The sequence below is a fragment of the Enterobacter sp. P82 genome, from assembly GCF_037053385.1.
Taxonomy (GTDB): Bacteria; Pseudomonadota; Gammaproteobacteria; order Enterobacterales; family Enterobacteriaceae; genus Enterobacter.
The window spans coordinates 1,268,146-1,324,891 of record NZ_JBALHX010000001.1 but is presented as its reverse complement, the minus strand read 5'-3'; the positions used below and the strand labels follow the sequence as shown (position 1 = coordinate 1,324,891).

Genomic DNA, 56,746 nt, shown 5'->3' with positions numbered 1-56,746 from the left:
CAGACACAAAAATGGCGAGGTAGCTGTAATTAAGTATACGCCAACGGTATACGTTGATAATGTCGAAGCTGCCTATTCTCTTGCAAAGCATCAGGTTGGAATCACTGCTCCTCCTTGCTATCTCAGCAAAGAGGATATTAAGCGCGAAGACATGCAGTTGGTTCTCCAGGACTGGTCACTTGAGCCACTAAAAGTCTACGCGGTTTGGCCTTCAAATATATCTACCAGCAGTATCGCGTACACGTTGATTAATAATATTTACAACTCTTTTGAATCCCAGTTATTATGAATGATTTAGAAGTGTGATAATTTAATGGATTAAATCCAGTCAGTGTGTGAAAGCGTTGTTCATTGGGCGAGAAGCATGTAGGAAGCAGTGATGATCAGTGTTCCGCCCATACATAAATTAAAGGCGCGAATGCGTCCAATGCTATTAAGTAATGCTGAGATATTCTTTCCAAGAACAGCCCATGCAGCTAATGAAAGGTAACACACTAAAAAATAGATTGTTATGAAAACTATCAATGGGGAATTGTTTGACGGTTCAGAAAATAATACTACTCCAGATGCGCAGGCAATCCAGGCTTTAGGGTTGAGCCATTGAAGTAAAAATCCCTGGATGAAGCCGGGTGCCTCTGATTTTGTCAATGATAACTCAGGCTGGGATGAGGCTATCTTATAACCTACATATATTATAAACGCTGAGCCAGCCACGTTGAGGTATTTGAAAAAGAGTGGGTGTTTATCAATGGCAGCATAGAGCCCAAAACCCATTATTATCAGTAATAGAGTAAATCCTATTGTTGCACCTGAGACGAATGGGAGAGTTCTTCTAAATCCATGGTTCGCGCCTGATGATATAATGACCATATTGACTGGTCCTGGCGAAATGGACATGGTGAGGGAGAACAAAAACATTGCAAAAAATAAAGTCATTTTATCTCCGTATTCTTATCGACGACTCTGTAATAAAGCACATTTTTAATGCACGACTACATTCCTGTTATTCTCATAGTCTATAGATAAAAATGACCAGATAAAGTGGGTTTTCTATAAAGGTGTATTTGATTTTTCGCATGTTTAGCCATCAACATATCCACCAGGCGGGTAGCAAAACGCAGCAGCAAAACTATCAAGGGCTCCCATCTGAAGCCCTGATTTATTGCTAAGGAGCAAGCTTAAAAATCCTACGCTCCCGGTTTTGCAACGCACTGTGCTGGGTCAAACACGGTCTTCCAGTCCTGTTTCATATCAACCACGGTCCAGCCATGCGCTTTTGCCTGTGTTAATCCAGCAACCAGTTTTCCGCTGGCGGGTGGATGACTATCATAGGCGTATTCACGCGCGGCATCCGTATGGTGCACCAGCAGCCCAAAAGTTTTCACATTCGGATTGGCGGCCGTGTACTGCAACATGGCGAGATCACCATCGCTATTGCCAAATGCGCCAACGGGACGCTGGCCCATGAAAAGATGGATCGCTACGGGCTTATTAGCCGCATCGTCATTGAAGGCCCCTGACATCGTCTTGGTGATTTTTGTCCCATCACCGGATAATGCGAATTCGCCGAGTGAGAACGAGCCGATCACCTGTTCAGGTGGAATACCGTACATCTTTTGCGACAGTACTCGCATAAAATCGATACCACCACCGGAGACAATCCAGGTTTTAAAACCGTTTTCCCGCAGATAATCCAGCAGCTGGCGCATCGGCTGGTAACCCAACTGGTCGTACTGGCAGCCAAAACGTGCGTCTTTATGCGATGAAATCCAATTTTCGACACGCTGATTGAAATCTTCAGTCGTCATGCCGCTGTGCGTCAGCGACAACAGATGCATAAGCCCTTTTTCACCGGAAGCGGCGACGGTTTTGATGTCGTCCTTCAGCACCGCCTGCACTAGCGGGTCGCCTGACCATCCTGGATTTTGCGGGGCCAGACGTTTGATCTCATCCAGTGCGAACTGGATCTGAAACGTCAACGGCGCTTCTGGCCAAAGGGTGCCGTCATTATCAAACACGACGTAGCGTTTGTCGGCAGGAATGAACATTGGGCTGTCTGGAGTAGTGGTGTTATGTACCCACTCTTCGATGGCGCGTTTGGCGGCTGTATCGTTCCATGTCGAAAGCGGCTCTGCCGCGGCAGTGCCACAGAGGGCGCATAATGTCAGTGCGATTAACGTACGCTTCATCGTGAGCTCCTGTTATCCGGGGTTTGTCCCGGCAGCGAAAGCGGCTGCCAGAATCGGTGCCAGCGGTGAGATAAGTGATACGCGCTACGCTGCAAGGTGCGGCGGAAAATAAACATCAGCACGAGTAATCCGAGGCCCCCCGCCAGCATAAGCGCGTTTCGCCAGGTTAAGTCGTCGCGGCCGCCTTTTAATGCAGATTCCGCTCCAGCGGTACGCGAAGCGGCAACCGTATAAGTGCTGCCGGGAAGTTCCGCGATTTGCCATTGCTGATGGGTTGTATCCCACCAGCGCAATTTAATCGGCGGCAGCGTGATGGTGCCAGCAGCAACCGGTAAGTAGCGGAGAGTTTCCACACGTTCTGCGCCGTCAATATCACCACGTCCAGAAGTCAGCAGACGGTTTTCTGGCGTCAGGCGTTGAGTGTGCGTGCCGTTGATAGCGTAAAGCAGGGCGGGGATCTGAGCGGGCATCACATCGGTGGCTCGAGCGGTGACCACGCGTTCGATAACGTCACCGGCGCGCAGTGTTTTATCTTCACCGCTACGGTAAATATTGACCTTCTGGCTGAGCGAGAGGCTTGACGCGGGCAGGAAGCGGTCTGGCTGCTGCACATCTTTTGGCCAGCTGACCGCGGTTTCCAGCGCCGGTAGTTTGACCGTCACGGGCGCCTGCCCTGAGGCGGTTAATGTCATTTCGAAAGCGGGTAAACGCAGATTCCCCTGATCCCAGGCGGTAAGCTGACGTTCCATGCGCACCCCGCTCCAGCTGGTGCCGTCTTTATGTCGGGTCAGCAGTTGATTCGGTGAAGCGCCGGTCAATATATCGCCATTTTCTACAGGAAAGCTGGGCCACTGCGGTGGTGGGTTAAACCAGGAATCGGTCCAGAACGTCACAGCCACACGCACCGGCTGGCCTGGGACGACGTGTTCGGGGGCGATCAGTTCTCGGGTGACCGTCATTGCCGCCTGGCAGGGAAGCGCCGTCAGCAATAATAACCAGATAAGCTTCATTGGTTTTCTCCTGACTGGGTGCGGTAAAGGCTTTCCAGTAGCCCTGAAGGCGAAACGGCCAGATTTTCATACCACTGATTCACCTGCGGGTTCCCGCCGGCAATGGGCTGAATATCCTTTTGCTCTGCCCCCTCGTGGGGCTTCAGGTCATGCTTAATTTCATCGGGTTTGTAATCTTCTTCTTCACTCTGCGCAGATTTGTTCTCGCGCTCTTTTTGTCGCAGTTGCATGATGATAGCGGCAATTTTCGCACGGTTACCCTGTGCCATCTTCCAGTCCGGACGTAGACTTAACGCCCGGTCGTAGCTGTTCAGCGCCTGTTGCCACTGTTTTTGTTGGGCGTAACTATTGCCGGTCCAGAGCAGGGTTTCCGGGGTTTGTTGGGCCTGGCGGAACGCGGCGGTGGCGGCGGGATAATTGCCTGCCCGATACCATGCAATACCCCGCCGTAGCGGATCGCTATAATGCTGGGCCGCACGGGTGTAATCCCCGTCGGCAAACGCGTGCTGCCCTTGTACATCTGGGCTTATCCAGGAGTCCAGCCAGGCGGCGTGCCCTGAAGGCTGCCAGAACAGCAGTGGCGCAACTAAGATCCAGCAAAAAAGCTGACGTCGTAAGAAAAACAGCAAGGCAAGCATCGGGATCGCCAGCAGCCAGCCATCGTTACGCCAGTGTAAATCGCTGCGGGCATTGTTCTGCGCGGTGACGCTTTGCTGAATGTGGCTCTGTATCACGGGCAGGTCGTCGTCATCGGCGGTCACCAGAGTGACCGGGATCCCGCCGTCACGCACCTGTTCAAAACGCGAAACGTTCAATCGCGTATCGGTACCGCTGGCGGCATATTTCTCGGGCAGTGCGCCCCCCTGAGCGGTTCCCGGTACCCAGATTTGCAGCGGCGTGTTCTGTTCACTAAGCCACTTTGCATCTTCCTGGCTTAGATTATCGGCGACCAGAATAATGCTGCGGGGCGCGACGGGCATATTGTGCATTGCCAGCGAGACGGCATGCTGTAATCCCGAGCCTTCGCCAGACGGTAATAACGCAGGGGTTTGCGCATGCAGAAACAGCGAGTAAAACGCCGTGTCGATGGTCAGCGGGGTCGTCAGCCAGGCTCCGGCGTTATACACCACCAGGCCAAAACGTGTACCCGGCATGTGTTCCATGAGCGACATGATTTTGGTCTGCATCCGCTGATGTCGGCTGGGAGGCAGATCGCTGGCAAACATCGCGGTATCCTGCTGCAAAATCACCATCACATTACTTTCCGGCGTCAGGGCGGCGGGGAGCTGACGTTGCCAGCTAGGGCCTGCTAGCGCAATGACGCCAAGCATCGCCAGCCACGGCAGCGCCCGGCTGAGTTTGCGCTGTCGACCAACGATCAATGCTTTCGCCAGCGGCTTATCCATAATGCGCGACCATGCGCTACGCCCGGCAGAGGGTAACCACCACAGCGCGATGGCGGGGAGGAGTAGCAGCAAACGCCAGGGGTATAAGAAGTGGAAATCACTCATGCCATTCTCTCCCTGAACGCGCGATACAAATTGAAGGCCAACAGTAAAATCAGCGCGGCGGCAAGCGGCCAGGCAAAAAGCGGTATACGCCATGACCAGCCGATGCTTTTCACCTGCACTGGCGTAATAGCGTCAATCTCTTGCCAGACTGCATCCAGCGACGCGCCACTGTTCTGCGCCGTCCACGCCCGCCCGCCGGTGGTATGGGCGATATCCTGTAAAAGACCTAAATCCACTTTGTCATCGCCGCTGCTGTTCACGTCGCCAAACGCGATGGTGTGAACCTGCACGTGGTGGCTGGCCGCCAGTTGAGCGGCGAGTCGTGGGGTCAGTTGTGAGGCGGTATCATTACCGTCGGTCAGAAGAATGGCGAGTTTGCTGGCGTCATTATCGCCGCTGGAATCTAACAGTTTCACCGTCACGCCCAGTGCGTCACCGATCGCCGTTTGTTGTCCCGCCATGCCTGGCGCAAGCTGGTTGATACGGGTTTCCAGCGCCTGTTTGTCTTCGCTTACCGGCGCGAAGGGCCAGGCGCTGTTGGCAAAAATAACCAGCCCAATACGGTCAGATTTGCGGGCTGCCACAAATTTTTTAACCGATTCCTGCACCGCCTGTAGTCGGGTAATGCCGCCCGCAACGTCGTTTTTCTCCATGGAGCCTGAAACGTCCAGAATCAGCATGATGTTGCGCATCGGTTTTTCAATATGCTGGGGCGGAGTGAGCAACTCCGGGCGGGCGAGGGCACAGACCAGCAGCACCCAGACCAGCCAGAACAGCCCGGTTGATAGCTTTCCGCCGCGGGCTGGTTGGCTATTGAGCTGGAGTTCATTAATCAGCCCAGGTAAAAAAGGCACCCGGACATACTCTTTCAGCGAGCGCTCTTTAGCCATCACAAAACGGCCTGCCAGCGGCAGGATGAGCAGCAGCCAGACCCACGGCCAGGCGAAGGCGAGGCGTGAGACGTATTCAGACATGGGGTAATCCTTCAAGCCAGGTGCGAAGCTGCATACGCAGCCGCGCGGTATCGGCATCACTCAGCTGGTTTTCTGGCTGACAGTAGCGTTCACAAAGATGCTGGCGCAGCGCGTCATCCAGAGGGACATTCTGCAACCATTGGACAGGATCCAGCGCGCCGCTCACCTGTTCTCGCGGCTGATGAACCAGCAAAATGCGTTTTATCAGCAATAGCCAGCTGTCTACTGTGTGTGGTTGGGCGAGAGCCGTGAGAGCCTGGCGACGCCACAGGTTACGCCGCCATCTGGCGAGACGAATGATGAGAAAAATCAGCAGCACGACCAGTATGACGCCACCCAGAGCAAACCATCCCGGGGGCAGGGGAAACCATGACGGCGAATCGGGGAGAGCCGGCTCCGCCAGCTCGGGTACCGTAAATCCTTTCTCCAGCATCTAAACCCCTTTTTGTAGCTGTCGGAGCAGATCCCCGGCGACGACAATCTGCTTAACCTGGACGCCAAGCCGCGTGAGGCGCGACGCCTGTGCCGAAAGTCGAGCGGTGATGCTCTGTTTGATGCCGTCCTGTAGCGCGGGCGAGAGCGAAAATGCCGCCTCTTGTCCTTCATAGCGGGCGGCCAGTCGCCCGTGCGCTGGCAGGCGCAAATGCAGATCATCGAGCATCACGAATGCACTTACTTCCCCCCGACGGCGTAGAGCCGCCAGCAGCGCATCGCACTCGTTATCCAAATCGTGAAAGTCGCTGATTAATGCCACCCAGCAGCCAGTAGGAATCAGCGGTAGGCTGTGGCGCAGGATGTCAGCCAGCGAAAGCGAATGGGGGACTTCATGCGGATAGTTGTCCGCCACGGCGTGGTTGTACTGCACTACATCGTCGAGAAACGCGGGGAGCGTAGCGTTTGGCGCGCGGCATTTGCGCAGGGAAAAGTCCCGGTCGCCAAAGACGATGCCGCCTAAACGATCGCCATCGTGCCAGCTGCGCCAGGCCAGAAGCCCGGCCGTTTTGGCAGCAGCAACGGATTTTGTCTGTACTCGCGTCGAAAAGAACATATCCCGTCGCTGGTCAACCAGCAGAAAGACGGGGCGTTCTTTTTCTTCGTTGTACAGCCGTATCCACGGAGTGCGCATTCGTGCTGTGGCTTGCCAGTCTATCAGTCGCACATCATCGCCGGGCTGATAGCGGCGCAGGCTGTCAAAATTCAGCCCGCGACCTTGCTGGCGAGATGTGCGTTCGCCGCCGAGCGCGCCCGGCGGGATCTGTCCTGGCGGATTGGCGATGGCTCGCGCATCTGCGGCGAGCTTCAGCAGCGTATCGCGGTCAACGCGAATGGCGCTGCTCATTATGCCACCACGGCATCAAGCAACATCCGCACGGCATCGTCCGGCGTACAGTTGTCAGCGCTGGCCTGGTAGCTGAGCATCAGGCGGTGACGCAACACTGCCGGAGAGATCTTTTTAATGTCTTCTGGTAGCACGGCATCGCGGCCTTCCAGCCAGGCCTGCGCCCGGCCGCAGCGTTCCAGAGCCAGCGTACCGCGAGGACTGATGCCAAACGTCAGATAACCGGCCAGCGTATCGCTAACTGAATGCGGATGGCGGCTTAAATCCACCAGGTTGACAATATAGTTTTCGACCGTAGAGGAGACGTGTACTGCGGAAATAGCCTGCCAGCATTCGGCTATTTCCTGCTGACTCAGCATCAGCGAATCGGGTTGTTCAGGTGCAGTAGATACGGTGTTCGTCAGCTGTTGATATTTTTTCTGCTGCTCGGTGCGCACCAGTTGCATGACTTTCTGTTCGTTTTCTTTTGACGGGTAGTGCACCAGCACCTTCATCAAAAAACGGTCCAGTTGGGCTTCCGGCAGTGGCCAGGTCCCTTCCTGATCCACCGGGTTTTGCGTGGCAAGTACCATAAAGACACCGGGCAGAGGCCAGCTGTTGCCCGCCACGGTGACGTGACGTTCTTCCATCGCTTCCAGCAGGGCAGACTGCACGCGGGCCGAAGCGCGATTGATTTCATCGGCAAGAATGATATTGCCGAACACTGGACCGGGGCGAAAGCGAAACTGATCTTCTTCACGGGTGGCGTTTTGCTGATAAATTTCGCTGCCGGTGATGTCAGAAGGCAGAAGATCCGGTGTGAACTGAATACGACGATAATCCCCCTCAACGTGGCGCGCAAGTTCGCGCACGGCGCGGGTTTTCGCCAGACCCGGTAACCCTTCCAGCAGTACGTGTCCATCACAGAGCAGGGCTATGATCAGCATGCGCACTAATTCTTCCTGACCGAGCACCTGTTCATTCATCCGTTGTTCAAGCTGCAATAACTTTTCTCGATTTATCATCGGCGTAGCCCTGCAAAATCACGTTTGATTAAGGTTGTGATGCCCACCAGAATCGGCTCGGCATAGTTGAAAAAGGCTTTGATGCCCGGGCAAAGATAGTTCAGCCCCAACTCGCCGTCCGGTGCGCGCACAATGCGGTTTTTTGGGCATTCACCCCAGCACAGCTTCAGATAAGGGCAGGTTTTGCAGTAGTTGGGCAGCGTGTCGCGTTTGCCCATGCCGAAGGCTTTTTGCCTTTCGGAGAAGGCCAGATGCGAAAGCTGGGCGTGTTCAATGTTGCCAATCTGGTATTCCGGATAGACGTAGTGATCGCAGGAAAAAATGTCGCCATTTTTCTCAATCGCCAGCCCTTTACCGCAGAATTCAGAATGGGTACAAATCTGCGCGGGCATTCCCATGGTCTGGGCGACTGCCGTTTCAAACAGATTGACCTGCACGCGGCCCAGATCGTTATTGACCCACTCTTCAAACACGGCAATCAGAAATTTGCCCCAGTCTTCAGGATCAACTGACCAGTCGGTGACGATAGAGTCGAGATCGCCTGGGCGCGCACGGCGGCTACCGGTAACCGGAATGACATCGTCCTGCCAGAACTGCGGCGCGGTTTGCTTAAAATCGACCGGTTCAACACACGGGTTAAACTGCACGTAGGTCGCGCCCAGTTCACGGGTGACGAAGCGGTACACTTCTAACGGAAAGCGGGCATTGGTGCGGTTTACCGTGACCAGTGCGTTAAACGGGACGCCGTGACGCTTCAGGGCCTCAACGCCCGCCATCACTTTGTCGAATGTCGGTTTGCCGCTACGGGTAACGCGATAGCGGTCATGCAGTTCTCGTGGGCCATCAATGGAAAGCCCCACCAGAAATTGATGTTCTTTAAGAAATTCAGCCCATTTATCGTTCAGCAACACGCCATTCGTTTGTAAGTCGTTCTCGACGCGCTGACCAGGCTTCTGGTACTGCTTTTGAAATTTGACAACCTTGTGGAAAAATTCCAGTCCCATCAGCGTGGGTTCTCCGCCTTGCCAGGAAAAGACCACCTGGTCGCCGTCCTGGCCGTCGATATACTGGCGAATAAAATTCTCGAGCACCTCGTCGCTCATGCCGGTATGCCTGTCCTGATGCAGCAAATCTTCTTTATGCAGGTAAAAACAGTAGGAGCAGTCAAGGTTACAGGTCGAGCCGGTGGGCTTGGCCATCACATGAAAGCGACGCTTGTATTCTGGTCCTTTGCCGTCATATTTTTCCGCCGACGGAAGCGCTTTAACCGGTAGTGTGGTGCTGTACTTCATATGGCAGACCCCTAACAAGAAAACGTCACTACTCTCAAAAAAACGGACAGGCTGTCTAACAGCCTGTCCGGAGGCTTGGGTTATTTATTGATATTTGAGCCTTGTTCCAGCATCGCCGAAGCATCGGAAACGGTGAACGACCCCGGTTTTTGACGCGGCGGGAACTCTTTAAATGTCGCCAGCATCTCTTTCGCGTATTTCTGCGCGCCGCCCATCAGGAACAGACGATCGTAGAACCAGGAGTTGTAGCCCATACCGTCGCTGCCTTTTTCCAGCGGATCGACTTCGAGGTCAAAGATCAGTGGCGTACGCAGTTTAGTGAACGGATATTTCCACAGATCCAGACCAGTATGCTCCTGAATCATAAAGTGAACTTTCCAACGCTCGTAGCGCATAGCCAGCAGGTCGCCGTCATCGCTCCAGTAGAAGAATTCTTTACGCTGATTCGGGCCTTTGCCCTGGAGGTAGTCGAGCTGGTTGTAGCCGTCCAGGTGAACCTTGTAGGTCATGGATGGTGTTTTATAGCCTTTCAGCAGTTCTGATTTGATGTTGCTGTCGCCCGCTGCGGCAACAAGGGTAGGGAACCAGTCGTTACTGCCGAAAATACCATCAATGATGGTGCCTGGCTTGACATGGCCCGGCCAACGAATCATCGCCGGTACGCGGAAACCGCCTTCCCAGCCGGTGTTTTTCTCACCGCGGAACGGCGTTTCGCCAGCATCTGGCCAGGTGGCCGTCATTGGGCCGTTATCGGTGGTATACACGAGGATGGTATTGTCTTCGATGCCGAGATCTTTAATTTTCTTGAGCACTTCGCCAATCATCTTGTCGTGTTCCACCATGCCATCAGCGTAGGTCCCCAGGCCCGTTGCGCCAATGCTCCCATCCTTCAGGTGGGTTTTGTTGTGCATACGGGTGGTGTTGAACCAGGTGAAGAATGGCTTACCGGCTTTAACCTGACGCTCCATGAAGTCGTTGTTGGCCGCCAGCGTTTCTTCGTCCACAGTTTTCATTCGCTGGACGGTTAATGGGCCGGTATCTTCAATTTTGCCGTCGGCGGTGCTCTTAATAACGCCGCGCGGGCCAAACTCTTTGCGGAAGGCTGGATCTTTCGGGTAGTCCGGATTCTCAGGTTCTTCCTCTGCGTTCAGGTGGTAAAGGTTCCCCATGAACTCATCGAAACCGTGCGCAGTTGGCAGGAATTCATCGCGATCGCCAAGGTGGTTTTTACCAAACTGGCCGGTGGCATAGCCGAGTTGTTTCAGGATGTTCGCAATGGTCGGATCTTCTTTTTGCAGACCCTGCGGCGCCCCCGGCATACCCACTTTACTCATCCCGGTACGGAAGGGCATCTGACCGGTAATGAACGAGGAACGACCTGCCGTTGAGCTTTGCTCGGCGTAATAGGAAGTGAACTTAGCACCTTCAGCAGCAATGCTGTCGATATTTGGGGTTTTATATCCCATGGTGCCCTGATTATAAGTACTCAGGTTCCAGTAGCCGATATCATCACCAAAAATGACGACGATGTTAGGTTTTGATGAATCTTGTTTTGGCGCATTTTCCGCTGCGTTTGTTGTTGCGGGTGCAGCATGAACAGTGGACACAGCGCCAGCAGCCAACGTCAGCACACTGGCAATCATCGTCCTTTTAAAGGGGACACTTTTTTGCATGTGGGAAACTCCAGTTTTAGGATGGCAAATTGAGTATAGCCAGGAGAAAAATATTTCATTCTTTTTTGAAGAAAATTAATAGCTTCAGTTTGAATGTTGAATATGGGTAATCAAATTCCCGGCATTCTAAGACCATTAGTTGTATGGGAACCTTCGGGAATAAAGATTAATTCAGGTTGATAACTATATCTAAAGAAAAAAAGTTTAAAAATAAATAATGACTTAGCTTGAGCCTATTACCACACTTTGAAGGTGGTTATTGAAAGCAGGGTGGAAAAGAAAGGAAAGCCCGAGCCTTCCTTTAACCCAGGTTGATAAGGAAATTTTGTGTATTGATGCTGAAAGGATTAATTAGAGACATTATCTTATTTTCTACATAATACTTGTTGATATAGACACTTCTGTACCATTGGCAATAAAAACATTCTGATAGCAAAAATGCTAGCTTCAGAGGCATTCCGAGTCGTTAATTGCCTGGAAATAGTGCTGAACTTAAGGTATGGCTGGTTTAAACATGCCCCTTAATTCTGGTATCTCTTTCACTGTATCGGGCTCGCCGACACGGGTTTAAATTTAAGGGCGATGAGGATCAACAGCACGACCCCCGCACTCATGACCAGCCAGGCGCTGGTCAGTGAAACCGCATTGTCGCGAACGATCCCCGCAATTAATGGCATGAGCGCCGCAATCATATACCCTCCACCTTGCACTTTAGAGAGCAATTTCCCGGCCTGGGCAGGTGTTCGTGCGTGATCGAATGTGACGATGAGCGACAGCGGGAAGAGGGCGCCGATACCTGTGCCAAGCAGCAACGTTGATATTACAGGCGTAGTTCCCGGCGAAAATACCAGACACATTAACCCCGCCAGCAACAGCAACAGAACAGCGATTAGCGGAACGCGACGGTCGGGAAATTTACCAATCAGTGCAGAAACAACAAATCCTGCGACAACTTCGGTTAATGTTAGCCAGGCCAGCATATAACCGCTGCTGCGTGCGCTCCACCCCGCCTGAATATAGAGCGGTGGCAGCCACGCTAAAACCAGCGTGTAGGCCCCCGTCCCCACACCGAAAAAGAGCAGCAATAGCCCGGTACGGGAAGAGGAGAGTGTCACGGTTACCTGCGCTAGTGCTTCCCCGTGATGATGCTTAACCAATGTCAGCCACAGTACCAGTGCAAGCAGTGTTAACGCGCCTGCCATTGCCAGTGCGGGCTTCAGCTCCAGCCACGAAAATAACGGCTCAGCACTGGCGGCGGCTAATGCGGCCCCGGCCATAATGCCCGTGCTGAACAGGGACATCACCGTGCTGGCCGTCTGCGTATACTCCCTTTTTATCAGAGCAGGCATTAACGCCTGGATCATGCCTATACTGGCCCCGCCAAATAATGCTGTGGTCATCAGGCCCGACAGTGAAGCACTAAACCCGCGGAATAAACAGGCCAGGAGCAGGATGAAAAGTCCGATCATAATCCCCCGGACGGCACCCACTCTGGCTAAAAGCCACGGGCCGCTTAATGCTGCCAGCCCCATCATGGCGACTGGTAGCGTGGTTAGCAGACTGAATTCCGTGGCTGATAACCCCACTTCGCGCTGGAGTACTGAAAACAACGGTCCGACAGAAGCCAGAATAGGGCGCAGGTTCAACCCGACGATAAAAGCGATAACGGCAAAGAGTAAAGGCGATGTGCGTTTCAACATGAGATCCTTTCGGTAGTGAGCAGCCTGGGCAAAACACCACAGGTATTTATCTTAACGTTAAGATAAAATCCTTTTTTGTGTAAGATGTACCGCACAACAGGATAAATTCCCGCATCATCAGGGGTGAAAATGAAAGACCACGTAGACTTTGTTGTTGATCAGTGGGGCAGTGCCATGCCGGAACTGGATGTCTCATCGATGAAAATTTTTGGCCGAATGCTCAGGCTGATGAAGCATCTTGCAAAAAAGCGAGCTCAGGCCATGGAGGCGTTTGGTTTTCGCGAGGGCGAATTTGATGTGCTCGCCACGTTACGTCGCGCCGGTGAACCCTATTGCCTTTCGCCCACACAGTTGTATAAATCACTGTTGATCACCTCAGGGGCGATGACCAACCGGCTCAATCACCTGGAACAACAAGGGCTTATCAGGCGGATTGCTGACCCGGAAGACAAACGCAGTACCCTCGTCAGCCTGACACCTCACGGGCAGGAGTGTATTGAACGCGCGTTGATCGTTCATACAGAAACTCAGAATGCACTACTGAGACCGTTATCAGGCGAACAACACAGACAGCTTGAATCACTGCTGAGGGATTTACTGCTGACATTTCCTCAGGAGGAGTCGGGAGGTAAATGACTGAACACTGGCCTGTATACCGGGAATAAAAAATAAGGGGAAAGATGTCATTACCACCACTGGTAGCTGATAATCTGTTTCGAATGGTATAACGTGCTGCGGCAATAGGGTTGCCGTAAGCTAACCACACTCTTAAAGGTTTATATGAAACAAATTACGTTCAGTGACCTGCAGCAACAAAGCGAGCAAGCCGCACATTCCCCTCGCTTACGCGCTCATCGCAATTTGCACCCTGAGCTCAGCGATCCGGTTCAGCGTCTGGCTATTGCCATGGAACCAGGTACCTATGTTCGTCCTCATCGTCACCCGCACACGTTTGAGCTGCTGACGGCTCTTAGTGGGCGCTTTTTAGTACTGAATTTTGATGACAACGGTAACGTAACCCAACGTGTCGTACTGGGTGAAGATTGCAAAGTGCTGGAGATGGACGCAGGGATCTGGCATGCCGTGTTATCGCTGGATAAAGGCGGGGTCATTTTTGAGGTAAAACACGGTGGCTACCAGCCTGTTGCCGAACAAGATTCAGCCCCCTGGGCACCTGCCGAAAACGAGCCAGGCACTGCGGATCTGATGAAATGGTACGCTCAGGCGCAAGTGGGTGACGGTGGTTTTACGCTGTAATTGATCTTTCGAATACCCGGCGCACCGAAAGGAGCGCCGGGTAGGCGGTAGAGGATCTCAACTGATTTATCTGACCTGATCAAAATGCCAGTTCTCTGCGGTTGAGAGCGCTACAAACGGACCCGACAGCGTGCTGTTGTGATGAGCAATAATGTCACTGGCAGATAAATGTTCATTATCCATTGTGGTATGCGCATCTGAAATCAATATTGTCCTGAAACCCAGCTCTGGTGCTGCCCGGCATGTGGTGTCGACACAAAACTCTGTTTTCATTCCGGCGATGGCCAGCTGTTTGATGCCTCTCTGATTAAGCTCACGCAACAACCCTGTATCCCGGAAACAATTGGGGTAGCGCTTTGTGAAAACAATATCCTGCTCACCTTTCACCTCCAGTTCGGGCACCAGGCTTGTTAGCGGACTCTCCTCAGAAAACGGTGCGTTATCAGGCCCGACATGGCGGGCAAAAAAGACGGGTACCTGCGCTTGCCGCGCTTTAGCTATCAACAAATGGATATTTGCCAGAACGGTGTTGGCGGACCAGGGGGGAACCGGGCCCCGGAAGAGGCCCTGCTGCATGTCGATAACTAAGAGTGCATTGTCAGAGGAAATCATTTTCTTTCTCCATTTATAACGTCATGAACGGAGAGAGATTTCCCCGTCCAGTGTGGCGGGGAACGAGGATCTGTTTGTCAGTAGTTCGCTACAGATACGCTCACGCCGCCGAGGGTGTCGGTGGTGGTGAGGGTGAATGTTGGCTGAACTGACTGATACATATAATGACCTTGAGTTATTTATTTCGCGCTCAGCGAAGAAGTCCATTCAGTTATAGCTTGGGTGATATATGTCCTTCAATTCACTAATTTGAGTAGGTGTGCCGTTAGCATTGTGCTTTATTATTTAATACTCTCGAGTCCTTGCAGGAAATCTTCAACCTGAGCTGGTGTGGCTGTATCTGCCTGAAAAAGAATATCGAGCGTGACGTTCTTTAATCCACAGAAGCCGAAAATACCCTCGATTATCTGCGTCTGAATCGCCGTTGAGTAACCATGCTTGTCGAATCCGCTGAGATCGGTGCCTGCTGTTGCCACAAGGTGAACGGGAACGTCACGTAAATTCCCCACAATCCGGCCATCTTCTGCCACCTTGTATGCCCAGCCCAGCGTCAAAACGCGATCAAACCAGCCTTTTAACAGACCGGGGACTGACCACCAGTACACCGGGAAGACAAACACCAGCCTATCCGCTCGCTCAACACGCTGCTGCTCGCGCAGAATATCGTCGGGAAGGGCGCTGGGATCGCCGTGATACAAATCAAGATCGGGACGAGACATGGCCGGATTAAACCCTTCGGCATGCAGGTCGGCAATTTCAACCTGCGTACCTTGCTCACGTAATTTCCCGGCAATATGGGTTGCCAGCGAATGGGATAATGAGTTGTCGACAGGGTGAGCCGTCACGATCAATGCGTTATTAATGGCATTTGTAGCAGACATAGCGACCTCGAATGGGTAAGAATTGATGCCTATGTTACCATTAGTAACTTGGGCGTCAATCCACCCCGAGCGATCATTTTGTGCTATTCACGTAGGTCTCCAGCACGCCAGACATGGCACCGCTGAGCATATCTTCTGCAATATTTCGGGCGAGCGCGCCGTTACCTGCGGCTGTGCTGAGAGCATCTGCTGCACCAATGATGGCCGTCAGTACCGCTTCACCCTGGACACCTTTCAGAACGATAAAAGGGGAAAGCGCGGTACGCAGACAGTCGGCACATTCCGCCACGCAGGCTTCCCGAAACGTTTGCAACGCGCGGGAGCCGGACAGTGCCGCGGCGATCGGCCCGGTTTCAGGCCCGGCGGTAATCGCGCAGTCGATATAGGCAGCGCTGAAAAAGCGGATCGTCTTTTCCAGGGTTTTGCTGTCGACCGCCAGCGTCTCACGGAATTTCGCCAGTTGCCGATCGCTATAATCCTGGTACAACGCCATCAGCAACCCTTCACGATCGCCAAAGTGGTCGTAGGGGATAGGTTTTGTCACGTTGGCCCGCTCGGCCAGATAACCGAGCGTCAGTGCCTCCGTGCCTTGCTGGCGGACAATACCACGCGCAACCTCCAGCAGTTGCACGCGGCGATCCTCTTTTCTTAAGCGCTTAACTACCATGCTTTCCTCGGGTCAGTTATCTACTGAAGGTAGTTTACACGCTTTCGGTGAGACGCGGCACGCGTTGTTCAATCGGGCGGATCCTGAACCAGATCGCATACATTGCAGGCAGGAACACGAGCGTAACGATCGTTCCCCCTAACGTTCCGCCGATTAGCGTATAGGCCAGCGTTCCCCAGAAGACCGAATGCGTCAGGGGAATGAATGCCAGCACTGCAGCCATCGCGGTCAATAATACCGGTCGCGCCCGCTGGACTGTCGCCTCGACTACCGCCTGGAACGGGTCGAGACCTTCTTTCTGGTTATGGTCGATTTGCCCAATCAGGATCAACGTATTGCGCATAAGAATGCCTGAAAGAGCGATCAATCCGACCAGCGCATTGATGCCAAACGGTTGATTGAAAACCAGCAGTACAGGCACCACGCCAATCAGCCCCAGCGGAGCGGTTAAGAACACCATCACCATGGTCGAGAGTGAACGCACTTGCAGAATGATGATGAGAAGCGTCAGGGCAATCATGATCGGGAACAGCGGTAGCATGGCTTTTGTCGCTTTACCCGATTCCTCAATAGAACCTGCCATCTCGATACCGTATCCAGGCGGTAGGGCGTCAACAATCGGCTTGAGCTGTTTCATGATGGCGACAGACACATCCGGTGGCTGAAGATTGTCGGCGATATCGCCCCGCACGGTAATCGTGGGGGTACGATCGCGTCGGCGCAGTATTGGGTCTTCCATGCCAATCTCAATTTTGCCGATTTGAGACAGCGGAACGCGCTGTCCCGCATTGCCGACAAGGGTAAAACCATTGATTTTTGCCGGGTCAAGACGGATCTCACCCGCGGCACGACCAATGACTTCAACCGAGCGAATATCTTCCCGCACAGAAGTAATCGGCACCCCGGATAGCAGGAACTGCAGCTGCTGAGCGACGGCACTGGAGGTTAAACCGGTGGCCTGCAGGCGGTTCTGATCGAGGGTGAAATGTAATAACGGCACGCGTGACCCCCAGTCGGTGTTGATGGTTCTCATCATCGGGCTGGCCTGGAGTACGGCTTTCACCCGATCGGCAATGTCCCGTACTTGATCAACATTCGGCCCTGAGACTCGCCAGGCAACCGGGAAGGGGGAGTACGGACCAAACACCAGCTGCGTCACCCGCACGCGCGCTTCAGGCGCAAGCCCGTTGGCGACGGCGTCTCTGAGCCGCAACTTGAGCGCCTCGCGCGACGTTTCACCGTCCGTCAGGATCACGATTTTCGCAAATGAAGGGTCAGGCAATTCGGGGGCCATCGCCAGATAAAAACGTGGCGACCCCTGACCAATATAGGCAGTGACAATTTTGGCTTCCGGCTGCTGGCCGAGCCACGCTTCAATTTTTGCCGTTGCGGCGCTGGTTTGCGCAATTGAGGTGCCGTAAGGCATCTGTACCTCAACCAGCACTTCCGGGCGATCGGAGGTCGGGAAGAACTGTTTTTTTACCAGCCCCATGCCGAGCACGGCCAGGATGAAAATGGCGACAACAGAACCAGCCACCTGCCATTTTCTGGCGATAACGCGGCCAAGCAGCTGGCGAAAACGGTTATAGCGGGGCGTGTTATAGATGGCGGCATGACCCCCTTCCACTTTGGGGATATTGGGCAGGATCTTCACACCCAGATACGGTGTGAACACCACGGCGACAAACCACGACGCAATCAGTGCAAGGCCAACAATCCAGAACATATTGCTGGTGTATTCCCCGGCTGTCGACTGGGCAAAACCATTCGGCATAAAGCCAATGGCCGTTACCAGCGTACCGGCCAGCATCGGCGCGGCGGTATGGCTCCAGGCGTAGGCGGAAGCTTTGATTCTGTCGTAACCTTCCTCCATCTTCACCACCATCATTTCGATGGCGATAATGGCGTCATCCACCAGCAGACCGAGGGCGAGGATCAGGGAGCCAAGGGTGACGCGGTCAAAGTTGATTCCCGCGGCTTCCATCACCACGAAGACGACTGCCAGCGTCAGGGGAACTGCCGCTGCAACGACCACCCCTACGCGCCAGCCCATGCTGACAAAACAGACCACCATGACCACAAGCAGGGCGACAAAGAATTTGATCATGAATTCATCGACCGACGAGCGAATATTCACGGACTGGTCGGTGACTTTGCTCAGGGACATGCCAAGCGGCAGACTATCATTTATTTTTGCCGTTTCCGCATCCAGCGCTTTACCCAGCGCCAGACCGTTCCAGCCTTCACGCATCACAATGCCCAGCAGAAGAGCGGGTTCATGCTGATTACGAATCAGCATCGTTGGGGGATCTTCATAGCCGCGTTCAACCGTTGCCACATCGGCCAGCCTGAGCGTTTTCCCCTGAGCCACAAAAGGTGTATTGCGGATCTTCTGCAACTCATTGAATGCCCCGTCCAGGCGGATAAAAATCTGTGCACCCCGGGTCTCAATGGAACCCGCAGCGGTTAACGCGTTCTGGCTGTTGAGTGCATTGAAAATATCCTGTGGCGAGAGTCCCATTGTCGCCAGACGGTCATGAGAGAAGGAGATATAAATCCGTTCGGCCTGTTCACCAATAATGTTCACTTTCTTCACGCCAGGTACGTGCAGAAGCTGCTGGCGCAGGCCTTCGGCATCACGTACCAGTTGCCGCTGTGGTTCGCCTTTCGCTTTCAGGGCAAAGAGGGCAAAGGTAACATCCGAGAATTCGTCATTGAACATCGGGCCGAGGACGCCCGCCGGGAGATGTTGGGATTCATCCCCAAGCTTCTTACGGGCCTGATAGAACTCCTCCTGCACCTCAGGAGGCGGGGTCTTGTCCTGCAATGATAGCGTGATAAACACCATACCTGGACGGGTATAGGTTTCCGTACGGTCATACCACTTAAGTTCCTGCAGCCGCTTTTCCAGCGGTTCGGCAACCTGATCCTGGATTTCTTGCGCAGTCGCACCCGGCCAGACGGCAATCACCGTCATTTGTTTCACCGTGAAGGGCGGATCTTCCGCGCGTCCGAGCCCAAAAAAGGCGTAAATACCGGCAATCGTCACAAGAACGATCAGGAACAGCGTGATGGATCGCTCGCGGACGGCCAGCGCTGACAAATTGAAGCGATTTTCGTTCATGGCGTGTTCTCCGCCGGGGCCGCATTACGCTCTACTGCAAGCCTGACGATTTCACCTTCATGCAGAAGATGGGCACCTAATGCAACAATCTTCTCGCCGGGCTTCACACCACCTGTGACCTGCGCAGCATCTTCACCCACGCTCAGTACTCTGACGGGCGTCCATGCGACCTTTGCCGGTTGGGTGGAAATGCGCCAGACGCCGGGACCTTTACCTGCATCATAGAGGGATGCCAGCGGGATCTGCATGATCTGACCTTCCGCTTTATTGTCCTGAAGGTTCAGCGTGACGGTAGCTCCTAACGGTGCATTCGCCATTGCACCTTCCAGTACGTACCGTGCTTCAAAAGTGCGGGTTGTGGCGTCGGCTGAATCTGACAGCAGGCGCAGTGTTGCGGTGACCGGGTGTTTTTCATTGCCATAAAGTGTGGCTTGCGCTGCGCTGCCGACGGCAGGGCGCAACGTTTCCGGAAGCTGCACGAGCGCTTCACGCTGTCCTGCTCTGGCGAGCCTGATCACGACCTGCCCGGCACTGACGACCTGACCCGGCTCGGCGAGTGTCTCCATCACCACGCCGTCTGAATCGGCCAGCAGAACGGCATAGCCCGTAGCATTTTGCGCTACGTTGGCTTGTGCCCGGGCGGCGCTGAGATCGGCCCTGGCCGTATCGGCCGCCGCTTTGATCTGGTCATACTCCGAGGCAGACACGGCGCCGGAGGCCACAAGGCCGCGATAACGCGCCTCATCGCTGGATGCTTTTCTCGCTCGCGCCTGGGCCGCATCTACCGCGCGTTGTTGTGCCTGGGCCTGTAATCTCAGGTCAACCGGATCCAGACGCAGTAAGGGTTGGCCCTGTTTGACAGTCTGCCCCGTATCAACCAGGCGTTCGAGGATTTTTCCCTGAACCCTGAAACCTAAATCGCTTTGTGTTCTTGCGATCACCACCCCCGTAAAAGCGTGGAGAGACTCGTTCGCAAGCTCAACGGAGGCCGATCTGACAAGCGGTGGCCTGGTGCGTGGGTCGTCACTCGCGGAAATATCGCCGCACGCCACAAGGGCAAACGGCAGGAGACAAACGGCAACACGGGCAGAAGTGAGCCTGAGCATGGGAAACCTTTTTGAAATAACAGGACGGTATCCGCATTCTCTGACTAGTGACCAATATTGTCAATGGTCACAAATCAGGGGGCCAGGCTTCTTAAAATCAGTGAGGAGAGAAGTACCGCCGCTGTGGGGGCCATTTCGAGGTTGTACTGCAACTGAATGGGGTTAATAAAAGGGCACATCACCATGTGTATGGCATGGGTGACTTCATCCAGCGGCGTTTTTCTTTCGAACTCGCCGGCCTGCCTGCCTTCTATAATGATGCTCTCGATAAGCTTCATCAGACTTTCCGCGTACCTTTCTGTCGAAGGCCACTGCTCGCGTGCGGCGACGGCGGCAATGTCGTAAAGCTTACGGTCGTGGAAAAACAGCTCGCTTCCCGCTTCGGTAAGTGCCCTGAAAAGACGGCGTAATTTTTCGCTTGCTGACGGTGCATCATTGATGGCGGTAAGCACTGCCGCCATAATCAATTCCAGACGGTTAGCGCAAATCACCTCGCCTATAGCCTGCTTGGAATCGAAAAACTTATAAATATAGGACTTTGAAAAACCGATGGATTTCGCCAGTTCGGCTACGGTAGTTTTCTCATAGCCATAGTGACCGAAGTGCTCAAAAGCCGCTTCGACGATTTGCTCTCTGACAGAGTGGTCAAGGGGACCACGTGTTGATGGGGCGTTCATATTTTTAGTCATTATTTAAGCTTAGCGTGACAGGCTTTGATTGACAACGAGTGACCATTTTATACTTTGGTTACCTGCTGTTTTGTCATAAGCCATTCAGACGGGACGATCAACCAGATGGGGTAAGTGTATCACTGTTTTTCGCGCGCGATGGCATCTATCTGTGGCGATGTGTGAAGGTTTCAGTGCAATTCCTTTGCACTGAAACGAGAGTCTTTTGCTTAAGGAGAGCGTGGACGTAATATTTTTTCAACGATGAGCAACAGACGTTTGCGTGTTACGAATCGGTGTAACTGCCCCAGTAGCCAGTTGCCACACCCGGTAATCAGATAGCTGCGGTTAGCATCGACAGCCCTTAATGCCAGGGTGACGACTTTATCCGCTGGCATCCTTTTACCTACCGAGGCTTCTTCTGCATTGACCACATCAAAAAAGGCCGTGTCCGTTGCGCCGGGGCAAAGCGCCAAAATGCGAATACCCTGTGAGCGGTATTCTGCCCAAAGCGCACTTGAGAAGGAGAGCAAAAATGCTTTTGTTGCGCCATAAATCGCCATATAGGGGTCCGGTTGTAGCGCTGCGGTTGAAGCCACATTGATGATCACCCCAGACCCTTTCTTGAGCATCCCTGGTAGTATCGCGTGAGTCAGTTCCACGGGGGCCAGGCAGTTCACGTTTATCTCGTCACGCTGACGATCGATGGACAGTTTTTCGAAGGAACCATAGGTGGCGAACCCGGCGCAATTGATCAGAATGTCGGGGTAACGTCTTAATTTTTCCAGCCGTTCCGTAATGTTAGAAATGGCATCTGGTTCCACTAAGTCCTGGACAATAATAGCGATTGATACACCATGCGTTTTGACTAGCTCTGTAGCAAGCGCCTGTAGCTTTTTCTCGGAGCGGGCGATCAGAATCAATGACACGCCGCGGTTCGCGAGTTGCCGGGCGAAATCACGACCAATTCCCGATGATGCTCCGGTGATCAACGCTGTTTTTCCTGTATAATCAAAAGAATTCATATTTTAAATCCCGTATCCCTGATAGGTGCAACACAGGATAAACCGTGCACTTAGGTACACGGTCAAGCGTGATTTTTACAAGGTGAGGGTGGCGCGATGCGAATTGGCGAACTGTGTGCGAAAACGGGATTGTCAAAAGAGACGGTACGTTATTATGAAAGGCAGGGGTTGCTAGAGAATATCCCGCAACCTAATCGTAGCAACAACTACAAAGTGTATTCCGCGGTTGATTTACAGCGATTGAAAATGATCAAGCATGCCAAAATGCTGGGCTTTACCTTAGCCGAAATATCAGACGTTTTAGCTGTTTGGGTCGATGACAAATTTACTGCAGAGCAGAAAAAAGCGTCTCTGCACCGCAAGTTGCAGCAGCTGGAAGAGAAAGAAGCGGCGTTAATTGAACTCAGAGCCAGGATAACTAACGCCATTAATAAGGTTGGCCAACCTTGTGTCGATGAATTTTGATTTTTTACGCTATGTCATGGCGAGATCACGCCATTTCTTTCCACTGATAAAATTTTTTCGAGGCAAGAGACAGCATGTCTAAATCTTCCTTCGTATCGCCATAGGCATAGACGTCTTTGTAGGTAGATAAATCATAATTATCAATTATCTTCGTTTTTTTTAAGCGGGCGCTACAGTCACCCTTCTTGTATTTTCCGGTTGCTTTTCCACCTGAAAATGCCACTTCACTGCATAAGAGTTCCAGCCCATTCTGCTCACACCAGGGTTTAAGGTATAAATCAAGCGAGGCTGAAACCACCACCACCGTATCCCCTTGAGATTTATGCCAGCTGATTTTCTTCATGGCATCCTCCCGTAACAGGGCAGGAATTTCTGTTTTACTGTAGAAAAGTCCGGCCTTTTTTAATTCAGTTTCAGACTTGCCTGATAACGCGATTTTTACCACTTTTTTCCGTAAAACCGACCCCGATAACGCGCCCATTTTATAGGCGAGGATGTAGGGAAGAAGGCGCAGCTTTCCACACCGTAGCGTTTTTTTATCAACAGACCGATAAATAAACGGGGTGAAGGTGTCGGAAAACGTTATCGTTCCATCGAAATCAAAAAATGCAATATTTGAAGTCATAAGCCGTTCAGACGGGATAATGAGTTGTTACGGGCGAGTATATCACTGTTTATTACGTTAATGGTTTTTTAGCCAGTCGAGAAAAAACTGACTAAATGCCGTGACCTGAAGCGGCTGTAATTTGCGTTGTGGGTAAACAAACTGCAGCCCGACATCTTTGCGGTCATAACGGCTAAACCCGGTGAAACTGTCGGCAAACAGCACCATGAGCTTACCGCTCTCAACATCGTCTTTGACGTCCCACCACGATTTTCCTGCAATACCCGCGCCACTGAGCGCCCACTGACGAAGCAATGCTCCGTCGTCGCACACCATGGCAGGTTCTATACGTACGATGGTTTCTTCTCCCTCACTTTCAAAACGCCATTCGTTCATCACCACGCCCTGAGACTCAAGTGCCAGGCACCGGTGCTGGGCTAAATCGGCAAAGGTGGAGGGGGTACCACGATCGCTAAGATACGCCCCGGAGGCGACCAGCACCCGATGATTCGGACGGATATTTCTGACGACAAGGCTGCTGTCCGGCAGGTTGCCGAAGCGAATGCTCATATCCAGCCGGTTAGCGACCAGATCCTCAACATGCTCCCTTAAGTAGATGAAAAATTTCACTTCAGGATGGCATCGGGAAAATTCAAGAACGGCGGGGCTAAGATACTGTCTGCCAAAGTCAGAGGGTGCAGAAAGGCGAATATTGCCGCTGAGTACACCTTCTTTTTGCGTCAGTAACGACTCGGCGTGATGCATCTCTTCCAGCACGCGAAGCGCGGCATGGTAAAACTCTTCGCCTGCACGGGTCAGCGTAATGGCGCGCGTAGAACGATGGAACAGACGTGTCTGGTAACGCTCTTCAATCGCTTTTAACCTGGCCGTCATGGTGGCAGGGGAAAGCGACAGGCGTCGTCCGGCGGCGGAAAGACCACCCGCCTCGGCAACTTCTACCAGTAATGCCATGTCTTCAAGTTTGCCCATTATTCATTTTTTCCGAAAAGCGCATCTGTTTTTGCTGTAATTATCAAAAGAAGGTGTGAGCTGTAAAGTGATTTCATCCAAACCACTCGAGATGAAATCATGAGCCGTACTTCACTTTTTGAACGTTACAGGTTAGGTGAGCTAAACCTCAAAAATCGTATCGTTATGGCGCCGATGACCCGCGCGCGTTCCCTTCAGCCAGGAAATATTCCGACCTCACTGATGGCTGAGTATTACCGACAGCGTGCCAGCGCGGGATTGATCATCACGGAAGCCACGCAGATCTCGCCTCAGGGCCAGGGATACTCATGGACACCCGGTATCCATTCGCCGGAGCAGGTTTCAGGATGGCAACTCACGACGGGTGCTGTGCATCAGGCGGGTGGGGTGATTTTTTCACAACTCTGGCACGTCGGCCGGATGTCGCACGCCAGCTTTCATCAGGATGGTCAGCCCGTCGCCCCTTCAGCACTGGCGCCGGACGCCAAAGTGTGGGTGGTGAATGAACAGGGGGAAGGTCAAATGGTTGACTGCCCGCAACCGAGAACGCTCTCGCGAAAGGACATTCACAGCATCATCGCGGATTACCGCCAGGCGGCACTGAATGCCGTTCAGGCCGGGTTTGACGGCGTAGAGGTTCACGGCGGAAACGGCTATCTGATCGACCAGTTCCTGCGTCAAACCTCCAACAAACGTACGGATGAGTATGGCGGCACGCTTGCTAACCGGATCCGCTTTGCCCAGGACGTGTTGAACGCGATTGCGGAGGCTATTGGTCCCGAGCGTACGGGCATCCGGCTTTCACCGTTTATTACCCAACGTGGGATGAACGATCCGCAGGTGACGGAAGCCATACTCGCTCTCGCGGCCTGGTGTGAGCAAAAAGGGATCGCGTTCATCCACCTGGCGGAAGCTGACTGGGACGATGCGCCTCAGGTGCCTGACCATTTCCGTCAATCGCTTCGCGAGACGTTTAGCGGAACCCTTATCGTCGCAGGAAACTATGACCTTGATAAAGCGGAAAAAATACTTGCTGCTGGTTATGCCGATTTGATTGCGTTCGGACGGCCGTTTATTGCCAACCCGGATTTACCTCACCGGCTGGCGCACCAGTTTCCTCTGGCTCAGGTGCGTGACCCTGCCACATTGTTTGGTGGCAATGCGACGGGATATACCGATTATCCAATATACAACCTGCAAGAGAATGATCTGCAGTTATCTAAATAAGGTGTCGAGAGAGATTATGAAACATTCAACAATTTTTGCCCCAGGCATAATGGCGCTTATTCTTGCTGGTACCACGGGAACTGCATTTTCGGCCCAAATTGAACTGGTGAAACCGGAACATCTTATTGTCGATAAAAGTCTGACGCAGACGCAATTAGCGGCGAATGAATATGTTGCCAGAGAGTATGCAACGTTCTGGAATACGGGGGAAGAGTCCCTGGCCCGTAATGCCCTGGTGATTAATTTCATTGATAAAACACCCCCTGAGGGTCGTAAGCAAGGTCCTGAAGGCGCGATTTTAGCCTCCCGGGCATTTCGTACCGCTGTGCCAGATTTACGCTGTGACGTTGAGCAAATGATTATTTCGGGTAACCGTGCCGTATCCCATTTACATTTTCACGGCACATTCACCGGGACATTTGGCAAGCTAAAAGGAAAGGGGCAGAAAATAGATTTTATCGCCACGGATATTTATGAAATCAGTGACGGAAAAATTGTGGCTAACTGGCATATTGAGGACAACCTGACGCTGATGAAGCAACTGGGGGCGTTGTAAATTCATCACTCCGGGGGCTGCCCGGAGTGATGCGAAAAACCTATAAACCCAGATCGCTCAAAGAGGGATGATCGTCCGGGCGTCTGCCCAGCGGCCAGTGGAACAGTCGCTCTGATTCCTTGATCGGCATATCGTTGATACAGGCAAAACGGCGCTTCATGAGCCCATCTGGCTCAAACTCCCAGTTTTCATTGCCGTACGAACGGAACCAGTTGCCTGAATCATCATGCCATTCATAGGCATAGCGAACCGCGATCCGGTTATCCGTAAATGCCCAGAGCTCTTTAATCAGACGATAATCCAGCTCTTTTTTCCATTTCCGCTCCAGAAACGCCTGGGCCTCTTCACGATTGGTAGCGAATTCGGCGCGGTTGCGCCATTGGGTATCAAGTGAATAGGCCAGAGCGATTTTCGCCGGGTCGCGACTGTTCCAGCCATCTTCTGCCAGTCTGACTTTTTCGATAGCACTTTCTCGCGTGAAGGGCGGTAAAGGAGGACGTGTGTTCATGGCGATTACCTCAGGATTATATTATGTAGACAGGTCTGTCTACTTGCGGTAATCTATGCCTGTGAAATAACGTTGTCAACATCCGTTTTGAGGTTACCGAAAAGTGAAAACAGACCCCGTAAGCAACGATACAAAAATCAGCGTCAGGGATAAAATATTACTGACGGCGCACGATCTGTTTTATTCCACAGGCTTCAGGGCGACGGGCGTGGATACGCTGATTAAAGCGTCTAAAGTGACGAAGGTGACTTTCTATCGCCATTTCCCGAGTAAAAGTTTACTTATTCTTGCCTATTTGCACTATCGGCATGAAATATGGATTAGCTGGTTTGAGTCCACGCTACGTCGACATCTCGTCGAAGGTAAAATACCTTCTGATGCGATATCTGAAACGCTTTGCGAATGGTTTATTTCGCCTGAGTTCCACGGCTGCGCGTTTATTAATGCCAGCGCAGAGGCAAAATCGGAAGATATTGAAAGCGAAATAAAAGAGATATGCCGCGATCATAAAATCGAAACAAAGAAAATTATCGCATTGCTGACGAAGATCGCGGATGAGCGCGTCGTCAACGAAATCATGTTGCTCATTGACGGCGCAATTATCCATGCACAAATGGGCATGGATACGGATGATGTCATCCCTCCGTTGAGGAGGGCATTAGCCGGGTTGATAGAGGGTTAATGAGACTTCCCCTTAACCCTCAACGCGGCGGCTGATGAACGTTTTCAGTATTTCTCCTGCACTATGAATATGTCGCATGACTTCAGCCCGTGCTTTCTCTGCATCCCGTTCCTTGCAGGCTGTAAGGATGCCTGCATGGTCATCCTGAAAAACTGGGGTTTCGGAAAGGAGCTTTCGCTGGAGATATTCATATCGCTCTATCTGATTGCGGGTATCATTAATCAACTTCAGCAGGCGTTGGTTTTTGCACCCACTGTAGATAAGATCGTGGAACTCCCGGTTTAGTGCGCCCTGCATTTCAAATTCAGTCGTTCTGGCGAGCAGCGTATGCGTCAGTTCTGCTCTCGCCAGCGTATCAGAGTTCACCATTTTCGCGCTCTGAAAGACGGCTTCACCTTCCAGCAAGGCGCGTAGGGAGTAAATCTCATCCAGATCCTCAACGGATAGCGTTCTGACAACAGCGCCGCGATTCCTGAAAATTTCCACTAGCCCATCGCGTTCAAGCTGTCTGATCGCTTCTCTCATGGGAATTCGGCTGACAGAAAAATAACTGGCGAGATCCCTTTCAACAAGCCTTTCTCCATCACGCAGACGTCCGCTGTTGATCATCTTTCTTAATTTACTGGCGAGCACGTCCGGGGTCGAAATGGCGTTCAGTTGCATACTGTTTCTCCTGAAAAGATGGAATAATGGTATACCATCTGCTAGCTTACGTCGAGTCAGGGGATGTGCGAACAAACATCGGGAGTACAACCCATCGGATATCATTATCGGGAGTATCAAGATGAGCCATCGTGAACATCATTATCAGGTTAAGGTTGAGTGGAAAGGGAATAAAGGCCGTGGGACGGAAGCCTATAAAGCCTATGATCGGCTTTATGACATCACGGCGGGCGATAAATCTCCGATTGCAGGTTCATCAGACCCTGCATTTCTTGGTGATGCATCATGCTGGAATCCTGAAGATCTTCTTGTCGCGTCAGCCTCTGCCTGTCACAAATTATGGTATTTGCATCTTTGCGCTGAAGCGGGGATAAGCGTTTATACCTATATTGACCGGGCGGAAGGAACGATGCGCGAAGGAGAAAAGGGATGTTTCACCTCTATTGTGCTCAAGCCCGACATTACGCTTCGTCCTGGGGATGATATCGATCGCGCTGTGGCACTTCATCACCGCGCGCATGAGCTTTGCTTTATTGCTAACTCGCTGAATTTCCCTGTGACGTGCGAGCCAACAATACTGCATAGCGCCAGCTCACACGTCGATGAGCAATAACGCTAAGCGTTGAATAACCTTCACACCGGAAATGAGCAAATGGCCTGTAACCGTACTTTCGCTCTCGATATAAGCTGGAAAACGCTGCTGAAAGACGCGGGGCTTGAGCCAGTACGCATTCTCCGCAGGGCAGGATTACCTGACGATCTCTTTTTGCAAAAAGCGCGCGGACTCGATACACATGAATACATCCGCTTCTGGAACGCGATGGAGGCCGAAACGAACGATCCTGCCTTTCCCGTACCGCTCATTGAGTTGATCTCAGCGGATGTGTTTGATCCACCACTTTTTGCCGCACTGTGTAGCAGCAATATGATGCAGGCTGTCCAGCGTCTGGCCAGATATAAACAGCTTATTGCACCCATGGTTCTGGAAACAACGGTGGAACAAAACGGCATACTTACCGTTTCACCGCGCTGGCTCTATGCGATAGCTATACCGCCGTCTCTGCAGGTGGCAGAGCTGGGCTTCCTGCTCAAGCTTCTGCGGCTGGGGACCCGCGAACCGGTTAACCCCTTACAGGTCCGTGTCTCTGCACTGCCGTCAGCGGTTCAGAACAGCTACTTTTCCCATTTCTTTGGAACTGACGTGCAATATGGAGAACTGCCTGCCATCAGCTTTTCCTCGACTGATGCTCTTCGGCCGTTTTTAACGGCAAATGAGGGGATGTGGCAGGTATTTGAACCAGAACTTCAGCGTCGTCTCAGTCAGTTAAATGAACTGGCTTCAACCGCCGAGCGCGTTCGTGCGGTACTCCTGGAACTTATTCCCGGTAACGAAGCGACTATTGAAAAAGCGGCGGAGCGTCTGGGAATGAGCAAACGCACGCTGCAACGCAGGCTTGAGCAGGAAGGGGGCAACTTTCGCAACCTTGTTAATGCTTGTCGTGAACACCTGGCCCGTCATTATCTTCGTAATACGCGTCTTTCCGGGTATGAGATCGCATTTTTGCTTGGCTTTGAAGATCCTAACTCATTCTATCGCGCATTTATGACCTGGACGGGCCAGACCCCTGAAGCGGCCAGAACAGCCATGCGTCTTGAGTAAACAGGTGCATATTTATCGCTCTGATGGCGCAGTTTGCGAGTCATATGGCGCGGTACGCTAGTTAACGTAGGGCCGAAGGAGGGCAAAATAACGACAGTCTACTCACCGAGGTATTTATGTTTACTCAGGACAAGAAAACCGCGCTGGTCACCGGTGCATCGTCAGGTATGGGCAAAGTCATCGCCCGTCGTCTTATTCAGGATGGCTATCAGGTTTACGCTGCTGCCCGTAGCGTTGAGAAAATGAACGATCTCGCCCAGCTTGGTGCGCGCGCTCTGCGGATGGATATCTCGCGTGATGAAGACATTTTGGCTGCAGTAGATACCATCGTGTCGCAGACAGGTGGGGTTGACGTACTGGTCAACAATGCGGGTTTTGGGCTCTATGGACCGGTAGAAGAGATCGGTATTGATGAAGCTCGCTATCAGTTTGAGGTGAACGTGTTTGGAGCGGCCCGCCTTACGCAACTGCTGCTCCCGGCCATGCGCGCCAGACGCCGTGGTTACATTATCAATATCACTTCGATAGGAGGGAAAATTTACACCCCCCTGGGAGCCTGGTATCACGCAACGAAACATGCACTCGAAGGATGGTCTGATTGTCTGCGTCTTGAAGTGGCTGAATATGGAATTAAGGTTGTGATTGTTGAACCGGGTTTAATCGAGACAGGCTTTGGTGAAGTGGTCTGCGGCAGTATTGTCAAACGTTCAGCTAGTGGCCCTTATGGTCATCTGGTGGGGAAGGTGGCGAACTCGGTCAAAAATGCTTACGGGAATGGCAGAGGCAGCGACCCGAAGGTGATTGCGGACGTGGTGGCCCGCGCCGTTAACAGTCCTCATCCGCGTACACGCTATGCTGCCGGCAAGTATGCAAAGATGCTCATCCGCATGCGCGTCTGGTTGGGGGACCGTCTGTTCGATCGCGTTATTCTTAGCCAGACCCGATGATCCGAGCGCCGAGGATAAAAAACCTCGGCCTCCGTATGCGCCACTACACAATGCTGTAAACACCGGCTCCCCAGTATCCCTTACCCGGGCGAGTCTGTTCTTTCCAGCCTGCTGCGATCAGTTCTTTTGCAATAAACCGGTTCATGATCCCGTGTCCCATGAGCAAGACGGGTCCGTCGGAGCCCTTAGCCGCCGTCACGAGGAGCTCTGCGGCCTTAACGGCACGACTTTTTACCATTCTTACGCACTCTACCTCTCCCGACAGGCCACAGAGCCAAAGTACTCGAAATAACGCTGCCCAGTAAAAAGGCGATAACCGCAATCCCGGAATACGAAATACTGGCAGCTCCGCCTCCCGAAACACGTCATCAATGAAGCCGGGTTCACACCCCAGTGTTTTTAACGATGAGAGGGCTCTCGGAAGCGGACTGCTGATGAAGGTGAGTGCGCGATACGTCAGGACTTTACTGATTTCCGGTGGCATATCGCGGCCTGTAGAAGAGAGATTATAGTTGTCGATCCACTCCGGCATTTCCCTGCACGACACTTTTGGCGCGCCTGCGTATTGGGGCTTTCCATGTCGCATCAAAATAATTTCCATAAAAATCTTATCGTCTGTCATCCACTCGTCGCAGGCAGACTAGCGCGTTCTGGCGAAAATGTTCTACCACTTGTTTTAGTGGGGAGCACGCGTTCTATATAACGAGCAGGGGGAAGGCATCTATCCGGCCTACATAATTAGTCATTCGAAGTATAGTTTTAACCAACTGAAATATAAATGATATAAAAAAAATCCCCATACAAACTTGGACAAATAACAACAATTGTGTAAGTTTTAATTATGCGATTACGCCACGTTATATACAGCCGGGATGTGACCCATGAGCACGTTGCACACTGTCGTGAGTCGTTTTGTGAATTACTACACCGCACTGGATAGCCAGCCACCTTCTGTGCTGGCTGAGCTTTATCATTCAAATGCCACGCTTATCGATCCGTTCGGCGAGCACCAGGGGATTTTTGCGCTTCAGCGCTATTTCACCCATCTGCTGACCAATGTCGAAGATTGCCGTTTCACTATCGATCCTCCGCTGTGCAGCGAAAGTCGCTTTGCTGTCACCTGGGTAATGCACTGGTCGCACCCGCGCATTGCGGGTGGAGAGCCGCTCGAACTGCCGGGGTGTTCGGTAGTGGAGACGGAAAACCATCTCATCACGCGTCAACGTGATTACTACGATGCGGGAGAGATGCTCTACGAACACCTTCCTCTGCTTGGTTGGGCGGTGCAGGCGTGAAGCGGAGGGTGAAATCATGAAGACGGTACTCATTACTGGCGCAAGCTCGGGTATTGGTGCCGGATTGGCGAAATCATTTGCCGCTGATGGCTACCACGTGATTGCCTGCGGGCGCGACCCGGCGCGTCTTGAGGCCCTGCACCAGAGTTGCCCCAATCTTACCGTTCGCCTGTTCGACATGACAGACAGGGACGCCTGTCGCCAGGCCCTGGCCGGCAGCTATGCCGATTTGGTCATTCTTTGCGCCGGTACCTGCGAATACCTCGATCATGGCGAGGTAGATGCGGCGCTGGTGGAACGCGTTATGGCGACAAACTTCCTCGGCCCGGTTAATTGCCTTGAGGTGCTGCAGTCGCAGATGGCTGTCGGCAACCGTGTGGTGCTGGTGAGCTCGATGGCCCACTGGCTTCCATTCCCACGCGCGGAGGCCTACGGCGCGTCCAAAGCGGCGCTGAGCTGGTTTGCCGAGAGCTTGCGCCTTGACTGGGAGCCAAAAGGGATTGCTGTCACGGTTGTTTCTCCGGGCTTTGTTGACACGCCTCTGACGCGCAAAAATGATTTTGTCATGCCTGGCCGGGTGACTGTCGACGACGCGGTTAAGGCGATCCGCACGGGGCTGGCGGCAGGAAAAATGCATATCGTGTTTCCTGACGGTTTCGGCCTGATTATGCGATTACTCTCCGGACTGCCTGCGTTTCTTCAGCGCGCGCTGCTGCGCAGGATGGTGCGTTCATGAACATTGCGATTATCGGCAGCGGCATCGCCGGCCTGACCTGCGCCTGGCGCCTGGCCGGGCACCATCGGGTGACGCTGTTTGAAGCGGGAGCCACGCCCGGCGGCCATACCGCAACGGTTGACGTGACGACACCTCAGGGCACATACGCGATCGATACCGGGTTTATCGTCTACAACGACCGCACCTACCCGCGGTTTATGGGGCTACTCAGCGAGCTGGGCATCAGCGGGCAAAAAACGCAGATGAGCTTTTCGGTGCACAATCCCGCGACGGGGCTGGAGTACAACGGACACACCCTGACATCGCTGTTTGCCCAGCGTCGAAATCTGGCGAATCCGACGTTCTGGCGGCTGCTCGGGGAGATCGTCCGCTTCAATAGGCTGGCGAAAGAGACGCTGGCTGGGGAGGTGGACCCGAATGCCACGCTACAAACGTTTCTGGAACAGCACGGCTTCACGCCGTTTTTTGCTCGCCACTACATTCTGCCGATGGGGGCCGCCATCTGGTCATCGTCGTTGCAGGAGATGAAGCGTTTCCCTTTGCCGCTCTTTTTACGCTTCTTTCACCATCATGGCCTGCTGGATATCACCCATCGCCCGCAGTGGTACGTGGTACCCGGCGGCTCGCGGGAGTATATCCGCGCCATGCTGGACAAATTGGGCAACCGCATGACGCTACACCTCAACGTGCCGGTGCAGCGGGTGAGCCGCCACGCGCACGGAGTTACGCTTCAGCTTGAAAACGGCAGCCATACCTTCGACCAGGTCATTTTTGCCTGCCACTCCGACAGTGCCCTGGCGATGCTTGATGACCCCACGCCCGCAGAGCGCGAGGTGCTGGGCGATATCGGCTGGCAGCGCAACGAGGTCGTTTTACACAGCGATCCGCGCTGGCTACCGGTGCGGCAGCGGGCATGGGCCAGCTGGAACTACCGCCTGAGCGAACACGAGCAGGCCAGCGCCTGTGTTACCTACAACATGAATATTTTGCAGGGGTTGCCTGTGGGTAGCCCGCTGTTCTGCGTCACCCTGAACCCGGACACGCCGATGGATGAACGCTTCGTTCTGCAACGTTTTGTTTATGAACATCCGCTTTTTAACCCGAAAAGTTGGCGGGCACAGGCGCGGCGGGGCGAGATCAACGGCCACCAGAGAAGCTGGTTTTGTGGGGCCTACTGGTACAACGGTTTTCATGAAGATGGCGTGCGCAGCGCGCTGGACGTGGTCAATGCGATAGCGTCCGGAGAGGGGAACTGAGATGAAGAGCTGCCTCTATCATGGCGTACTGCGCCACCGTCGCCTTCAGCCGAAAACCCATGAATTTCGCTACAGCGTCTTTATGGCCTGGCTGGATCTGGATGAACTGCCGCTGCTGGCCTCCGTCGGCGTGCGGCGCAATCGCTTTGCCGCCGCCGCGTTTTATGACGCGGACTATCCGCTCGGCTCGCCGCTCAAAGAGAACGTGCTGAACAGGCTGGAAAGCCTGACCAGAGAACGCCCGGACGGGCGGGTGATGCTTCTGACGCAGTTGCGCTATTTCGGCTTTCATTTCAATCCGGTCAATTTTTACTACTGCTACGACGGGAAGGGAATGCTGCGCTGGGTGCTGGCGGAGGTCCGCAACACGCCGTGGAATGAACGTCATTACTATGCCGTTAACGGACAAAATGCGCAGCCCACGGAAAAAGCGTTTCACGTTTCCCCCTTCAACCCGATGGACATGGTCTATCACTGGCGCTTTAACACCCCGGACAACACGCTGCATATGCACATTGAAAATCATCAGGAAGGGAAAGTTTTCGATGCCACGCTGGCGCTACGCCGGGCGCCTCTGACACGCCCGGCACTGCGCTCACTGCTATTGCGCATCCCGCTCATGACCCTGAAAACTGTTTTCGCCATTTACTGGCAGGCGCTGCGCCTGTGGCTCAAGCGTGTGCCGCTGTATAACCATCCCGTCAGCAGGAGTGAACGCTCATGACCGATCCTGTCTTTGCGCTTGAACCCGATATCCCGCGCAACGTCCGCATCGCGCGCTGGCTGCTTTTTCGTTTGCTAAGCGGTATTCGCGGCGGCTCGCTGACGCTGCGCGAAGGGGCACAAACTTTCCATTTTGGCGAGACATCCTCCGCGCTGCATGCGGATGTGCAAATCCTTTCTCCCGGCGTCTACTGGCGTGTCTTAACCGGCGGTAGCCTTGCCGCGGCAGAAGCCTGGATGGACGGCGAATGGGAAACCACGCAACTCACGCCGCTTCTCGAGCTGTTGGCGCTCAACGGCGAGGTACTTGGCCGTCTGGAGAAAGGATTCCGTTTGCTCGGCAAGCCTCTGGAGCGCTTACGTCACTGGACGCGGCGTAACTCCCGCGCGCAGGCACGTGAAAATATTGCCGCCCATTACGATCTGGGCAACACCTTTTATGCCCATTTTCTGGATAAGGAACTGCTCTATTCCAGCGCGCTGTTTACCGCGGACGAGCAGGATCTGACGGCGGCGCAGCAGGCAAAAATGGCGCGTTTGTGCGAACAACTGGCTCTGAATGAGACCGATCACCTGCTGGAGATTGGCACGGGCTGGGGCGCGATGGCAGAATACGCCGCTCGTCACTACGGCTGTCGGGTAACCACTACCACGCTGTCGAAAGAGCAATATCTCTGGGCGACGGAGCGGATCGCCCGCGCCGGATTGCAGGATCGCGTCGAGGTACTGCTTTGCGATTACCGTGACCTTACCGGACAGTATGACAAGCTGGTCTCAATAGAGATGATTGAAGCCGTAGGGCAGCGCTACTTGCCAGTGTTCTTCCGTACCTGCCAGGCGCGGCTGCGTCCGGGAGGTCGCATGGCAATTCAGGCCATTACCATTCAGGATCAGCGCTATCGCGACTACAGCAAAAGCGTCGATTTCATCCAGCGCTATATTTTTCCCGGCGGCTTCTTGCCAAGCATTACCGCGATGAATGAGCTGATGACACGCCACACCGATTTCGTGGTGCGCAATCTCTTCGACATGGGGCCTGACTACGCCCGTACGCTGGCCCACTGGCGGCAGCGCTTTATCCATACCTGGCAGGAGATTGAAAAACTCGGGTTCGATGAGCGTTTTCGCCGGATGTGGCTTTACTACTTTGGCTACTGCGAAGCCGGGTTTAACGCCCGCACCATTAGCGTGGTGCAGTTGACCGCTGAGCGCGTATGAAACGATACCTTCAGGTCTTCCTGCTGGCCATCGCGTTCGATCTTTACTGGGCGCTGGTGGTGCTCTTTCGAGAACATGGCCTGATGATCTGGCTCGCGCTGGCGATCCTTGCCTGTCTGTTGTTGCCGTCAGCATACCGTCTGTACGCAATCGGTCTGGCCGCAGCAGGCTGCCTGCTGGATGCGCTCTGGGCGTTAACGGGGCTGATTTCCTTCACGAGCGAGTCCCTGATACCGCTATGGATGGTGGCATTGTGGCTGATGTTCGCCACCGTCTGGACACAGCTTACGCTCACTACTACCTTACCCGGCTGGCTGCTGACTCTGCTGGCAGCCGCAGGAGGGCCGGTGGCCTACCTGATTGGCGAGCGGCTAGGTGCCATCACGTTTCTGGAGCCGACCTTTATCGTCGTCAGTTGGATGGTGCCGGGCTGGCTGGTGTTGATGCTGTTTTTCCACCTGCTATTGGGGAGACAAAAATGAGGTCTGTCGTTTTGCTTATCTGGCTGATGACCATGTCCCCTCTGGTTCAGGCGGTCGACTGGCTGGCCTGGCGTAAGGTAGGGGATGCCACGCTGACGTGGGGACCGTTCACCGTCTATACCTCTCAGCTGCGTACTCCCGATGGTCGATACAGCCGGGAAAATCAGGATCAGGCGCTAATTATTACCTATGCGCGCGATATCGATCGCGAAGATCTGGTTGAAGCGACCCGCGACCAGTGGAAGGCTCAGGGGATCCTGGCGCAGGAGCCGCAAAGCGAAGCCTGGCTGCGTATGCTTCAGTCGCTGTGGCCAGATGTCAGACCGGGTTCGCAACTGGCGTTTGTCCTCAATGATAAGCAGGGGCAGTTCTGGTATCGCGAACCCACTCCCCAGAAAAGTTTTATTCCCCTGGGACCACGCCAGTCAGAAGCATTCAGTACTCGCTTTCTGGCGATCTGGCTTGGCCCACGCACGCAGTATCCAGACCTGCGTCAGCAGTTAATCGGAGGCCAAAAATGAAACGTATCCTGATGATGGCGCTGGCATTCTTGATGCTGCTGGCCGGCTGTAGCACCGACGTGACCGAGTATCGCCAGCAGCAGCCACGGCTCGATATCTTCCACTATTTCCAGGGCAAAACCGAAGCGTGGGGGATGGTGCAGGATCGCAGCGGCAAACAGATCCGTCGTTTCCACGTTGAGATTGCCGGGGATGTTATCGGCGATACGCTAACGCTCAATGAACACTTTGTATATGACGACGGTGAAAAGCAGCAGCGGATCTGGCATATACGCCGGGTGGGGAACGATCGCTACGAGGGTACGGCAGGGGACATTGAAGGGGTCGCCACCGGGCAGGCAGCAGGCAACGCCTTTAACTGGCATTACAGCATGAATGTGAAGGCGAACGGCAGTACCTGGCTGCTCAAGTTTGACGACTGGATGTACCTGCAGGATGAGACACATCTGTTCAATAAAACCGAGATGAAGAAACTGGGCGTCACCGTCGCCACGGTGACGCTGTTCTTTACCCGGAAGGGGGAGTGATTCGCTGTTATGCGAGCTCTTTGCGAATAATCTCCGCCCCGGCGCTCAGGGCCTTCAGTTTACCGTTGGCAACCTGACGGGAAAGAGGAGCCATACCGCAGTTGGTTGACGGGTAAAGCTTATCGGCATCAACAAACTGCAGGGCTTTACGCAGCGTATCGGCCACTTCTTCTGGCGTTTCGACGCTGTTAGTGGCGACATCAATCGCGCCAACCATCACTTTTTTACCGCGGATCAGCTCCAGCAGATCCATCGGTACGCGGGAGTTGTGGCACTCCAGGGAGATAATGTCGATGGTAGAGGTCTGCAGTTTAGGGAAGGCCTCTTCGTACTGGCGCCACTCCGAGCCGAGCGTCTTTTTCCAGTCAGTGTTGGCTTTAATACCGTACCCGTAGCAGATATGTACCGCCGTTTCACATTTCAGGCCTTCAACGGCGCGTTCCAGCGCGGCGATGCCCCAGTCGTTGACCTCATCAAAGAAGACGTTAAACGCTGGCTCATCAAACTGAATAATATCGACGCCCGCTGCTTCTAATTCTCTTGCTTCCTGATTCAGGATTTTGGCGAACTCCCAGGCCAGCTTTTCACGGCTTTTATAGTGCGCGTCGTAAAGGGTGTCGATCATGGTCATCGGCCCGGGCAGGGCCCATTTGATTGGCTTGTCCGTGAGCTGGCGTAGGTACTTCGCGTCATCCACGAATACCGGTTTCTGGCGCGCAACGGCAGAGACCACGGTCGGCACGCTGGCGTCATAGCGGTTACGAATGCGTACGGTCTGGCGGTTTTCAAAATCAACGCCGCTCAGGTGTTCAATAAAGGTGGTGACAAAGTGCTGGCGGGTTTGTTCACCGTCGCTGACGATATCAATACCCGCACGGATCTGCTCATCAAGAGATAAACGAAGTGCGTCCTGTTTCCCCGTGAGTAATTCCTGATCCTGTAATTTCCAGGGTGACCACAGCGTTTCAGGTTGAGCAAGCCAGGTCGGCTTAGGCAGGCTGCCAGCCGTAGAAGTCGGGAGCAATGTTTTCATAGTAAAAGACCTTTTTTGATGTATTAAAGCGTGTAGTTATCAGACCACTGCTCAAGAATGTGTTGATAAGGCTTAATGAAGTACGTTTCAGTAAATCGACCCTGTTCAATCGCCAGACGGCTTCGCTCTTCGCGGTCATAAACAATTTTTGTTAATGAGTGATCCTGCTGGTTCAGATCCGGTCGATAGCAAAGTCCTGCCGCCGAGTTAGCGTTATAAATTTCCGGGCGATAGATTTTCTGGAACGTTTCCATCGTGCTGATGGTGCCGATCAGTTCCAGATCAGTGTAATCACTCAGCAAATCGCCGGTAAAAAAGAACGCAAAAGGTGCGACGCTGTTTTCAGGCATGAAATAGCGTACGTTCAGGCCCATCTTCGCGAAGTACTGCTCTGTTAAAGACTCGCCATCCGGCTGATACTCGATGCCGAGCACAGGGTGCTCGTTTCCCGTACGGCGGTAGGTGTCTTTGCTGGAGACGCTCAGGCAAATTACAGGTGCCTTATTGAAGTTCTCTCTGTACTCCGATGAGCTCATAAAATGGCGGAAGATATTGCCATGCAGTTCGCCAAATTTTTCCGGAATGCTGAAGTGTTGCTGGTCCTTGTTGTGCTCAAGCAGCAGCACGCTGAAATCATAATCCCGCACATACGACGAGAAGTTATTCCCGACAATGCCAGGGATACGCTGGTTATTTTTTTTGTCGACAATGGTGGTTTGCAGTATCTCAATGGCCGGGAATGCTTTCTCAGCACCGATGTTCATCTCAACTGAAATGATTTCAAGTTCGACCGCATAGCGATCGGCATTTGGGTTATCCCAGCGCGCCAGGGCGTTAAAACGGTTGTTGATCATCACCAGCGTATTGCGCAGGTTTTCCTGACGCTTTTCCCCGCGCGCCAGGTTGGCAAAGTTGGTGGTCGTACGCGTATTTTCAGACGGGTTGTAATTCTCATCGAAGCAACTGCGCTTAAGGGTATATGTGAAAGCTTTGCTCATTGTGGTTATGCATCCTAAGTTCATGTTGCCAAGAAGTTACTGATGCATAATTTATGCCTGAGCCCGCGACGCAGGGGAAGTGACTTAATTTCAATGCAACATGAGGGAAGTTCATTAACAGGATTGCACACAGGCTGGAGAGTGAAGTGAAAGAGGAAGGGGCATCGCGCCCCTTAGCGTTAGGCTGTAGGCCGTTCGTTCCAGGCGTCGCTGTGCATGATGTTCCCGTCGACGATGCGCCAGGTGATTTTTTCGTACTGCAGGCTTACGCTTTCAACGTGGTTCATTTTATCGTTGGCAGCGATCTTCACGTTTGGCACGCTGCAGTTAACACCAGTAACCTTTACGTTCTCCATTAGTACGGAGTAATAACAGACTTCCTGTCCGGCATCATTAATATGATAGAACTTGATTTCAGCGCTTTTAAGCGCCTGACCGGTAGATGCTGCTTTGTAGAGATAGGGGGTGGAGCTATCAACTTCCTTTTCAATCCGCATGGATGAGTGTTGACGCGTGCCGGTGATCTTGCCGTTAGCGCTGTCTGCCGGGAGGTTGATGCCTTGGCTCAGCCCTATGATCTCAATGCTGCCTTCACAGTCCTGAACATCAACGGAACCTTTAATATGTGCTCCACCGTCGTCTTTTAGCCACATGTAGGGAGGAATTGGCATTCGTTACTTCCTTATTTTATTGAATAGCAGAGTTGTTAAGCGATAAATAACTGTGGTGAGGGTCAGCACAATTAAAATATCGATATTGGTATATGTGTCATATATTGTTTCAGCATTCACATCGCCATAAATAAAATCACATATAGATGAGGCGACGTCGTGGTCTAAATAGCGTTCAGCGGGCCCCAATGTGCGGCCAACTATAATGCTGATGCATATAAACCAGGCCGTTTTCAATAGCCTGATGCCCCATTTATGGGCAAGTGCTGGTATAGCCACTTTCACTCACCTCAACCCAGCCGCGTGCCATCAGCGAACGCATACAGGGAACTTCAATAAGCTCTGTACTCATGAGAGCATTCCGGATCAATGCGTAATCAAAATTATGGGCAATCGTGATACATCCCTCAGATACCGTACCTGGATGCAGCCGAAACAAACCCCGGTAGACGTTATCAATCCAGGTACCATCATCGATTCCCCAGTCATCCTTGTATAAAGCAAACCACTCATCGCGGCCAAATTCTGCGCCAGATCTCACCTTGTTCCACCGATCCTGAACCTTCGCTTTTAATCCTGAAAAGAAACCTCCAGTCCCTCTGTCAACAATCCAGTATTTACCTGGGGGAATTGGACCCGATCCTTTGACTGCACCACATAATCCATTGTTTCTGTAAATTCCCTGCCCGGAATGCGCCATAAACACACCAACGCCGTGCAGGTTAAAAGGCGCATAGTCAGCACCGTTAAGCAGCATTGTTCCTTTTAAGGCCATATTTTCTCCTTAGTATTTTAATAAGAGAAAAGCAGCCTACGCCTGATGTGGGTACAGATATTCAACTCACATCATATTTCTGCGCTGCTGATTTTTTTAAGAAAATGACCTGACAATTTTTAATCACTCTTTAGGCGTTAACGCTAGTTAATGTTGAATGAATAATGAGCCAGACTCAGTTAACAAAACGACATGCCTACTTCTCTGGCACACGCTCCGCAATTCCCGCTATAATCCCCAAAATTTCCAATCGGTTTAGAAACGATCATGACAAAACTCACCTTACAAGAGCAGATGCTGAAAGCAGGCCTGGTCAGCAGCAAGAAAGCGGCGAAAGTGCAGCGCACGGCAAAGAAATCACGTGTTCAGGCACGTGAAGCGCGTGAAGCAGTAGAAGAGAACAAGAAAGCACAGATCGAGCGCGATAAACTGCTGAGTGAGCAGCAGAAGCAGGCCGTTCTGGCGAAAGAGTTTAAGGCGCAGGTGAAGCAGCTGATTGAGATGAACCGCATCACCGTTGCAAGGGGCAACATCACCTTTAACTTCACCGACGGTAATCTGATCAAAAAAATCGAGGTTGATAAGCAGACCCAGACTCAGCTGATCAACGGTCGTCTGGCGATTGCGCGTCTGGTGATTAATGCTAATGGTGACTGCGAATACGCGATAATCCCGGCAGTGGTGGCCGATAAAATTGCCCAGCGCGATGCCGACAGTATCGTCTTAAACAGCTCTCTGAGTCAGGAAGAGCAGGATGAAGACGATCCATACGCGGACTTCAAAATCCCTGACGATTTGATGTGGTAAATCAGATTCAGAACGGTGCGGCGTGACGGGCGTTAACCGGCTCTCCGCTCACGGGATGAATAAAATTCAGAACGCTTGCATGCAGCATCAGCCGGGATGTTCTTTCCGCTCCCGGCGCTTCGAGACCACCATACAGATCGCAGCCCAGAATCGGGTGCCCCAGCTGCTGGCAGTGAATGCGCAGCTGGTGGGTTCGCCCGGTCTCCGGGGTGAGTTTCACCCGTGTTAACGGCAGTCCCGTCTCCTGATAAAACCGTTCCACCACCCGATAGTGGGAGCGGGCGGGTTTACCGTTTTTCGCGCAGATCGACATCAATGGGAATAGCGCCGGATCTTTGGCAATCGGCGCATCAATTACACCTTCGTCATTTTCAACATGTCCGCAAAGCAGGGCGCTGTAGACTTTCTCCACGCTACGCTGGCTGAACTGTTCGCACAGTGCGGCATTGATAGCTTTATTGCGCGCAACCACCATCAACCCTGAGGTACCAAAATCCAGGCGGTGTACCAGCGCGCAGCCAGGGAACGTCTGGACCAGACGATAATGGACAGAATCGAGGTTTTGCGGATTTTTACCCGAGAGGCTGAGCAAACCGGAAGGCTTATTGATCAGCAGCAGATGTTCATCCTGCCAAAGGATCTCGATGTCGTCGTGACACGGTGGGGCAATAAAAGAATCAATAATCGCAGACATCAGGCCGCCCGGCTGGAGAGTGGGGGCGGATGATAACGAAATGCGGATAAAAGAAAAACCCTCCCACCGGGCGGTGAGAGGGGAATATCTTAAGCGGCTACGAAACTGTCGATAGCAGATTTCGCATCGGTCTGCGCTTTGGTCGCCATTTCAGGACCGTAGGCAATACCTTCAGCGAACACGAAGTTCACATCAGTGATACCGATGAAGCCCAGGAAAACGGTCAGGTATGGTGCAACCAGGTCGGTTGGGGTGTCTTTGTGGATACCGCCACGGCTGGTCAGTACGATCGCACGTTTACCTTTTACCAGACCTTCAGGACCGTTCTCGGTGTAACGGAAGGTTACGCCAGCACGCGCCACCAGGTCGAAATAGTTCTTCAGCTGAGTCGGGATGTTGAAGTTGTACATTGGGGCGTTAATGACGATAACGTCGTGCGCCTGCAGCTCAGCAATCAGTTCGTCGGACAGCGCCAGAGCTTCCTGCTGACGTGGGCTCAGTGGTGCATCGCCTGGACGCAGCGCGCCAACAAGTTCTCCATCCAGCACAGGAATTGGGTTTGCAGCCAGGTCACGCACGGTGATTTCGTCAGCAGAATGCTGTTCACGCCACTGTTCAACGAAGTAATCAGACAGCTGACCAGACTGAGAGTACCCTGCCAGAATACTGGATTTCAAAACTAATACTTTGCTCATGGGTGATTCCTGTTATTGCATTTGATTGAAGGGGGTTGCCCCGTTGCTTGTTGACACTCTATTCACAATCCTGCCATAGAGATAGCGCAATATATCGAAGTCTATGTTCGAATTTTTTGAATAAGGCGCTGAAAGCACCAATGTGGTACTCTATAGCAATCATTAAAAAGAGATTTTACCTGGCAGTGCACTGCCCGTTAACGCTATGACAGAACAACAAAAACTCACCTTCGCGATGCTCATGCAACAGCTTGATTCGCTGACTCTGCGTGATAAACAGCGCTTTGCCCGCCGTCTGCACGGCGTGAAGAAGGTTAAAAATCCTGATGCACAACAGGCCATTTACCAGGAGATGGCAAAAGAGATTGAACAGGCGGCAGGGAAAGTTGTGCTGCGTGAAGCTGCGCGTCCGGCGATCAATTACCCGGATAACCTGCCCGTCAGTCAGAAAAAACAGGACATCCTCGAAGCCATCCGTGACCACCAGGTGGTGATTGTCGCCGGCGAAACCGGTTCGGGGAAAACCACCCAGTTGCCGAAAATCTGTATGGAGCTGGGGCGCGGAGTAAAAGGGCTGATTGGCCACACCCAGCCGCGTCGTCTGGCGGCCCGTACCGTCGCGAACCGTATTGCCGAAGAGCTGCAAACGGAGCCGGGCGGCTGCATCGGTTACAAGGTGCGATTCAGCGACCACGTCAGCGATAACACCATGGTCAAACTGATGACCGACGGTATTCTGCTGGCGGAAATCCAGCAGGATCGCCTGCTGATGCAGTACGACACCATCATTATTGACGAAGCGCACGAACGCAGCCTGAACATCGACTTCCTGCTCGGCTACCTGAAAGAGCTGCTGCCGCGTCGCCCGGATCTGAAAATCATCATCACTTCCGCAACTATCGACCCGGAACGCTTCTCGAAGCATTTCAACAATGCGCCGATTATCGAGGTATCAGGACGGACCTATCCGGTAGAAGTGCGTTATCGTCCGATTGTGGAAGAGGCGGATGATACCGAGCGTGACCAGCTGCAGGCCATTTTTGATGCCGTTGACGAGCTGGGTAACGAAAGTGCGGGTGATATCCTGATCTTTATGAGCGGCGAGCGCGAAATTCGCGACACCGCCGATGCGCTCAGCAAGCGCGACCTGCGCCACACGGAGATCCTGCCGCTTTACGCCCGTCTGTCAAACAGTGAACAGAACCGCGTGTTCCAGGCGCACAGCGGGCGACGTATCGTGCTGGCGACCAACGTGGCGGAAACCTCGCTGACCGTACCAGGGATCAAATACGTTATCGACCCGGGCACGGCGCGTATCAGTCGCTATAGCTACCGTACTAAAGTTCAGCGCCTGCCGATTGAGCCGGTTTCCCAGGCCTCGGCAAATCAGCGTAAGGGCCGCTGTGGTCGTGTGTCAGAAGGGATCTGTATTCGTCTTTACTCTGAGGACGATTTCCTGTCGCGTCCGGAATTTACTGATCCGGAAATTCTGCGTACCAACCTGGCGTCCGTTATCCTGCAGATGACCGCCCTGGGGCTGGGTGACATCGCGGCGTTTCCGTTCGTGGAAGCGCCGGACAAACGCAACATTCAGGACGGTGTACGTCTGCTGGAAGAGCTCGGCGCTATTACCACCGATGAGCAGGCAACGGCTTATAAGCTGACGCCGCTGGGCCGTCAGCTCAGCCAGTTGCCGGTTGACCCGCGTCTGGCGCGTATGGTGCTGGAAGCACAAAAACACGGCTGCGTACGTGAAGCGATGATCATCACCTCGGCGCTCTCCATTCAGGATCCGCGTGAACGTCCGATGGACAAACAGCAGGCGTCTGATGAAAAACACCGCCGCTTCCACGACAAAGAGTCCGATTTCCTCGCCTTCGTGAACCTGTGGAACTACCTCGGTGAGCAGCAGAAAGCGCTCTCCTCGAACCAGTTCCGCCGCCAGTGTCGCGTGGATTTCCTCAACTACCTGCGCGTACGCGAGTGGCAGGATATCTACACCCAGCTCCGCCAGGTGGTGAAAGAGCTGGGCATTCCGGTCAACAGTGAACCGGCAGAATACCGGGAAGTGCATATCGCACTGCTGACCGGTTTGTTGTCCCATATCGGGATGAAAGACGCCGAGAAGCAGGAGTATACCGGCGCGCGTAACGCCCGTTTCTCCATCTTCCCCGGTTCCGGCTTATTCAAAAAACCGCCGAAATGGACCATGGTGGCCGAGCTGGTGGAAACCAGCCGTCTGTGGGGGCGCATTGCGGCGCGTATCGATCCGGAATGGGTTGAGCCGGTGGCGCAACATCTGCTGAAACGCTCGTACAGTGAGCCACACTGGGAGCGTGCGCAGGGCGCGGTAATGGCAACTGAGAAGGTGACCGTCTACGGTCTGCCAGTTGTTGCCGCGCGTAAGGTTAACTACAGCCAGATTGATCCGGCGCTGTGCCGCGAGCTGTTTATCCGCCATGCGCTGGTGGAGGGTGACTGGCAGACGCGCCACGCCTTCTTCCGCGAAAACCTCAAGCTGCGCGCTGAGGTGGAAGAGCTGGAACACAAATCCCGTCGCCGCGACATTTTGGTGGACGACGAGGCGCTGTTTGAGTTTTACGATCAGCGCATCAGCCATGATGTGATCTCTGCCCGTCACTTCGACAGCTGGTGGAAGAAGGCCAGTAAAGAGACGCCAGACCTGCTCAACTTTGAGAAGAGCATGTTGATTAAGGAAGGGGCGGAGTCAGTCAGCAAACTTGATTACCCGAACTTCTGGCATCAGGGCAACCTCAAGCTGCGTTTGACCTATCAGTTTGAACCCGGCGCAGACGCGGATGGGGTGACCGTACACATTCCGCTACCACTGTTAAACCAGGTGGAAGAGAGCGGGTTCGAGTGGCAAATTCCTGGCCTGCGTCGCGAACTGGTCATTGCATTAATCAAATCGCTGCCTAAACCGGTGCGCCGCACCTTTGTGCCAGCACCGAACTATGCCGAAGCGTTTTTAGCCCGCGTCACACCGCTGGAACTGCCGCTGCTGGATGCTCTGGAGCGAGAGTTCAGACGCATGACTGGCACGACCATCGACCGTGATGACTGGAACTGGGATCAGGTGCCCGATCATCTGAAAATCAGTTTCCGCGTGGTGGACGATAAAAACAAAAAGCTGCAGGAAGGACGTTCCCTGACCGAACTGAAAGAGGCGTTGAAAGGCAAAGTCCAGGAGACGCTCTCTGCGGTTGCGGATGACGGTATCGAGCAGAGCGGATTGCACATCTGGAGTTTTGGTCAGCTTCCGGAAAGCTACGAGCAGAAGCGCGGTAACTATAAGGTGAAAGCCTGGCCTGCGCTGGTCGATGAGCGCGACAGTGTGGCGATCAAGCTGTTTGATAACCCGCAGGAACAGCAACAGATGATGTGGCGCGGCCTGCGCCGCTTGCTGCTGTTGAATATCCCGTCGCCGATTAAGTATCTGCACGAGAAGTTACCGAACAAAGCCAAACTGGGGCTGTACTTTAACCCATACGGTAAAGTGCTGGATCTGATCGATGACTGCATCTCCTGCGGCGTGGACAAACTGATCCACGAGGCGGGTGGTCCGGTCTGGACGGAAGCAGGTTTTGCTCAGCTTCATGACAAGGTGCGCGCGGAGCTGAACGACACGGTGGTAGATATTGCCAAACAGGTCGAGCAAATCCTCACCACCGTTTTCAATATCAACAAACGTCTGAAAGGGCGCGTGGATATGACCATGGCGCTGGGGCTGTCAGATGTAAAAGCACAGATGGCCGGGCTGGTGTACCGCGGGTTTGTCACCGGAAACGGCTTTAAGCGACTCGGCGATACGTTGCGTTACCTGCAGGCGATTGAAAAACGGCTCGAGAAAATGGCTATCGACCCACATCGCGATCGCGCTCAGATGTTGAAAGTGGAGAGCGTGCAGCAGGCGTGGCAGCAGTGGCTGAATAAACTGCCACCGACACGCCGCGACGATGAAGACGTTCAGGCAGTCCGCTGGATGATCGAAGAGCTCCGTGTCAGCTTCTTTGCCCAGCAGCTCGGTACGCCGTATCCGATTTCGGATAAACGTATTTTGCAGACAATGGAGCAGATTTCCGGTTAAAACCGTGTCCGGTAAGGCGTAGCCGTTACCCTGAAGAGACTCAGAGGAGAGTTCATCATGGATCAGACCCATTTTCCCATTCTGCCGGACGCCACGCTGGCGGCGATTAATACTCTCGGCAAATGGCTGGCGCAGGATGATCTGAGCGATTCCCGCCCGAACCCGGATGCAGATGGGGTGGTTCTGGCAGGAAACGCGGTCATTCCGACTATTGATGCGGCCTGCCGTATCGCCGCGCAAAACGAGATCCCGTTGCTGATTAGCGGCGGTATCGGTCATTCGACCGCGTTTCTATATGCGGCCATTGGCAGTCACCCTCGTTATCACACGATACCGGTCACAGGACGGGCGGAAGCCAGTATTCTGGCCGACATTGCGCGCGAGTTCTGGCAGATCCCTGAGGGACGTTTGTGGATCGAAGATCAATCCACCAACTGTGGTGAAAACGCGCGTTTTAGCTGGAACATACTGAAACAACATCAGCGAGCTACCGGGCGGGTGCTGGTGGTGCAGGATCCGACGATGCAGCGACGTACCATGGCGACGTTTGCCCGCGTATGCCGGGATGAACCCGTTGCACCTCAGTGGATAAGCCACCCGGGTGTTACACCGACACTGCAGAACGGCAAAGATGGGGTGGAATTTAGCGAGGGCAACACCGGGCTGTGGCCCGTTGACCGCTACCTGTCACTGGTTCTGGGGGAACTGCCGCGACTGTATGATGACGTTAACGGCTATGGTCCTGCCGGACGTGATTTTATCGCGCACGTTGAGTTTCCTGATGCCGTGGCTGAAGCATGGGCATTGCTACAGCAGGATCCGATCCTGAAAACCGCCTTATCCCGGCGCTCGCTTCTCTGAGCATCCTGCGGTTTTCCCCCTCCGCAAAGAGGGGGAAGGCATTACAGTGCGGCGTACTTATCCAGCGTACGCACCAGCTGCGTCACAAAACCATATTCGTTGTCATACCAGGCGACGGCTTTCACCAGTTGCAGATCGCCCGCTTCCGTTACCTCAGTTTGCGTGGCATCAAATACCGAACCAAAGTGCGAACCGATCACATCTGACGACACAATCTCTTCATCGGTATAACCAAACGATTTATTTCCCTGTGTCGCCTTTTTCAACGCGGTATTGATCTCCTCAACCGTGACCTTTTTACCCAGAATGGCGACCAGTTCGGTGACGGAGCCGGTTTTAACCGGCACGCGCTGCGCGTGGCCTTTCAGTTTGCCACTCAACGCGGGGATGACCAGGCCGATGGCTTTCGCCGCACCGGTGGTATGCGGAATGATATTTTCTGCCGCCGCGCGTGAGGCACGAAGATCTTTTCCGCGAGGCCCATCTACCAGCGCCTGGGTACCGGTATAGGCGTGAATAGTTGTCATGGTACCGACTTTGATTTCAAAGGCATCATGCAGCGCTTTTGCCAGTGGGGCGAGGCAGTTGGTGGTGCAGGAAGCGACGGAAATGATGGTATCACTGGCGTCAATGGTGTCGTCATTCACGTTATAAACGATGGTTTTCATCTCTCCGGCAGGGGCAGAAATAAGCACTTTCTTCGCGCCCGCATCCAGATGCGCTCGTGATTTTTCTTCGGAGGTGTAAAAGCCGGTGCACTCCACAACGATATCCACACCTGCGGCTTTCCACGGAATATGCTTCGCCTCTTTTTCGGCGTATACCGCAATGGTTTTACCGTCAACAATCAGCGCATCTTCAGTGAAATCCACGCTCCACGGGAAACCACCGTAGTTGGAATCATGCCTGAGCAGATAGGCCAATACTTTGGGAGAGGTGAGGTCGTTGATGGCGACGACGGTGTTGCTATCCTGGGTTTCAAGAAGGCGGCGCAGTACAAGGCGTCCAATGCGTCCAAATCCGTTAATGCCAATTTTACTCATAGTGTTCTCCTGTGAACGTGTCGATACGACAGTTTGAACTCATCCAGGCTTAGACCATGACGGGCAGGGCGGCAATTGAAGATGCTTCATGCGTGAGGAAGTATTTGAAAAACCATACAGAAAAATTAATGAATTTTTAAGGAAAGGGGATTATGTTGACGCGATATCTGTTTTTTTCAGGAAATCCCATGCGCACTAAATATACAAGCCTGCAAATCGCTATTCACTGGCTGGTGTTTCTGTTGATCATCGTGGCTTATTGCGCGATGGAGTTTAAAGGTTTCTTCCCGCGTACCGCTCGGCCATTGATCAATATGATCCACGTATCATGCGGTATCACCATTCTGGTGCTGATGGTGACGCGTCTGCTGGTTCGTCTCAAATTCCGCGCGCCACCGATTCAACCGAAGCCAAAAGCGATGGTGACGGGGATGTCTCATCTGGGGCACCTGGTGGTGTACATGCTCTTCATTGCGTTACCGCTGATTGGTATTGTGATGATGTACAACCGGGGCAGCGACTGGTTTGCTTTTGGCATGGTGATGCCGCATGCGGCGGAATCCAATTTTGACTTGGTAGACGTGCTGAAAGAGTGGCACGAGACGCTGGCAAATCTGGGCTATTTTATGATTGGCCTGCACGCACTGGCGGCACTGATGCACCACTATTTCTGGAAAGATAATACCCTTCTGCGCATGATGCCGAAAAAGCGTCAATAAATGCGAAAACAGGCCGGGTAAGCGCAGCACCACCCGGCTTTTTTTTAGCGCAGCTGAGCACGCTCTTCAGTAGTTAACGCCAGCGCCTGCGTTGATCCGGTTTCAGACGATTTCACCGCGGCTTCCAGTACAGCCATTACCGCTAATGCCTCGACAGGATGAACAGGATTGGTGATTTCCCCAAGAATCGCATCGCGTACATTGATGTAATACTGGCGCTGATCGCCTTTCGGGGTCGCAATAGTCTGCTGAGCACTGTCTGCGCCAAAGAACACCATACTGTCGCTGTCTTCACCCCAGGTTTCACTGCCGGGAATCACCCCTGCGAGCAGCTGCGCTTCCTGCTGATCGATTCTGGCTTTTACCACGCTGCCCTTGTCCCCGTGGACCGTAAAGCGTGCAGTTCCGCCGGCAACCAGCATACTGGCATGCAGAATGACCTTATGTTCCGGATAATTTAAGACCACGTGTGCCCAGTCATTAACCTCAGCACCGTCGCGCAGTGTCGCGATATTCCCCTGTACTGACTGCGGCAGACCAAAGAGTTGCAGCGTCTGGTCGATCAGGTGAGGACCCAGGTCAAACCACAGACCGCTCCCGGGTACATTCTGCTCGCGCCAGCGTACGCGCACTTCAGGACGGAAGCGGTCAATATGCGACTCCAGATGTTTAATTTTGCCAAGCGTGCCTTGCTCAATTATCTGCTTAATGCCGAGGAAATCGCTGTCCCAGCGGCGGTTGTGGAACACAGAGAGCAGAAGCTGCTTTTCATCCGCCAGAGCGATCAGATCCCGGGCTTCCTGCATATCGAGCGTGAAGGGCTTATCCACGACCACATGTTTCCCTGAGTTCAGGGCCAGGGTCGCCAGTGGGGCATGTGTTGCATTGGGAGAGGCAATAACGACCAGATCGACATCCGGATGCTGAATGGCCTCTTCCGGTGTTGCAACCACCTGAACATCCGGAAGATCGCGTTTTACTTTTTCTTCATCACGAGAAGAGACGACCGCCAGCTTAAGTCCATTGACAGACTGGATCAGCGGAGCATGGAAGGTTTTGCCGACAAATCCATACCCGATCAGTGCAATGTTGATTGTTTTCACTTTACTCATGAACTTCTCCACATTAATTCGCGCAAACCGTGACCTGCAATGCGCTATGGTCCCCAAGCTCAGGCCAGGGACGATCTATAAACAGTTGTTGGATGTTGGATAACCCGGAAACCAGATACGGTTCGCAGCGATTGACTTTCAGGTGGTCGGCGACGATCCAGTGTGCATGGCTGGCGGCAAGCATCGCGCGCTTGACCTCCGCATCCGCTTCTGTACTGGCACTCAGACCGAGTTCGGCATGAATCGCGCACGCCCCGAGAATCGCGATATCCGCACGATAACGGGACAGTAGCGACAGGGTGGCGCTTCCGGCAAACAGGCGTTGCTTTTGGTCCCATTTCCCACCGAGCAGGATAAGGTCAATATTTTCCCGGTCGCTAAAATGCTGGGCGATATCCAGCGAGGTGGTGATAACGGTGAGCGGCCCCTGAAGAAAGGTGGCAACAGCCATCACCGTGCTTCCGGCATCCAGAAACAGGGTGGAGCCCGGTGGAACTGCCTGCGCGACCTGCTTCCCAAGACGCTGTTTGGCTTCAGGCAGCAACGTATTACGGCCCTGACGATTCATGGCGGAAAGATTAAGTGCAATAGCCCCGCCATGATTCTTCTGCGCCAGGCCCTGGTTTTCAAGGTCAGTCAGATCACGCCGGATGGTGTCTGCTGAAACCTGAAGCTTTTCTGCCAGTTCGGTGATACTGGCCTGGCCTTGCTCACTAATAATATCAAGTACATATCGTTGACGAGCGGTTTTGTGCATGAGGTAATCCTGCAAAATACTGCAATAGGTCGCATAATACAGCATTTCACCGCAGAGAGAAGCACAATGTTGTCATAAAGGTGCGCCAATGGGGTAATGGTTCAGGTGGGTGATTATTAAAATTTTATTAAGTGGTTATAAGTAAACGGTTTTAAATGTTAACCACATTGTTATTGTTATGTTTTATTTAATGATTTGGATTATGTAACTATCTCAGTGTGTTTGTGCGGTGTAATATTTTGCAAAATATAAATTTATAAAAATAAAATCACTTAAAATAGTTTATTAATAATCTATTATGCCGCCATGAAGGCTATCACTACTTAAATTGACACTTCTTTGAAAATCTTTGTGTCTGACCCGCGAAGAAATTAACGCAAAAATGTACATAGTGCGAATTAGGAATTTTCCTTAAATAACAGGGGGTTTATATGTTTCATTTGAAAGTCCATTTTCGAGGTTTTGTCCAGAAACCCCATGTTTTTTCTTACTTGTAACACCACATTAACATTGTGGGTGTAGTTGCCTATACCGCATTTTGTTATGCTGCTAACCAGTTTAAGAAATAAGTAAATTCTTAATTGAAATAAGTTGCAGACAGATCTCATCTCCAATGGAAATGGGTATGGGAGGTATTACCTAAAATTCAGAGAGGAAGCCAAATAAGATATTTGTCTAATTATCTATACCTCTTTTTGGGTATTTGTTTGAGTGTCGCTCAGAGTCAGGGAGATAAAATGACGGTATTGAGAAAATCTAAGTTACTTCGATATGCAGCCGCGATGGCACTATTTTCAATGGCTTTAAATACCGCTTGTGCCAATAGTGGACAGGTGGGGATTGCCCCGGTTTCCACAACAACATTAAAAGAAAGCATTCTTTTTGCTATCGATCGCGATCCGTCAATTAGTCAGCAGGCCGCGCAATTAGGTATCGGTGAGGCACAAATAGATGAAGCGCGCAGCGGTTGGATGCCACAAATATCGTTAAACGGGAGTACGGGGCACAGCCAGACCACCGATTCCAGCGGGTCACTGAAGAATTCAGCCGCCTGGGGGCTGAGCCTGACGCAGCTGCTGTACGATTTTGGCAAAACCAATAACAGCATCAGTCAGTCTTCCGCCCAGCGTGATAGCTACCGCTATCAGCTGATGGGCACGCTTTCGGATGTGGCGGAAAAAACGGCGCTGAGCTATGTAGAGGTCAAACGCTATTCCGATCTTTTGCAGGCGGCAAAAGAGAATGTACAGGCGCTCAAGAACGTCGAACAACTGGCAAAACTGCGCGCTGAAGCAGGTGTGAGTTCCACGTCCGATGAGCTCCAGACCCGCACGCGTATTGCCGGCATGCAGGCGACGGTGGCTCAGTATCAGGCCGCTCTGAGCAGCGCACGCGCCAGGCTAGCGGTTTTAACCGGAATGCAGGCTGAGGCCTATTCGCCGGTGCCTGCGAATCTTGCCGTGGAGCCGGACTCGCTCAATCGCATCGATTATTCGCTGATACCGGCGGTGATGGCCGCGCAGAACATGGAACGGTCAGCTCAGTATGGCGTGGAAACGGCGAAGTCCCAGCACTGGCCGACGCTAAGTCTGAAAGGGGGGCGTACCCGTTATGAATCAGACAACCGTTCTTACTGGGACGACCAGATACAGCTCAACATTGATGCCCCACTGTATCAGGGGGGCGCGGTTTCCGCACGCGTTCGGCAGGCTGAAGGGGCACGAGCCATGGCCTCCTCTCAGGTCGATCAGGCGCGTTTCGATGTCCTGCAAAAAGCTTCCGTAGCGCAGGCGGACTGGACTGGCGCACGGGGAAGAATGGAAGCCGGGAAACAACAGCTGGAAAATGCACTGCGCGCCCGTGATGTTTATAAAAATGAATACACCCTGAGCAAGCGGAGCATTAACGATCTGCTCAGCGTTGAACAGGATGTCTGGCAGGCCACTTCAGCGAAAATAATCGCTGAGTATGATGGCTGGAGTTCGGCAATTAATTATGCTGCCGCGGTTGATAATTTAATGCCGCTTATTGGAGTAGAGAAAAACGTCGCCGCAAAACTACCCGATTTGAGTTAAAAAATACGCATATCGTTGCGAGAAATAAGTCTGAAAATAATGGGTGATTTTTCCCAGGGATAGCTACATCCATCTGGTGGACATATCCACAGGAATCCGTACACCTGCAAGGAGAAGAAAATGAGTAACATAAAGGTTGTTGATGTCATCATTCGCAAAACGGCGGAGAAAACGAAATTAACTGGCGAAGGAAATCTGTCGGTCTCTATTTCATCGCCAAGCGTGATTGAAATTCAGGGCTCTGCTCAGGATGTAGTGCGTTATGTCCGCCAGGGTAATGACCTCCTCATTTATATGAAAGATGGCAGCGTTATTCGTTGCAATAACTATTTTGTTGAAGATCCTGAAACGCATAATCAGTCAGAGCTGGTGTTCAACGATCGTCAGGAACTCACTCATATTTCTTTTGCCGATGCCGGGGATGCGTCAGGCGTTGCAGTAACTGAATTAACCGCGCAGGCCACACCGATTAGCAGCGTTGAGCCTTTCCTCGAGCAGGGAAGCGTTTTGAGCGACGCGCCGTGGGGCTGGATTGCGGGCGCTGCGTTAGGCGGTGGTGCCATCGGGGCACTGCTGGCTCACGGGGGAGACGGCGAAACCAAAACAAGGGTTGTTGATAATACCAAAGAGGTTGAAAGCGCAACGCCCACCTTTTTGCTGACAGATAAAGCGGGTGACAAGCAGGGGGTGCTGAGTGCAAAAGAGGTCACGGACGATAACACCCCAACCTTTAGTGGTACCGGCCAACCGGGCGCAACCATCCAGATCAAAGACAGCAGCGGCAGTACCATCGCCAGTGCAATGGTCGCTAAAGACGGTACCTGGACGGTAAAATTACCAACCCAGACCGACGGGGAGCATACCTGGTCGGTCGTGCAGATCGACGGCAGTAAAACCACCGCTGCGGGCAGTATTACCGTGACGGTTTCTACCGCCGATGCCTCTATTACGCTGGCCACCACGGCGGGCGATAACGTGCTTAACGCCAGCGAGCAATCCGAGGGCTTTACGCTTTCCGGTGCCAGCAAAAACCTGGCGCAGGGTACTGAACTCACCGTAACGCTGAACGGCAAAACCTACACGGCTGAAGTGGGCGCAGACGGCGCATGGCTCGTTAACGTGCCTGCAGCTGACGCGCAGGCGTTGGGCGACGGCACCTGGACGGTCAACGTGAGCGGTAAGGACGCGGCGGGGAACACCGTGAGCGGAAGCCAGACGATTGGCGTCGATACCACCGCGCCAACGCTGTCTGTTGATACCCTCGCGCAGGACAACATCATCAATGCAGCTGAGCACAACCAGCCGCTGACGCTGACCGGTAAAACCAATGCGGAAGCCGGTCAGATAGTCACCGTGACGCTGAACGGTAAAAACTACAACGCCACCGTGGCGGGTGACGGTACCTGGACCGTCACGCTGGCGGCGAACGACGTACAGGCGCTCAGCGAGGGTAATCACACCCTGACGGTGAACGTCAGCGATAAAGCGGGCAACGGCTCGTCTGTTACCGCAGATTTCACGGTTGATATCACCGCACCGGTTGTCACCATCAATACCGTGGCGGGCGACGATATTCTCAATACCAGCGAGCAGGGCCAGGCGCAGATGATTTCCGGCCTGGCGAACGGTGCAACTGCGGGCGATGTGGTCACCGTGACCCTTGGCGGCCAGACTTTCACCACCGTGGTGCTGGCGGATGGCAGCTGGAGCGTCGGCGTTCCTGCGTCCGTGTTGGGCGCACTGGGTGAAGGCAACCACACACTTTCGGTTTCCGTGACTGACGCGGCAGGCAACACCGGCAGTGCCACGCACGGCATTACGCTGAATGGACACCCGCCAGAATTTACGATTGACGCCATCAGTCAGGACAATGTTCTGAATGCTCAGGAGGCGATGCAGCCGCTGAGCCTGACCGGTACCAGCAATTTGCCGAACGGCAGCGCTATCACGGTGACGCTGAACAACGTTAACTATCAGGCGACCGTCGAAAACGGCACCTGGGCTGTGCAGGTACCGGTTTCCGACGTGCTGAATCTGGCGAACACGCTTTATACCGTCAGCGTCAGCGGTACCGACAGCGCAGGTAACAGCGGTTCTGCAGAAGCGAATCTGCTGGTGGATACTGTCCTTCCACAGGTCATTATCAATACGTTTGCGGGCGACAACCTGGTCAATAACACCGAAGCGGGCGTCGATCAAACCCTCAGCGGTCGCGTCACCGGCGCGGCGGCGGGCGATACCGTCTCCATTACCGCAGGCGGAAAGAGCTATACCGCAACGGTTGGCAGCGACCTGACCTGGAGGGTGAAAATCCCGTCAGTGGATCTTCAGGCGTTCGGCGACGGTGATTTAACCTTCAGCGCATCGGTGACCAATGGGCACGGCAATATCGGCACCGGCGAGCGTGATATCAACATCAACGCGGAGCTGCCGGGCCTGCGCGTGAACACCATTTCCGGCGATGATGTGATCAACGCCATCGAGCAGCAGCAGGATCTGAGCGTCACCGGCTCCAGTACTCATCTGGCAGCGGGGACGCAGATTGTCGTCACCATTAACAACGTCGAGTATGTCACCGCGGTTAACGCCAGCGGCAACTGGCAGATCGGCGTACCCGCGGCGGACCTTCAGGCCTGGACGGCGGGAGGTATGACGGTCAGCGTCAGCGCTGAAGATACCTGGGGCAACACCGTTGCGGCTGAACACCCGATCGAACTCGATCTGAACGCAGTGGCGGTCACCATTGATACCGTCTCCGGCGATGACCTGCTGAATGCGGCAGAAAAAGGCAGTGATTTAACCCTTTCCGGCCAGACACAGGGCGTGGAAGCGGGGCAGACCGTGGTGGTGAAATTCGCTGACCAGACCTTTACCGCGCAGGTGCAGCAGGATGGCTCCTGGAGCCTGGCCGTATCCGCCAGCGCCATGGAAACCCTGATCGACGGTCGCGCGCAGGTGAGCGTCAGCGTCACTAACGTCAACGGTAACAGTGCCGAGGCGTCGCGCGTGGTCACCGTAGATACTCAGCTGCCGACAATAACGATCGATAATCTGACCACCGACAACATCATCAATGCGGCAGAAGCGCAGCAGGATTTAGTGTTAAGCGGCAGCAGCAATGCTGAAGCAGGCCAGGTGGTCACTGTGACGATGAACGGTAAAACCTATCAGACCACGGTTCAGACGGACGGTACCTGGCAGTTGAGTGTACCCGCGGCTGACGTCGGCGCGCTGGCAGATGGCATTGTGACCGTGACGGCAACCGTGAGTGATGTGGCGGGGAACACCAGCAGTGCCGATCGCATT

General features: G+C 53.3%; 55 protein-coding genes and 1 pseudogene (2 of these 56 running past the window's edge). 24 read left to right on the top strand and 32 right to left on the bottom strand.

Annotated elements, in window-relative coordinates:
* Window positions 1–289, top strand: partial view of a LysR family transcriptional regulator gene (locus tag WB237_RS06135; protein WP_336211490.1) — the end only. The gene continues 605 nt to the left of window position 1, outside the view; the window shows 289 of its 894 coding nt (coding positions 606–894); its start codon lies off the left edge, out of view; its stop codon occupies window positions 287–289.
* Between the two features lie 59 nt (window positions 290–348).
* Here WB237_RS06135 and WB237_RS06130 read toward each other — a convergent pair whose 3' ends face one another.
* The 11 genes from WB237_RS06130 to WB237_RS06080 all read right to left on the bottom strand — a co-directional run bounded on the left by WB237_RS06130 (window position 349) and on the right by WB237_RS06080 (window position 12,692).
* Window positions 349–936, bottom strand: coding sequence for a LysE family translocator (locus WB237_RS06130; RefSeq protein ID WP_336211487.1), 588 nt, complete (start codon window positions 934–936; stop codon window positions 349–351).
* A 251-nt stretch (window positions 937–1,187) separates the two neighbouring features.
* Window positions 1,188–2,189, bottom strand: a complete 1,002-nt coding sequence (locus WB237_RS06125; protein WP_336211485.1) for an HAD family hydrolase — start codon at window positions 2,187–2,189, stop codon at window positions 1,188–1,190.
* On the bottom strand, window positions 2,186–3,199 hold the full coding sequence (locus WB237_RS06120) for an oxygen tolerance domain protein (RefSeq protein ID WP_336211483.1): 1,014 nt from the start codon (window positions 3,197–3,199) through the stop codon (window positions 2,186–2,188). Before WB237_RS06120 ends, WB237_RS06125 begins: the two co-directional genes overlap by 4 nt.
* Complete coding sequence (locus WB237_RS06115) at window positions 3,196–4,710, bottom strand: tetratricopeptide repeat protein (protein WP_336211480.1); 1,515 nt, start codon at window positions 4,708–4,710, stop codon at window positions 3,196–3,198. The genes WB237_RS06120 and WB237_RS06115 overlap by 4 nt, the downstream gene beginning before the upstream one ends.
* Window positions 4,707–5,684 carry a VWA domain-containing protein gene (locus WB237_RS06110; RefSeq protein ID WP_336211478.1) on the bottom strand — a complete coding sequence of 326 codons (978 nt, stop codon included), beginning with the start codon at window positions 5,682–5,684 and terminating at the stop codon, window positions 4,707–4,709. The genes WB237_RS06115 and WB237_RS06110 overlap by 4 nt, the downstream gene beginning before the upstream one ends.
* Window positions 5,677–6,117, bottom strand: coding sequence for a DUF4381 domain-containing protein (locus WB237_RS06105; RefSeq protein ID WP_236920731.1), 441 nt, complete (start codon window positions 6,115–6,117; stop codon window positions 5,677–5,679). Before WB237_RS06105 ends, WB237_RS06110 begins: the two co-directional genes overlap by 8 nt.
* The gene (locus WB237_RS06100) at window positions 6,118–7,023 is read right to left on the bottom strand and encodes a DUF58 domain-containing protein (RefSeq protein ID WP_336211472.1); all 906 of its coding nucleotides are present in this window, start codon (window positions 7,021–7,023) and stop codon (window positions 6,118–6,120) included.
* Window positions 7,023–8,027 (bottom strand): AAA family ATPase, encoded by a 1,005-nt coding sequence (locus WB237_RS06095; protein ID WP_129995881.1) that lies wholly within the window; start codon window positions 8,025–8,027, stop codon window positions 7,023–7,025. The genes WB237_RS06100 and WB237_RS06095 overlap by 1 nt, the downstream gene beginning before the upstream one ends.
* Window positions 8,024–9,319 carry an anaerobic sulfatase maturase gene (locus tag WB237_RS06090; protein ID WP_129995880.1) on the bottom strand — a complete coding sequence of 432 codons (1,296 nt, stop codon included), beginning with the start codon at window positions 9,317–9,319 and terminating at the stop codon, window positions 8,024–8,026. Before WB237_RS06090 ends, WB237_RS06095 begins: the two co-directional genes overlap by 4 nt.
* Window positions 9,320–9,399: 80 nt before the next feature.
* Window positions 9,400–10,992 (bottom strand): arylsulfatase, encoded by a 1,593-nt coding sequence (locus WB237_RS06085; RefSeq protein WP_336211467.1) that lies wholly within the window; start codon window positions 10,990–10,992, stop codon window positions 9,400–9,402.
* 539 nt (window positions 10,993–11,531) lie between these two features.
* Window positions 11,532–12,692, bottom strand: a complete 1,161-nt coding sequence (locus WB237_RS06080) for an MFS transporter (protein ID WP_336211464.1) — start codon at window positions 12,690–12,692, stop codon at window positions 11,532–11,534.
* A gap of 129 nt (window positions 12,693–12,821) precedes the next feature.
* Between WB237_RS06080 and WB237_RS06075 the strand changes: the two genes are divergently transcribed.
* On the top strand, window positions 12,822–13,328 hold the full coding sequence (locus tag WB237_RS06075) for a MarR family winged helix-turn-helix transcriptional regulator (protein ID WP_336211461.1): 507 nt from the start codon (window positions 12,822–12,824) through the stop codon (window positions 13,326–13,328).
* 144 nt (window positions 13,329–13,472) lie between these two features.
* Entirely contained in the window at window positions 13,473–13,949 is a 477-nt protein-coding gene (locus tag WB237_RS06070; RefSeq protein WP_336211458.1) for a WbuC family cupin fold metalloprotein, read from the top strand.
* A 66-nt stretch (window positions 13,950–14,015) separates the two neighbouring features.
* Here the strand turns inward: WB237_RS06070 and WB237_RS06065 are convergent, their stop codons facing one another.
* From WB237_RS06065 to WB237_RS06035, 7 genes are all read right to left on the bottom strand, one after another.
* Window positions 14,016–14,561 (bottom strand): cysteine hydrolase family protein, encoded by a 546-nt coding sequence (locus WB237_RS06065; RefSeq protein ID WP_336211455.1) that lies wholly within the window; start codon window positions 14,559–14,561, stop codon window positions 14,016–14,018.
* A 281-nt stretch (window positions 14,562–14,842) separates the two neighbouring features.
* Window positions 14,843–15,442, bottom strand: coding sequence for an NAD(P)H-dependent oxidoreductase (locus tag WB237_RS06060; protein ID WP_336211452.1), 600 nt, complete (start codon window positions 15,440–15,442; stop codon window positions 14,843–14,845).
* A 73-nt stretch (window positions 15,443–15,515) separates the two neighbouring features.
* Window positions 15,516–16,109, bottom strand: a complete 594-nt coding sequence (locus tag WB237_RS06055; protein WP_108089980.1) for a TetR/AcrR family transcriptional regulator — start codon at window positions 16,107–16,109, stop codon at window positions 15,516–15,518.
* Between the two features lie 34 nt (window positions 16,110–16,143).
* Window positions 16,144–19,233, bottom strand: coding sequence for an efflux RND transporter permease subunit (locus WB237_RS06050; protein WP_336211447.1), 3,090 nt, complete (start codon window positions 19,231–19,233; stop codon window positions 16,144–16,146).
* Complete coding sequence (locus WB237_RS06045) at window positions 19,230–20,339, bottom strand: efflux RND transporter periplasmic adaptor subunit (protein WP_336211445.1); 1,110 nt, start codon at window positions 20,337–20,339, stop codon at window positions 19,230–19,232. Before WB237_RS06045 ends, WB237_RS06050 begins: the two co-directional genes overlap by 4 nt.
* Window positions 20,340–20,413: 74 nt before the next feature.
* Entirely contained in the window at window positions 20,414–21,028 is a 615-nt protein-coding gene (locus WB237_RS06040; protein WP_336211442.1) for a TetR/AcrR family transcriptional regulator, read from the bottom strand.
* Between the two features lie 209 nt (window positions 21,029–21,237).
* Window positions 21,238–22,032, bottom strand: a complete 795-nt coding sequence (locus tag WB237_RS06035) for an SDR family NAD(P)-dependent oxidoreductase (protein ID WP_336211441.1) — start codon at window positions 22,030–22,032, stop codon at window positions 21,238–21,240.
* Window positions 22,033–22,128: 96 nt separating this feature from the next.
* Here WB237_RS06035 and WB237_RS06030 point away from each other — a divergent pair, with 96 nt between their 5' ends.
* Window positions 22,129–22,497: a MerR family transcriptional regulator gene (locus WB237_RS06030; RefSeq protein ID WP_336211439.1), complete on the top strand. Its 369-nt coding sequence runs from the start codon at window positions 22,129–22,131 to the stop codon at window positions 22,495–22,497.
* Between the two features lie 25 nt (window positions 22,498–22,522).
* Here the strand turns inward: WB237_RS06030 and WB237_RS06025 are convergent, their stop codons facing one another.
* Window positions 22,523–23,122: an HAD-IB family hydrolase gene (locus WB237_RS06025; protein ID WP_336211437.1), complete on the bottom strand. Its 600-nt coding sequence runs from the start codon at window positions 23,120–23,122 to the stop codon at window positions 22,523–22,525.
* Window positions 23,123–23,179: 57 nt separating this feature from the next.
* A complete protein-coding gene (locus WB237_RS06020) occupies window positions 23,180–24,091 on the bottom strand; it encodes a LysR family transcriptional regulator (protein ID WP_336211435.1) in 912 nt (303 codons plus the stop codon).
* A gap of 99 nt (window positions 24,092–24,190) precedes the next feature.
* Between WB237_RS06020 and WB237_RS06015 the strand changes: the two genes are divergently transcribed.
* Both WB237_RS06015 and WB237_RS06010 read left to right on the top strand, forming a co-directional pair.
* Entirely contained in the window at window positions 24,191–25,318 is a 1,128-nt protein-coding gene (locus WB237_RS06015; protein WP_336211431.1) for an alkene reductase, read from the top strand.
* 49 nt (window positions 25,319–25,367) lie between these two features.
* Window positions 25,368–25,874 (top strand): ester cyclase, encoded by a 507-nt coding sequence (locus tag WB237_RS06010; RefSeq protein ID WP_442892502.1) that lies wholly within the window; start codon window positions 25,368–25,370, stop codon window positions 25,872–25,874.
* Window positions 25,875–25,914: 40 nt separating this feature from the next.
* Here WB237_RS06010 and WB237_RS06005 read toward each other — a convergent pair whose 3' ends face one another.
* A complete protein-coding gene (locus WB237_RS06005) occupies window positions 25,915–26,382 on the bottom strand; it encodes a nuclear transport factor 2 family protein (RefSeq protein ID WP_336211428.1) in 468 nt (155 codons plus the stop codon).
* Between the two features lie 103 nt (window positions 26,383–26,485).
* Here WB237_RS06005 and WB237_RS06000 point away from each other — a divergent pair, with 103 nt between their 5' ends.
* Window positions 26,486–27,064: a TetR/AcrR family transcriptional regulator gene (locus WB237_RS06000; protein ID WP_336211425.1), complete on the top strand. Its 579-nt coding sequence runs from the start codon at window positions 26,486–26,488 to the stop codon at window positions 27,062–27,064.
* A gap of 12 nt (window positions 27,065–27,076) precedes the next feature.
* On the opposite strand, the gene WB237_RS05995 is transcribed toward WB237_RS06000, so the two are convergent.
* On the bottom strand, window positions 27,077–27,727 hold the full coding sequence (locus WB237_RS05995; protein ID WP_336211422.1) for a GntR family transcriptional regulator: 651 nt from the start codon (window positions 27,725–27,727) through the stop codon (window positions 27,077–27,079).
* 121 nt (window positions 27,728–27,848) lie between these two features.
* Here WB237_RS05995 and WB237_RS05990 point away from each other — a divergent pair, with 121 nt between their 5' ends.
* The 3 genes from WB237_RS05990 (at window position 27,849) to WB237_RS05980 (ending at window position 30,334) form a co-directional block, all read left to right on the top strand.
* Window positions 27,849–28,340, top strand: a complete 492-nt coding sequence (locus WB237_RS05990; protein WP_028017503.1) for an OsmC family protein — start codon at window positions 27,849–27,851, stop codon at window positions 28,338–28,340.
* Window positions 28,341–28,379: 39 nt separating this feature from the next.
* Window positions 28,380–29,387: an AraC family transcriptional regulator gene (locus WB237_RS05985; protein ID WP_336211418.1), complete on the top strand. Its 1,008-nt coding sequence runs from the start codon at window positions 28,380–28,382 to the stop codon at window positions 29,385–29,387.
* A 116-nt stretch (window positions 29,388–29,503) separates the two neighbouring features.
* Complete coding sequence (locus tag WB237_RS05980) at window positions 29,504–30,334, top strand: oxidoreductase (protein WP_336211415.1); 831 nt, start codon at window positions 29,504–29,506, stop codon at window positions 30,332–30,334.
* Between the two features lie 43 nt (window positions 30,335–30,377).
* Here WB237_RS05980 and WB237_RS05975 read toward each other — a convergent pair whose 3' ends face one another.
* On the bottom strand, window positions 30,378–30,956 hold the full coding sequence (locus WB237_RS05975) for a phosphoglycerate mutase family protein (protein WP_336211413.1): 579 nt from the start codon (window positions 30,954–30,956) through the stop codon (window positions 30,378–30,380).
* A 259-nt stretch (window positions 30,957–31,215) separates the two neighbouring features.
* Here WB237_RS05975 and WB237_RS05970 point away from each other — a divergent pair.
* The 8 genes and pseudogenes from WB237_RS05970 to WB237_RS05935 all read left to right on the top strand — a co-directional run bounded on the left by WB237_RS05970 (window position 31,216) and on the right by WB237_RS05935 (window position 37,092).
* A pseudogene (locus WB237_RS05970) lies at window positions 31,216–31,649 on the top strand (nuclear transport factor 2 family protein).
* Window positions 31,646–32,365 (top strand): SDR family NAD(P)-dependent oxidoreductase, encoded by a 720-nt coding sequence (locus tag WB237_RS05965; protein WP_336211410.1) that lies wholly within the window; start codon window positions 31,646–31,648, stop codon window positions 32,363–32,365. The pseudogene WB237_RS05970 and the gene WB237_RS05965 overlap by 4 nt, the downstream one beginning before the upstream one ends.
* Complete coding sequence (locus WB237_RS05960; RefSeq protein ID WP_336211408.1) at window positions 32,362–33,621, top strand: NAD(P)/FAD-dependent oxidoreductase; 1,260 nt, start codon at window positions 32,362–32,364, stop codon at window positions 33,619–33,621. The genes WB237_RS05965 and WB237_RS05960 overlap by 4 nt, the downstream gene beginning before the upstream one ends.
* Before the next feature lies 1 nt (window position 33,622).
* Window positions 33,623–34,345 (top strand): DUF1365 domain-containing protein, encoded by a 723-nt coding sequence (locus WB237_RS05955; RefSeq protein WP_336211406.1) that lies wholly within the window; start codon window positions 33,623–33,625, stop codon window positions 34,343–34,345.
* Window positions 34,342–35,562, top strand: a complete 1,221-nt coding sequence (locus WB237_RS05950) for a cyclopropane-fatty-acyl-phospholipid synthase family protein (RefSeq protein WP_336211404.1) — start codon at window positions 34,342–34,344, stop codon at window positions 35,560–35,562. Before WB237_RS05955 ends, WB237_RS05950 begins: the two co-directional genes overlap by 4 nt.
* Complete coding sequence (locus tag WB237_RS05945) at window positions 35,559–36,044, top strand: DUF2878 domain-containing protein (RefSeq protein WP_336211401.1); 486 nt, start codon at window positions 35,559–35,561, stop codon at window positions 36,042–36,044. The genes WB237_RS05950 and WB237_RS05945 overlap by 4 nt, the downstream gene beginning before the upstream one ends.
* A complete protein-coding gene (locus WB237_RS05940) occupies window positions 36,041–36,565 on the top strand; it encodes a hypothetical protein (protein WP_336211398.1) in 525 nt (174 codons plus the stop codon). Before WB237_RS05945 ends, WB237_RS05940 begins: the two co-directional genes overlap by 4 nt.
* Window positions 36,562–37,092 carry a DUF3833 domain-containing protein gene (locus WB237_RS05935; RefSeq protein WP_336211395.1) on the top strand — a complete coding sequence of 177 codons (531 nt, stop codon included), beginning with the start codon at window positions 36,562–36,564 and terminating at the stop codon, window positions 37,090–37,092. The genes WB237_RS05940 and WB237_RS05935 overlap by 4 nt, the downstream gene beginning before the upstream one ends.
* A gap of 7 nt (window positions 37,093–37,099) precedes the next feature.
* Here WB237_RS05935 and WB237_RS05930 read toward each other — a convergent pair whose 3' ends face one another.
* The 4 genes from WB237_RS05930 to WB237_RS05915 all read right to left on the bottom strand — a co-directional run bounded on the left by WB237_RS05930 (window position 37,100) and on the right by WB237_RS05915 (window position 40,569).
* On the bottom strand, window positions 37,100–38,125 hold the full coding sequence (locus WB237_RS05930) for a methionine synthase (RefSeq protein WP_129324790.1): 1,026 nt from the start codon (window positions 38,123–38,125) through the stop codon (window positions 37,100–37,102).
* 23 nt (window positions 38,126–38,148) lie between these two features.
* A complete protein-coding gene (locus WB237_RS05925; protein WP_336211390.1) occupies window positions 38,149–39,123 on the bottom strand; it encodes a DUF1852 domain-containing protein in 975 nt (324 codons plus the stop codon).
* A gap of 179 nt (window positions 39,124–39,302) precedes the next feature.
* Complete coding sequence (locus WB237_RS05920) at window positions 39,303–39,794, bottom strand: Hcp family type VI secretion system effector (RefSeq protein WP_336211388.1); 492 nt, start codon at window positions 39,792–39,794, stop codon at window positions 39,303–39,305.
* A gap of 253 nt (window positions 39,795–40,047) precedes the next feature.
* Window positions 40,048–40,569: a DUF2778 domain-containing protein gene (locus tag WB237_RS05915; protein WP_336211385.1), complete on the bottom strand. Its 522-nt coding sequence runs from the start codon at window positions 40,567–40,569 to the stop codon at window positions 40,048–40,050.
* A 267-nt stretch (window positions 40,570–40,836) separates the two neighbouring features.
* Here WB237_RS05915 and WB237_RS05910 point away from each other — a divergent pair, with 267 nt between their 5' ends.
* A complete protein-coding gene (locus WB237_RS05910) occupies window positions 40,837–41,376 on the top strand; it encodes a DUF2058 domain-containing protein (RefSeq protein WP_336211382.1) in 540 nt (179 codons plus the stop codon).
* 7 nt (window positions 41,377–41,383) lie between these two features.
* Here the strand turns inward: WB237_RS05910 and WB237_RS05905 are convergent, their stop codons facing one another.
* Both WB237_RS05905 and azoR read right to left on the bottom strand, forming a co-directional pair.
* The gene (locus WB237_RS05905; protein WP_336211380.1) at window positions 41,384–42,070 is read right to left on the bottom strand and encodes an RluA family pseudouridine synthase; all 687 of its coding nucleotides are present in this window, start codon (window positions 42,068–42,070) and stop codon (window positions 41,384–41,386) included.
* A gap of 89 nt (window positions 42,071–42,159) precedes the next feature.
* Entirely contained in the window at window positions 42,160–42,765 is a 606-nt protein-coding gene (gene azoR / locus WB237_RS05900; RefSeq protein ID WP_114977304.1) for an FMN-dependent NADH-azoreductase, read from the bottom strand.
* Between the two features lie 205 nt (window positions 42,766–42,970).
* Here azoR and hrpA point away from each other — a divergent pair, with 205 nt between their 5' ends.
* Window positions 42,971–46,873, top strand: a complete 3,903-nt coding sequence (gene hrpA, locus WB237_RS05895) for an ATP-dependent RNA helicase HrpA (RefSeq protein WP_336211376.1) — start codon at window positions 42,971–42,973, stop codon at window positions 46,871–46,873.
* 57 nt (window positions 46,874–46,930) lie between these two features.
* Window positions 46,931–47,734, top strand: coding sequence for a YdcF family protein (locus WB237_RS05890; protein WP_336211372.1), 804 nt, complete (start codon window positions 46,931–46,933; stop codon window positions 47,732–47,734).
* Window positions 47,735–47,775: 41 nt separating this feature from the next.
* On the opposite strand, the gene gap is transcribed toward WB237_RS05890, so the two are convergent.
* Window positions 47,776–48,777, bottom strand: coding sequence for a type I glyceraldehyde-3-phosphate dehydrogenase (gene gap, locus WB237_RS05885; RefSeq protein ID WP_028017482.1), 1,002 nt, complete (start codon window positions 48,775–48,777; stop codon window positions 47,776–47,778).
* 188 nt (window positions 48,778–48,965) lie between these two features.
* On the opposite strand from gap, the gene cybB reads away from it, so the two are divergent.
* A complete protein-coding gene (cybB, locus tag WB237_RS05880; protein WP_114977301.1) occupies window positions 48,966–49,496 on the top strand; it encodes a cytochrome b561 in 531 nt (176 codons plus the stop codon).
* Between the two features lie 44 nt (window positions 49,497–49,540).
* Here the strand turns inward: cybB and WB237_RS05875 are convergent, their stop codons facing one another.
* Window positions 49,541–50,608: an oxidoreductase gene (locus WB237_RS05875; protein ID WP_336211367.1), complete on the bottom strand. Its 1,068-nt coding sequence runs from the start codon at window positions 50,606–50,608 to the stop codon at window positions 49,541–49,543.
* A gap of 13 nt (window positions 50,609–50,621) precedes the next feature.
* Complete coding sequence (locus WB237_RS05870; protein WP_114977299.1) at window positions 50,622–51,365, bottom strand: DeoR/GlpR family DNA-binding transcription regulator; 744 nt, start codon at window positions 51,363–51,365, stop codon at window positions 50,622–50,624.
* 797 nt (window positions 51,366–52,162) lie between these two features.
* On the opposite strand from WB237_RS05870, the gene WB237_RS05865 reads away from it, so the two are divergent.
* Window positions 52,163–53,440 carry a TolC family outer membrane protein gene (locus WB237_RS05865; RefSeq protein ID WP_442892474.1) on the top strand — a complete coding sequence of 426 codons (1,278 nt, stop codon included), beginning with the start codon at window positions 52,163–52,165 and terminating at the stop codon, window positions 53,438–53,440.
* Window positions 53,441–53,560: 120 nt separating this feature from the next.
* A protein-coding gene (locus WB237_RS05860; protein ID WP_336211362.1) for an Ig-like domain-containing protein crosses the window boundary here: on the top strand, window positions 53,561–56,746 show its 5' portion. Its footprint extends 14,820 nt past the window's final position; 3,186 of the gene's 18,006 nt are visible here — the first part of the coding sequence; its start codon is at window positions 53,561–53,563; its stop codon lies off the right edge, out of view.

Bases quoted from the DNA above. Each gene is read 5' to 3' on its own strand.
- hrpA (WP_336211376.1), top strand. From the start codon at position 42,971: ATGACAGAACAACAAAAACTCACCTTCGCGATGCTCATGCAACAGCTT.
- WB237_RS06005 (WP_336211428.1), bottom strand. From the start codon at position 26,382: ATGAACACACGTCCTCCTTTACCGCCCTTCACGCGAGAAAGTGCTATC.
- azoR (WP_114977304.1), bottom strand. From the start codon at position 42,765: ATGAGCAAAGTATTAGTTTTGAAATCCAGTATTCTGGCAGGGTACTCT.
- WB237_RS05865 (WP_442892474.1), top strand. From the start codon at position 52,163: ATGGCTTTAAATACCGCTTGTGCCAATAGTGGACAGGTGGGGATTGCC.
- WB237_RS06110 (WP_336211478.1), bottom strand. From the start codon at position 5,684: ATGTCTGAATACGTCTCACGCCTCGCCTTCGCCTGGCCGTGGGTCTGG.
- WB237_RS05980 (WP_336211415.1), top strand. From the start codon at position 29,504: ATGTTTACTCAGGACAAGAAAACCGCGCTGGTCACCGGTGCATCGTCA.
- WB237_RS05920 (WP_336211388.1), bottom strand. From the start codon at position 39,794: ATGCCAATTCCTCCCTACATGTGGCTAAAAGACGACGGTGGAGCACAT.
- WB237_RS05940 (WP_336211398.1), top strand. From the start codon at position 36,041: ATGAGGTCTGTCGTTTTGCTTATCTGGCTGATGACCATGTCCCCTCTG.
- WB237_RS06085 (WP_336211467.1), bottom strand. From the start codon at position 10,992: ATGCAAAAAAGTGTCCCCTTTAAAAGGACGATGATTGCCAGTGTGCTG.
- WB237_RS05990 (WP_028017503.1), top strand. From the start codon at position 27,849: ATGAGCCATCGTGAACATCATTATCAGGTTAAGGTTGAGTGGAAAGGG.
- WB237_RS06100 (WP_336211472.1), bottom strand. From the start codon at position 7,023: ATGAGCAGCGCCATTCGCGTTGACCGCGATACGCTGCTGAAGCTCGCC.
- WB237_RS06020 (WP_336211435.1), bottom strand. From the start codon at position 24,091: ATGGGCAAACTTGAAGACATGGCATTACTGGTAGAAGTTGCCGAGGCG.
- WB237_RS06045 (WP_336211445.1), bottom strand. From the start codon at position 20,339: ATGCTCAGGCTCACTTCTGCCCGTGTTGCCGTTTGTCTCCTGCCGTTT.
- WB237_RS06125 (WP_336211485.1), bottom strand. From the start codon at position 2,189: ATGAAGCGTACGTTAATCGCACTGACATTATGCGCCCTCTGTGGCACT.
- WB237_RS06025 (WP_336211437.1), bottom strand. From the start codon at position 23,122: ATGACTTCAAATATTGCATTTTTTGATTTCGATGGAACGATAACGTTT.
- WB237_RS06115 (WP_336211480.1), bottom strand. From the start codon at position 4,710: ATGAGTGATTTCCACTTCTTATACCCCTGGCGTTTGCTGCTACTCCTC.
- WB237_RS05915 (WP_336211385.1), bottom strand. From the start codon at position 40,569: ATGGCCTTAAAAGGAACAATGCTGCTTAACGGTGCTGACTATGCGCCT.
- WB237_RS05960 (WP_336211408.1), top strand. From the start codon at position 32,362: ATGAACATTGCGATTATCGGCAGCGGCATCGCCGGCCTGACCTGCGCC.
- WB237_RS06010 (WP_442892502.1), top strand. From the start codon at position 25,368: ATGGCGCTTATTCTTGCTGGTACCACGGGAACTGCATTTTCGGCCCAA.
- WB237_RS06095 (WP_129995881.1), bottom strand. From the start codon at position 8,027: ATGATAAATCGAGAAAAGTTATTGCAGCTTGAACAACGGATGAATGAA.
- WB237_RS05870 (WP_114977299.1), bottom strand. From the start codon at position 51,365: ATGCACAAAACCGCTCGTCAACGATATGTACTTGATATTATTAGTGAG.
- WB237_RS06130 (WP_336211487.1), bottom strand. From the start codon at position 936: ATGACTTTATTTTTTGCAATGTTTTTGTTCTCCCTCACCATGTCCATT.
- WB237_RS06070 (WP_336211458.1), top strand. From the start codon at position 13,473: ATGAAACAAATTACGTTCAGTGACCTGCAGCAACAAAGCGAGCAAGCC.
- WB237_RS06075 (WP_336211461.1), top strand. From the start codon at position 12,822: ATGAAAGACCACGTAGACTTTGTTGTTGATCAGTGGGGCAGTGCCATG.
- WB237_RS05930 (WP_129324790.1), bottom strand. From the start codon at position 38,125: ATGAAAACATTGCTCCCGACTTCTACGGCTGGCAGCCTGCCTAAGCCG.
- WB237_RS05925 (WP_336211390.1), bottom strand. From the start codon at position 39,123: ATGAGCAAAGCTTTCACATATACCCTTAAGCGCAGTTGCTTCGATGAG.
- WB237_RS06065 (WP_336211455.1), bottom strand. From the start codon at position 14,561: ATGATTTCCTCTGACAATGCACTCTTAGTTATCGACATGCAGCAGGGC.
- WB237_RS06120 (WP_336211483.1), bottom strand. From the start codon at position 3,199: ATGAAGCTTATCTGGTTATTATTGCTGACGGCGCTTCCCTGCCAGGCG.
- WB237_RS06090 (WP_129995880.1), bottom strand. From the start codon at position 9,319: ATGAAGTACAGCACCACACTACCGGTTAAAGCGCTTCCGTCGGCGGAA.
- WB237_RS06015 (WP_336211431.1), top strand. From the start codon at position 24,191: ATGAGCCGTACTTCACTTTTTGAACGTTACAGGTTAGGTGAGCTAAAC.
- WB237_RS06050 (WP_336211447.1), bottom strand. From the start codon at position 19,233: ATGAACGAAAATCGCTTCAATTTGTCAGCGCTGGCCGTCCGCGAGCGA.
- WB237_RS06080 (WP_336211464.1), bottom strand. From the start codon at position 12,692: ATGTTGAAACGCACATCGCCTTTACTCTTTGCCGTTATCGCTTTTATC.
- WB237_RS05985 (WP_336211418.1), top strand. From the start codon at position 28,380: ATGGCCTGTAACCGTACTTTCGCTCTCGATATAAGCTGGAAAACGCTG.
- WB237_RS05950 (WP_336211404.1), top strand. From the start codon at position 34,342: ATGACCGATCCTGTCTTTGCGCTTGAACCCGATATCCCGCGCAACGTC.
- WB237_RS06035 (WP_336211441.1), bottom strand. From the start codon at position 22,032: ATGAATTCTTTTGATTATACAGGAAAAACAGCGTTGATCACCGGAGCA.
- WB237_RS05935 (WP_336211395.1), top strand. From the start codon at position 36,562: ATGAAACGTATCCTGATGATGGCGCTGGCATTCTTGATGCTGCTGGCC.
- WB237_RS05910 (WP_336211382.1), top strand. From the start codon at position 40,837: ATGACAAAACTCACCTTACAAGAGCAGATGCTGAAAGCAGGCCTGGTC.
- WB237_RS06060 (WP_336211452.1), bottom strand. From the start codon at position 15,442: ATGTCTGCTACAAATGCCATTAATAACGCATTGATCGTGACGGCTCAC.
- WB237_RS06030 (WP_336211439.1), top strand. From the start codon at position 22,129: ATGCGAATTGGCGAACTGTGTGCGAAAACGGGATTGTCAAAAGAGACG.
- WB237_RS06040 (WP_336211442.1), bottom strand. From the start codon at position 21,028: ATGACTAAAAATATGAACGCCCCATCAACACGTGGTCCCCTTGACCAC.
- WB237_RS05905 (WP_336211380.1), bottom strand. From the start codon at position 42,070: ATGTCTGCGATTATTGATTCTTTTATTGCCCCACCGTGTCACGACGAC.
- WB237_RS05890 (WP_336211372.1), top strand. From the start codon at position 46,931: ATGGATCAGACCCATTTTCCCATTCTGCCGGACGCCACGCTGGCGGCG.
- WB237_RS05995 (WP_336211422.1), bottom strand. From the start codon at position 27,727: ATGCAACTGAACGCCATTTCGACCCCGGACGTGCTCGCCAGTAAATTA.
- gap (WP_028017482.1), bottom strand. From the start codon at position 48,777: ATGAGTAAAATTGGCATTAACGGATTTGGACGCATTGGACGCCTTGTA.
- cybB (WP_114977301.1), top strand. From the start codon at position 48,966: ATGCGCACTAAATATACAAGCCTGCAAATCGCTATTCACTGGCTGGTG.
- WB237_RS06055 (WP_108089980.1), bottom strand. From the start codon at position 16,109: ATGGTAGTTAAGCGCTTAAGAAAAGAGGATCGCCGCGTGCAACTGCTG.
- WB237_RS06105 (WP_236920731.1), bottom strand. From the start codon at position 6,117: ATGCTGGAGAAAGGATTTACGGTACCCGAGCTGGCGGAGCCGGCTCTC.
- WB237_RS05955 (WP_336211406.1), top strand. From the start codon at position 33,623: ATGAAGAGCTGCCTCTATCATGGCGTACTGCGCCACCGTCGCCTTCAG.
- WB237_RS05875 (WP_336211367.1), bottom strand. From the start codon at position 50,608: ATGAGTAAAGTGAAAACAATCAACATTGCACTGATCGGGTATGGATTT.
- WB237_RS05945 (WP_336211401.1), top strand. From the start codon at position 35,559: ATGAAACGATACCTTCAGGTCTTCCTGCTGGCCATCGCGTTCGATCTT.
- WB237_RS05975 (WP_336211413.1), bottom strand. From the start codon at position 30,956: ATGACAGACGATAAGATTTTTATGGAAATTATTTTGATGCGACATGGA.
- WB237_RS05965 (WP_336211410.1), top strand. From the start codon at position 31,646: ATGAAGACGGTACTCATTACTGGCGCAAGCTCGGGTATTGGTGCCGGA.